General features: G+C 69.9%; 38 protein-coding genes, 1 other RNA gene and 3 pseudogenes (1 of these 42 running past the window's edge). 6 read left to right on the top strand and 36 right to left on the bottom strand.

Annotated elements, in window-relative coordinates; all coding sequences use genetic code 11:
• The 13 genes from ABT057_RS21790 to ABT057_RS21730 all read right to left on the bottom strand — a co-directional run.
• Positions 1–6,341, bottom strand: the 5' portion of a protein-coding gene (locus ABT057_RS21790; protein WP_352344847.1) for a WXG100-like domain-containing protein. It extends 5,584 nt beyond the left edge of the window; 6,341 of the gene's 11,925 nt are visible here — the first part of the coding sequence; its start codon is at positions 6,339–6,341; the stop codon falls past the left edge of the window.
• Between the two features lie 37 nt (positions 6,342–6,378).
• Positions 6,379–6,699: a hypothetical protein gene (locus tag ABT057_RS21785; RefSeq protein WP_352344845.1), complete on the bottom strand. Its 321-nt coding sequence runs from the start codon at positions 6,697–6,699 to the stop codon at positions 6,379–6,381.
• Positions 6,696–7,115, bottom strand: coding sequence for a YbaB/EbfC family nucleoid-associated protein (locus tag ABT057_RS21780; protein WP_352344843.1), 420 nt, complete (start codon positions 7,113–7,115; stop codon positions 6,696–6,698). The genes ABT057_RS21785 and ABT057_RS21780 overlap by 4 nt, the downstream gene beginning before the upstream one ends.
• A gap of 86 nt (positions 7,116–7,201) precedes the next feature.
• Positions 7,202–9,970, bottom strand: a complete 2,769-nt coding sequence (locus tag ABT057_RS21775) for a hypothetical protein (RefSeq protein WP_352344841.1) — start codon at positions 9,968–9,970, stop codon at positions 7,202–7,204.
• 36 nt (positions 9,971–10,006) lie between these two features.
• Positions 10,007–10,573: a hypothetical protein gene (locus tag ABT057_RS21770; RefSeq protein ID WP_352344839.1), complete on the bottom strand. Its 567-nt coding sequence runs from the start codon at positions 10,571–10,573 to the stop codon at positions 10,007–10,009.
• 4 nt (positions 10,574–10,577) lie between these two features.
• Entirely contained in the window at positions 10,578–10,883 is a 306-nt protein-coding gene (locus tag ABT057_RS21765; RefSeq protein ID WP_352344837.1) for a WXG100 family type VII secretion target, read from the bottom strand.
• 67 nt (positions 10,884–10,950) lie between these two features.
• Entirely contained in the window at positions 10,951–11,271 is a 321-nt protein-coding gene (locus ABT057_RS21760) for a hypothetical protein (protein WP_352344835.1), read from the bottom strand.
• A 119-nt stretch (positions 11,272–11,390) separates the two neighbouring features.
• On the bottom strand, positions 11,391–14,681 hold the full coding sequence (locus ABT057_RS21755; protein WP_352344833.1) for a right-handed parallel beta-helix repeat-containing protein: 3,291 nt from the start codon (positions 14,679–14,681) through the stop codon (positions 11,391–11,393).
• Positions 14,678–17,371 (bottom strand): hypothetical protein, encoded by a 2,694-nt coding sequence (locus ABT057_RS21750; protein ID WP_352344831.1) that lies wholly within the window; start codon positions 17,369–17,371, stop codon positions 14,678–14,680. The genes ABT057_RS21755 and ABT057_RS21750 overlap by 4 nt, the downstream gene beginning before the upstream one ends.
• The gene (gene eccB / locus ABT057_RS21745) at positions 17,368–18,711 is read right to left on the bottom strand and encodes a type VII secretion protein EccB (RefSeq protein ID WP_352344829.1); all 1,344 of its coding nucleotides are present in this window, start codon (positions 18,709–18,711) and stop codon (positions 17,368–17,370) included. The genes ABT057_RS21750 and eccB overlap by 4 nt, the downstream gene beginning before the upstream one ends.
• Before the next feature lie 16 nt (positions 18,712–18,727).
• Complete coding sequence (eccD, locus tag ABT057_RS21740; protein ID WP_352344827.1) at positions 18,728–20,128, bottom strand: type VII secretion integral membrane protein EccD; 1,401 nt, start codon at positions 20,126–20,128, stop codon at positions 18,728–18,730.
• Between the two features lie 50 nt (positions 20,129–20,178).
• A complete protein-coding gene (gene eccCa / locus ABT057_RS21735) occupies positions 20,179–24,132 on the bottom strand; it encodes a type VII secretion protein EccCa (protein WP_352344825.1) in 3,954 nt (1,317 codons plus the stop codon).
• Between the two features lie 134 nt (positions 24,133–24,266).
• Positions 24,267–25,145: a LysR family transcriptional regulator gene (locus ABT057_RS21730; RefSeq protein ID WP_352344823.1), complete on the bottom strand. Its 879-nt coding sequence runs from the start codon at positions 25,143–25,145 to the stop codon at positions 24,267–24,269.
• A 725-nt stretch (positions 25,146–25,870) separates the two neighbouring features.
• Between ABT057_RS21730 and ABT057_RS21725 the strand changes: the two genes are divergently transcribed.
• Positions 25,871–26,464: a response regulator transcription factor gene (locus tag ABT057_RS21725; RefSeq protein WP_352344821.1), complete on the top strand. Its 594-nt coding sequence runs from the start codon at positions 25,871–25,873 to the stop codon at positions 26,462–26,464.
• 101 nt (positions 26,465–26,565) lie between these two features.
• Here the strand turns inward: ABT057_RS21725 and ABT057_RS21720 are convergent, their stop codons facing one another.
• Positions 26,566–27,294 carry a hypothetical protein gene (locus ABT057_RS21720; RefSeq protein ID WP_352344820.1) on the bottom strand — a complete coding sequence of 243 codons (729 nt, stop codon included), beginning with the start codon at positions 27,292–27,294 and terminating at the stop codon, positions 26,566–26,568.
• Between the two features lie 1,644 nt (positions 27,295–28,938).
• Between ABT057_RS21720 and ABT057_RS21715 the strand changes: the two genes are divergently transcribed.
• Entirely contained in the window at positions 28,939–29,400 is a 462-nt protein-coding gene (locus ABT057_RS21715) for a hypothetical protein (protein WP_352344818.1), read from the top strand.
• Between the two features lie 380 nt (positions 29,401–29,780).
• Here the strand turns inward: ABT057_RS21715 and ABT057_RS49215 are convergent.
• Positions 29,781–30,163, bottom strand: a pseudogene (locus ABT057_RS49215) (IS1380 family transposase); the annotation flags it as partial.
• 213 nt (positions 30,164–30,376) lie between these two features.
• Positions 30,377–30,862 carry a GNAT family N-acetyltransferase gene (locus ABT057_RS21705; protein ID WP_352344816.1) on the bottom strand — a complete coding sequence of 162 codons (486 nt, stop codon included), beginning with the start codon at positions 30,860–30,862 and terminating at the stop codon, positions 30,377–30,379.
• A gap of 712 nt (positions 30,863–31,574) precedes the next feature.
• Here ABT057_RS21705 and ABT057_RS21700 point away from each other — a divergent pair.
• Positions 31,575–32,006, top strand: coding sequence for an ester cyclase (locus ABT057_RS21700; RefSeq protein WP_352344814.1), 432 nt, complete (start codon positions 31,575–31,577; stop codon positions 32,004–32,006).
• A 97-nt stretch (positions 32,007–32,103) separates the two neighbouring features.
• On the opposite strand, the gene ABT057_RS21695 is transcribed toward ABT057_RS21700, so the two are convergent.
• Complete coding sequence (locus ABT057_RS21695; protein WP_352344812.1) at positions 32,104–32,274, bottom strand: type 2 periplasmic-binding domain-containing protein; 171 nt, start codon at positions 32,272–32,274, stop codon at positions 32,104–32,106.
• Positions 32,262–32,537, bottom strand: a complete 276-nt coding sequence (locus ABT057_RS21690) for a type 2 periplasmic-binding domain-containing protein (protein ID WP_352344810.1) — start codon at positions 32,535–32,537, stop codon at positions 32,262–32,264. The genes ABT057_RS21695 and ABT057_RS21690 overlap by 13 nt, the downstream gene beginning before the upstream one ends.
• Positions 32,538–33,070: 533 nt before the next feature.
• Between ABT057_RS21690 and ABT057_RS21685 the strand changes: the two genes are divergently transcribed.
• Together ABT057_RS21685 and ABT057_RS21680 are read left to right on the top strand one after the other, a co-directional pair.
• Positions 33,071–34,342, top strand: a complete 1,272-nt coding sequence (locus ABT057_RS21685) for a PucR family transcriptional regulator (protein WP_352344808.1) — start codon at positions 33,071–33,073, stop codon at positions 34,340–34,342.
• Positions 34,343–34,536: 194 nt separating this feature from the next.
• Positions 34,537–35,130, top strand: a complete 594-nt coding sequence (locus ABT057_RS21680; protein ID WP_352344806.1) for a response regulator transcription factor — start codon at positions 34,537–34,539, stop codon at positions 35,128–35,130.
• 518 nt (positions 35,131–35,648) lie between these two features.
• Here ABT057_RS21680 and ABT057_RS21675 read toward each other — a convergent pair.
• The 14 genes from ABT057_RS21675 to ABT057_RS21610 form a co-directional block, all read right to left on the bottom strand.
• A complete protein-coding gene (locus tag ABT057_RS21675; RefSeq protein WP_352344804.1) occupies positions 35,649–36,911 on the bottom strand; it encodes an MFS transporter in 1,263 nt (420 codons plus the stop codon).
• Positions 36,912–37,330: 419 nt separating this feature from the next.
• On the bottom strand, positions 37,331–37,567 hold the full coding sequence (locus ABT057_RS21670; RefSeq protein ID WP_352344802.1) for a cytochrome C oxidase subunit IV family protein: 237 nt from the start codon (positions 37,565–37,567) through the stop codon (positions 37,331–37,333).
• 3 nt (positions 37,568–37,570) lie between these two features.
• A complete protein-coding gene (locus ABT057_RS21665) occupies positions 37,571–38,161 on the bottom strand; it encodes a cytochrome c oxidase subunit 3 (protein WP_352344800.1) in 591 nt (196 codons plus the stop codon).
• The gene (locus ABT057_RS21660; protein WP_352344798.1) at positions 38,158–38,874 is read right to left on the bottom strand and encodes a hypothetical protein; all 717 of its coding nucleotides are present in this window, start codon (positions 38,872–38,874) and stop codon (positions 38,158–38,160) included. Before ABT057_RS21660 ends, ABT057_RS21665 begins: the two co-directional genes overlap by 4 nt.
• 214 nt (positions 38,875–39,088) lie before the next feature.
• Complete coding sequence (locus ABT057_RS21655; RefSeq protein ID WP_352344796.1) at positions 39,089–40,093, bottom strand: DUF4331 family protein; 1,005 nt, start codon at positions 40,091–40,093, stop codon at positions 39,089–39,091.
• 446 nt (positions 40,094–40,539) lie between these two features.
• Positions 40,540–40,788 carry a hypothetical protein gene (locus ABT057_RS21650; RefSeq protein WP_352344794.1) on the bottom strand — a complete coding sequence of 83 codons (249 nt, stop codon included), beginning with the start codon at positions 40,786–40,788 and terminating at the stop codon, positions 40,540–40,542.
• Positions 40,789–41,141: 353 nt separating this feature from the next.
• A complete protein-coding gene (locus ABT057_RS21645) occupies positions 41,142–42,080 on the bottom strand; it encodes a catalase family protein (protein WP_352344792.1) in 939 nt (312 codons plus the stop codon).
• Between the two features lie 291 nt (positions 42,081–42,371).
• Entirely contained in the window at positions 42,372–43,877 is a 1,506-nt protein-coding gene (locus ABT057_RS21640; RefSeq protein ID WP_352344790.1) for a GMC family oxidoreductase, read from the bottom strand.
• Between the two features lie 536 nt (positions 43,878–44,413).
• On the bottom strand, positions 44,414–45,286 hold the full coding sequence (locus ABT057_RS21635; RefSeq protein ID WP_352344788.1) for a LysR family transcriptional regulator: 873 nt from the start codon (positions 45,284–45,286) through the stop codon (positions 44,414–44,416).
• A 731-nt stretch (positions 45,287–46,017) separates the two neighbouring features.
• Positions 46,018–47,172 (bottom strand): D-alanine--D-alanine ligase family protein, encoded by a 1,155-nt coding sequence (locus ABT057_RS21630; protein ID WP_352344786.1) that lies wholly within the window; start codon positions 47,170–47,172, stop codon positions 46,018–46,020.
• 169 nt (positions 47,173–47,341) lie between these two features.
• Positions 47,342–48,133: a M15 family metallopeptidase gene (locus ABT057_RS21625; protein WP_352345089.1), complete on the bottom strand. Its 792-nt coding sequence runs from the start codon at positions 48,131–48,133 to the stop codon at positions 47,342–47,344.
• Between the two features lie 65 nt (positions 48,134–48,198).
• Positions 48,199–49,338, bottom strand: coding sequence for an MFS transporter (locus ABT057_RS21620; RefSeq protein WP_352344784.1), 1,140 nt, complete (start codon positions 49,336–49,338; stop codon positions 48,199–48,201).
• A 534-nt stretch (positions 49,339–49,872) separates the two neighbouring features.
• Entirely contained in the window at positions 49,873–51,303 is a 1,431-nt protein-coding gene (locus ABT057_RS21615) for a ricin-type beta-trefoil lectin domain protein (RefSeq protein ID WP_352344782.1), read from the bottom strand.
• A gap of 178 nt (positions 51,304–51,481) precedes the next feature.
• Entirely contained in the window at positions 51,482–52,960 is a 1,479-nt protein-coding gene (locus tag ABT057_RS21610; protein ID WP_352344780.1) for a M1 family metallopeptidase, read from the bottom strand.
• A gap of 465 nt (positions 52,961–53,425) precedes the next feature.
• Here ABT057_RS21610 and ABT057_RS21605 point away from each other — a divergent pair, with 465 nt between their 5' ends.
• Positions 53,426–54,196 carry an alpha/beta hydrolase gene (locus tag ABT057_RS21605; protein ID WP_352344778.1) on the top strand — a complete coding sequence of 257 codons (771 nt, stop codon included), beginning with the start codon at positions 53,426–53,428 and terminating at the stop codon, positions 54,194–54,196.
• 330 nt (positions 54,197–54,526) lie between these two features.
• Here ABT057_RS21605 and ABT057_RS21600 read toward each other — a convergent pair.
• The 4 genes and pseudogenes from ABT057_RS21600 to ABT057_RS21585 form a co-directional block, all read right to left on the bottom strand.
• Positions 54,527–54,865, bottom strand: a pseudogene (locus ABT057_RS21600) (Fe-Mn family superoxide dismutase); the annotation flags it as partial.
• A 547-nt stretch (positions 54,866–55,412) separates the two neighbouring features.
• Positions 55,413–55,817, bottom strand: an RNA gene (gene rnpB, locus ABT057_RS21595) — RNase P RNA component class A.
• Positions 55,818–55,932: 115 nt separating this feature from the next.
• Positions 55,933–56,679, bottom strand: a pseudogene (locus tag ABT057_RS21590) (DMT family transporter); the annotation flags it as partial.
• A gap of 52 nt (positions 56,680–56,731) precedes the next feature.
• On the bottom strand, positions 56,732–57,559 hold the full coding sequence (locus ABT057_RS21585) for an AraC family transcriptional regulator (protein ID WP_352344776.1): 828 nt from the start codon (positions 57,557–57,559) through the stop codon (positions 56,732–56,734).
• Between the last annotated feature and the right edge of the window lie 112 nt (positions 57,560–57,671).

The raw sequence follows: 57,671 nt of genomic DNA, 5'->3' as shown, positions 1-57,671 counted from the left end.
TCCAGGTTGCCGGCCATGCTGTGGTGCGCCAGCGCGCCCACGACCGTCAGCGTGTTGGACAGCACCATCCGGTAGTGCGCGGCGTCGCGCCACCGGGACGGATCGCCGAGATCGGCCAGCGGCGCGACCGTCCCGGGGTGGCTGCGGGCGACCGCCGCCAGAACCTGGTCGGTGAGCGTGTCGAGCAGGGTGGCGCCGGTGCCCCCCGTGACCAGGGAGGTCTCCGCCGCTCGGCCGCTGTACCGGTCGTCGGCGAACGCGAACCGCTCCACCCGGCTCATGCCCAGCGTGGGCGGACGGTCCCCGGTGAGATACGCCGGGGCGAACGGTTCCGGGCCACTCTGCTTGCGCAAGGTCGTGCCGTCGTCCCAGCCGGCCAGCCGGCGCGCCTCGGTGTGTGTCATACGGTCCAGGCTCCAGGTGACGAACGGCGTCGCCTCGGTGTCCCCGGTCCGGCGTACGTGGACGGTCTTCTCGACCAGGTACAGATCGGTGGGCGTGCCCTTGGCCCGGCCCACCACCTTGACCGCGCCGGAGCCGCCGGTCGCCTGGGTACGCCCCTGGGTGTGACCGAAGCGTCCGACCGGCCCCAGCCGGAGCCGCAGCCCTGTCGGCGAGCTCGCGCCGAACGGATGGGACAGGCTGAACGCCGGGCCCAGGCCGGCGGTGACCTCCTGGCTGAAGGTCTTGGACTCCTTCCGCTCGTTCTTCACCGTCAGCTGGCCGGTGTCGCGCAGCTCCGCCAGGTCGGACTCCGAGACGAGCACCGCCCGTCCCGGCACCATCCGCTCGATCACGAAGGCGCCCAGCGGAGTCCGCTTCCTGTCGTCGGCCTGCAGCGGCACGCCGGCCACCCGGGAGCGGGCCAGCCGGCCGGCCATCCGGTGGAAGCTGTCGCTGGAGAAGAACGCGTCGAGCTCCTGGTAGGCGGAACTGCCGGGCTCGGCACCGACCTTGCCCAGTGCCCAGTCGCGGATCTCCCGGACCGGCCCGAAGTCCTCGGTGTGCACCAACCGGTAGTCCGACTCGGCGCTCAACGACATCGTCCTCGGTGTCCGGCCCGGCTGTGACTCGCTCGTCAGGCTCTCCGGCAGCCGCACGCCGAGGCCGTCACGCACCGCGAAGCCGGAGCTGACGTCGGGGTCACCCGGCTCCGCGGCCCTGCGCCGCCAGGGGGTGCCCAGGACGCCCCGCCGGGCCGCCCGCGGGGTGTACCCGTCGGTGACCAGCAACTCGTAGTAGACATCGTCGTGATGCGGGCGCGAGGCGTCCAGGGAGCGGGTCTCGACCTGACTCAGCGACAGTTCGTGCATCACGTAGTCGAAGGCGTGCACGTACCCGAGCCGCGCGGCGATCCGCCCGAAGGCGGCGAAATGTCCGCTGGACGGACCCAGCGGCAGGCCGGCGGCGAGCAGCCGGCTGCTGCCCACCCGCTTGTTCGACCCGGTGGTGACCTGGTCGCGCTGCATGGTGTCGACCTTGGTGAGCTTGCCCGAGCCGTCGGCGAAGCGCTCCCACTCCCCGTAGTTGCGTGTTCTGACGTGCAGCTTACGGATCTTCCCCGTGGTGGTGCGGTACACGAACTCGCGCCCGTCGCCGAAGAAGGTGCGGGGTTCGGTCTGCAGGGCGAGCCGCACTCGGTCCAGCAGGGAATCGGTGCCGCCCCGGCGCGGACGACTGCCGCCTGGCGTCGGCTCCCGCGGCCGGGTCGCCGGCTCCCGCCCCAGCCTGCGCTCGATCTCCGCCACGACCCGATCGGTGCCGCGCAGCGTGACCTCGCTGTGGCCGAAGGCGCCGTGGGCGTCGAAACCTGCCGGGTCGCCGGGGTCGGCGGTGGTCGGCTCGTGGCTGAGGTAGACCGGCATCCTGCTGTCGTCCGTGAACCGGCTCGGCCCCTGGACGACGGGAGGCGGCAGCAGCGCCCCGTCGATCCTGGGCGGGCGGCGCGTGTCCAGTTCGTCGTCGATCAGCGCCCCGGGAGGCCTGGGCGTCGGCTCGTGGGGCCCGCCCTCACGGCCCGCCGGGGGTGCCGTGCTCTCGCCGCCGTCCGCAGGGGCCCGGGGAGCGACCTCCCCGGCCTCCCCGGCGTGCGGACCGGAGGGCGAACCGGAGGGCGGATCGCGGTGCTGGAGCAAGTGCGGAGGCAGATCCGTGCCGTGGAAAACGATTTTCACACCGTCGGACATCGCCAGGAACTCGTTCTCGTGCTCGTACAGGAAGAGAGGGTGATCGTCTTCCCCCTCGCCCGACGGAGCTCGGCTCTGCAGATAGGTCCCGAAGACCCGGTGCAGCGGAACCTCCTGGGAGGTGATCCAGAACGGCCCCGGAAAAACGGTGGCGTCCGGATCCTTGTACTGGGTCAGCAGACTGAACGAGTCCGAGGGGCCCCGCTGCACGTCCACCGCATCGCCGGCCTTCAGGAAGGGATTGCGTTCCCCCACCACATTCCGGCTGTCCAGACGCAGGAGCCGGACGACTGCCTTCTCCGGGTCCACGTTCGGCATCCTCACCCGGGTGAGGATCTCGTAGGTGAAGGCATGCTGAGCTGCCATGCTCGACACATAACGGGAGTCGAACTCGGTCACCGTCCTCTCGGGCTCACCCTTCATGGCCGGAATGGTGGCGTGCCTGAGCTGCGGCCCGTCGAGGCGAGGCAGGTGGAAGCCGTCGGGATCCGTCGACCCACGGAAATGGCTCACCATCATCTTGAACCGCAGTGCCTCCGTGTTGATGGATCCACCCGACTGGTCCAACGCCCAGTCGTGGAGCACGGTGCTGTCGCCGCCGTTGTCGTTCAGCCACCTGTGGAACCGCGCCGACACACCGTCGACGCCGCGCAGTGAACCTCCGATCGGGCCTGAGGGGTTGTCCGGGGAGACCAGGGCCCACGGTGTCCTGGTCTCCTCACCTGTCTCCGGCCCCGCTCCCCAGCGGTCGTTCACGACCAACTCGCGCGGCAGACCGTCCAGGACGCGGCTCTCCCTCAGCAGCATCTGCATGCGAAGGAACTCACTGCGGTACTCGGCCCTCCACCCGTCCTCCCTCAGCACCGACTCGGTCTTCAGCAACAGCTCGGCGCGCTCCCGTTCGCCGGCGCTCGCCTCCTTACTGCCGACCGTGGCCCGCGCCCGCCCGGTGATCAGGTCGAGCCGGTGCTGGGCGGCGTCCGCCATGGCCCAATAGGCCCTGTTCCGATACCACCACGGGTCGTCGGTGGCGTTCGCCTCGGCTTCGTGCGAGTAGGCGACCGGGACGTAGTCGTTGCCGCGCCCCCTGTGGACCCCCAGACCGAACGCGAAGGGAGCCTCCGTCCACAGCGTGCTCGCTTGGAAGGGCCCGGACGGCAGCGACGCCGGCGGGGGCGCCACCGGGGCCGTCTCGGTGGCCGCCGGCTCGTCGGGCTCCGGGGTCCGGGGCTCCCCGTCGCCCTCCTCGTTGCCGTGACGCGGCACGTCGTAGAGGGGAACCGGTCCCGTCCAAGGCCGCGTCGCCGGCTTGCCCGCCGCCGGCTCGGCGGACCGCGTCCCGACCGACGAATCGTCGTCCCAGTCCGCCCCCGCCTCCTCCTCGTCGGATTCGTCCGCGAACCTCCGCCTGTTCTTCAGCGCCTCCGCGAAATTCGACGACTGATTCGTGCGCGGGGCCCTGCCCGCCGGTTCGTTCCGCGGGGAGCCGCCGACGCCGAGGGCGCGTTCCTCGCGTGACGGGTCGGAGATGGGGTCGACCCAGGTGTGAGCGCGGTGGTGGGCCGTCGCGGCGCCCCGCGCCTGCTCCCACCCGACACCGCGCGGAAGTGTCAGGTCCTCGGGATGCAGGTCACCGACGGCGGCGGCGATCAGGTGCAGATGCCGGTCGCGCAGGCCGCCCTTCCGCAGCCCCTCGGGTGGGTCGGCGTGGTAGTCGCCCTGCAGGCTGCCCTCCACCTGGGGACGGTGCGGAACGGTCTCGTCGCGGTACTCGTCGCGCAGACCGAGCTGGTGGCCCAGTTCGTGCGCGTAGTCCACCGGCTTCGCGTCCGGCCACCACGACCGCTGGTCCATGCCCCGGTCGCGGCCGACCAGGCCGACCGTCAGGTGCGCTTCCTCACCGGGCTTCGCGCGCACCACGGTGACGTGCAGTCGGTCCCCGCCGGGCAGCCGGTATCCGGGCCCGTTGAAGTATTCCTCGACCCCCTGGTTCATCGTGGTCCAGACGGCGTCCAGGTGGTGGGCGTGGCCGCCGCCGCGGAACGCGATCCTGACCGTGAGGTCGGTGACCGGTTCCGGCCCATACATGAACCGCCGGGCCTCGAAGGCGGAGTGGACGACGAACCGGGGCGTGCTGTCGAGCCGCATGCGGGGAGCGGCCGGCCGGGCGGGGCCGTCGCCGACGGGACCGTCATGGCCGTGCGCCCGGCCGTCGGCAGCGGTGGGCTCCGCGCCGCCGGTCGTCGCGGCAGCCGTCTCGGTCGCCGTCTCCGTCGCCGCCGTCTCCGCCGCCGTCTCCGTCGCCGCGGGCAGGGCCTCCGGAGGGCCCGTCATGGGGCGCGGCGGCGGCGCGTCCTGGCCCGTTGCCGGCCGGTGGGGGGCGGGCGGGTCCGGGTCGGGACCGGAGGAGGCGACGGCGGTCGCGCGGAGCCGGTCGCGTTCCCCGGCCGGCCGGTCCGTGTGGCTGCGCACGGCCGGGGCCTGGGCCGGGGCCGCCTCGGTACGCACGGCCGGGGCCGGGGCCGATTCGGTACGCGCGGCCGGGGCCGGGGCCGATTCGGTACGCGCGGCCGGGGCCGGGGCCGATTCGGTACGCGCGGCCGGGGCCGGGGCCGATTCGGTACGCGCGGACGGGCTCGCCTGGGGTGTGCGCGTCGGGCCTGCCGACGCCGTACCGCCGCCCTGCGTCGGCCCGGGCCTCGCCTCAGTACCGGCGACGACTCCGTCGGTGCCGTGTCGAGCGGTCAGAACGGTGTTCACGCCGGGCAGTCCGGCGGCCGTCGGCGGGTCGGAACCCTCGGCGACGTACGACGTCGGCGGCAGCTTGCCGCTGTCGCCGCTGTCGCCTCTGAGGCCGTCCGCGTCCGCCGTCGTCTGCGTCTCCGTACGGGGTGAGCCGTCCGTCGGCGGGGCGGCGGTGAGGTTCCGCGTGGCGTCGGTCACCGCGGCCTCGGCCCGGGCCAGTCCCGTCTGCGCAGACCGAAGAGCCGCGAGGTCGGCTCCCAGGTGGGCCGTGTACGACTTGAGGAGGTGGGAGTCCAGGGCGCCCGTGGCGCCGGAGGCAAAGCCGAGCGCCAGGTACTCCCCCTCGCTCTGGCCTTCCGGTCTCCCGTACATCTCCTCGGCAGCCTTCGCCGTCACCACCCCGGAGACGCCCCAGGCGGCAGCCGCGGTCAGCGGGGAGACGACGGGGGCGCCGGGCTCCGGGCGCGCGGGCCCGCTGTCAGCGGTGGCGGCGTTCGGCGGGACACCGTCGTCACCGGGCGGGACGCTCCCGGGGCCGTTCACGGGCCCGGTGGTGTGGTCCTGGGCCGGGTCGGGACCGGCGGTGGTCCGGGTACCGGGCTTCTCGGTCGCCGTGCCGGGGCCGCGGTCGCCGGTCTTCGTACTGCCGGTCGGCGACGGCTCTCCGTGCGCGTCCCTGTCGCGGGGACGTTTCCTGCCCAGGCCGAGGAAGGCGCCGCCGGCGCCGCCTCCGATGGCACCCAGCGCCAGGTCGGAGAGGAGCATGTCGCCGTCGATGTTGTCGCGGGTACCCTCCGCCATCTGCGAGAGCTGGATCGCCAGGTCCATCCCGGCGTTGAACCCGCCGCCCACGGCGGCATACTGCGCGGCGGTCCTGGCCGCGTCGGTCAGAAGCTTGCGGAGGCCGGCCAGGGCGGCACGGGCTCCCCCGGTCACCGCCCCGGCCTTTCCCGCGGCGATGGCCACCAGGCGTTCCAGCAGTTCCTTGCGCAGTTGCCGGAAGGCGAGCTGCCCGGCGGCCACGATGGCCTCGAACGCCTCGGGTCCGGCCCACGCCCATTGAGCGACCTCGAGTGCCACCAGAGCGGTCATGGCGACGGTCATCCGCTTGCTGAACTGGATCTGTACCGCCGCGGCCTGGAGCATGGTGCCCATGTCGTCGGTGGCCGAGGTCAGTTCGGGCAGGCTGCGTTCGAGCTGACGCAGGTAGTCGTCCATCGCCTGCGCGGCGGGCCCGGACGCGTGGACGCGGATCAGCCGCCGGGCCAGGGACACCTGGCCCGGCGCGATCTCCATGTGCCGCGCGGCCTTGAAGTGCGCGTGGCCCAGGTTCCAGAGCCCGGACTCACTGGCCCTCGGGAACTCGTCGCCCACCACCAGGTAGGCGATCCAGGCCAGTTCGGGCGGCATCTCGATGTCTTTGATGACCGTTCCCCGTATCTCCGTCTCACGAGCGGTTGAGGTGGGAGGCGATCTCCGTGGTGATGTCGGCCGTGTGGGTCACCGCTCGCGCCGAGCCGCCCAGTTTCGCCCCGGTCTCCTCGCTCACCCGACCGGCCCCGTCCGTCACCAGCGTGATGTGGTCCGCCAGTTGGTCGATCAGCACCGCCAGCGACCCCAGGGACGGATCGCCGTTGATGGGATCGGGGTCGTTGTTCCTCGCGTTGTCGAGGATGTTCCTGCCCTCACTGAAGAGCTGTCCGATCCGGTCGGTGATATCGGCGGCCTTCCCCAGGCCGTTCGCGTCGTATCCGATGGTTTCCATCATGTCTCCTGATCGCTGTCGGCCAGTCTGGCGAGATCGTCGAATCCCGCGAGGTCGAAGGGATCTTCGGGGAGCAGGGAGGCCGGATCGATCCGGCCCTGGAAGAGTTCGGAGGCGTCGACGCCCTCCAGCGCGCCGTCGAAACAGACGCCCGCCGCCTCGGCGAGCGCCTTCGCCCGGGCCTTGGCCAGGGTGTCGAGGATGACCTCCGACAGTTCCGCGGGGGCCATCCTGCGGTAGGCGGTGGTCGGGAACTCCAGGGCGCTGACCTCACCGCGCGCGCCGACGGTGACCTTCACGGTCTCCCGCCGGGACACCTCGGTCACCGCGATCGAGTTGATCCGCCGGAACGCCTCCGTCGCCCCGGCCCGTCTCGCGCGGTACCGCGCGAGCAGTTCTTCCATCCGCTGGTTCTCCACGCCGCTCTCCATGCTCCGGCCGCCGGTTCCGCTCCGGACGGCTTCCTCGTCTGTTCCGGTCCGCGCCACCTCGCGGCGCGCGCGGCTCAGGTGAAGGGGCCGGGGGCCGCGGGGCCGCCGCCCCAGGAAGCCTGGTCCTGTCTCAACAGGGCCGAGATGTCGCGGGGTTCGTTCCCGTCCCGGTCCTCGTCCGAGTCCGTGGCCGCACCGCCCTCCGGGTCGGCGCCGGCGCGTTCCCGATCCGCCTCCTCGGACTCCTCGGCCTCCTCGGCCTCCCGCCGGGCGAGGATCTCCTCCAGGCGCGCCGCGGCCTCCGCCGGCGTCGGCCTTCCGGTCGGCTGCGTGGGCCGGTCCGGCGGGAACGCCGTCGCGGACTGGTCCGGGCGCCAGGTCGGCCGGCCTGAGCCGCCACCCGGGCTGCCGCCCGGCTCCGCCCCGTCCTGAGCGGCGCCGTCGGCCGAGGCGTGGCCCTGCCCGGTGCTTCCCTGCTCCCGTTCCGCTTCCCCGCGTCCGGGCCGCCCCTGCCACAGCAGGGACAGCAGAGCGCCGGGGGCGACCGCCCAAGCCGCCGTCTCGTCGTCATCCGACGATTGCGCGCCGGCGGCAGCCGCGGTGCCGTTTCCAGCCCCTACGGCAGCCCGCGCAAGGCGCGGCCCGGCAACGGCCGGCCCGGCCGTGATCGGCCCGGCCCCGGTCGGCCCGGCCGTGATCGGCCCGGCCGTGATCGGCTCCGCCCCGGTCGGCCCGGCCGTGGTCGGCCCGGCCGTGGTCGGCCCGGCCGTGGTCGGCCCGGCCGTGGAGGTGAACGGTGTGTCCAGCGGCCGGAGTTCTTCCTCCGACGCGGTCCACGGCTCATGCCGTTCGGACAGCAGACCGGCCGGGTCGGCGCGTCCCCCGGTGCCGCGGTCCGAGGCCTGGCCCCTCGTCCCCGTGGCGGCGCCGGTGCCGGCCGTCGGCGGGTACGGCAGGACGAGCGCCGGGACGACGACGGGTTCCGCCTCGCCGGTGGAGGAGCCGGCCGCCTGGGCCACCGCACCGTTCAACTCCAGGACGGCGCCGCCGGTCGACGTACCGCTCGCGCCGCCCATGGCGCCCTGGGCGACGTCCGCTTCGGCGGCCCAGGGTTCGGACGCGCGCGACAACAGGCCCGACGCCTCGCTGCGCTCACCGGCGCCCTGGGCCGCGGCGGCGGGAGCTCCGCCCATCCCGCCCATCGGCATGTACGGCATACCGCCGGTGGCACTCGCGCCGGCACTTTCGGCCGTCACGGTCCCGGCGGCGAGGGGTGCGGAGGCCGCGGTCGAGAGGGTGTCGGTGCCGAGACCGGCGTCCGATCCGGCCCCTCCGACGGTCGCGATGCCACTGGTGTCCGGCGCGCCGCCCGACAGGGAGTGGTCCGAGCCCGTGTCGTCGAGGCCCTCCAGACCCGGGAGGGACACCGAGGGGATGCCGTCCTCCAGGTCGGTGAGGTCCGTGCCGAGACCGGAGAGCCCCGGGAGACCGGAGAGATCCGCCGCGGTCTCCTTGCCCTTGTCCTTGCCACCGGCGGAAGAGCCGAGGGCGCTGCCCAGGCCGCCCAGTCCGGCGAGACCGCTGAGCCCGGGTGCGAGCGCGGAGTCGTCGGCGCCGGAAAGCGAGGCGTCACCCAGCGACTGGTCCGCGCCGGGACCGCTCAGGTGGGAGGCGCCAAGGCCTGCCAAGCCTCCCAGGTCTCCCAGATCTCCCGTGCCTCCCGCGCCTCCCTGATCGCCGAGGCCGGACAGGCCCGACGCTCCGCCGAGCGCACTCGGCAGTTCCGGCGGTCCGGAGTCGAGACCGAGCTTCGACAGGTCCGTGTCGCCGCCACCGCCGCCACCACCGAGGTTCGCCAGATCCGTCGCAGCGCTGCCAAGGGAATTGGACAGGTCGGAAGCGCCGCTGCCGAGAAGGTTCGACAGGTCCGAAGCGCCGCTGCCGAGGAGGTTCGCCAGATTCGATGTGCCGTTGCCCAGGAGATTGGCCAGTTCGTTGGCGCCGCTGCCGAGAAGGTTCGCGAGGTTCGGCAGATCCGCCGCTCCGCCGCCGGAGCCCGAACCGCCCTTGTCATCCTTGTCCGTCTCACTGTCCGCCTCGGAGAACGGATCATCGATGTTGTACGGCTCGATCACCGACTTGGCGGTCGACTCATAGCCGCGAGAGACATCGAGGATGAGTTTTATGAGTATGTCCTTGTACAGCTGCGCGTATTGTTCGTAAAGCTTTTTGTACTTTCCCGTGGCCTGCTTCCCGGAAGAGTCACCTGCCGCGATACCCGATATGATGGCCATCCTGTCGGCGAACCACAGGCCGATGTCTTCGGCCAACTTGACCGCCGCCGCGAGGGTGGCCGAATCGTCCGCCACTTTCTGTGGCAGACTTTCGGTGCCCACAAGGGCTTCCGCGTTCGCCAGGAAGACCTTCGAAAACGTCTCCATTCCCGCCGCATACGCCTTGGAGCCGGGTCCGTGCCAGGAACCGTGCTCACCGGTCAGCACTTCCACGGAATCGTGCATGAGGGTGCCGATGGCGCGATAGACCTCCCCCGCGTAGTTGAACGCCACCGCGTTGGCCATCAAGGAGGCGGGGTCGGTGACGGCAAGGGCCCATGCCCTGTTTCCCTCGTTGCTGGCCGGCACCGGCTGTCCCAGCAACGTGCCCGCCGCTCCGACGAGCACGGCGTGGTTCTCCTGCCACGTCAAGCTGCGCAGATACGCCTCGAGGTTGCCGCTGTCGACGGCCGCGTTGGGATCGGCCCAGATCTCGTTGCCGTCACCCCTCTTGAAGCCGTCGTCGAGGTCCTGGTGGCGAGAGTCGAGATGCGAGTCCTTGTCCGCCATTTTCGCCGCACTCCTGGATCGCCGGTCAGGTCTTCATTACGAGCCGGAACTCTGGGTTTCCGACCCGGTCCAGTTGATCGACTGGAAGAGTTTCGTCGCGGTCGTCATGATCTTTTCCAGTTCCGCCGCGGTCACTTCGGTTTCGTCCTTGGTCTTCTGGAACATGGAGATGACGTCGCCCATCACGATGTTGTAGGCGTCGAAAGCCGCGATCCCCGTGTCGATCGTCTTCTTGTGCGCTTCCCTGTGGTCGTCGATCTTCTGCGCGTACTCCAGGGCCGTCGACCAGGCACCGGGTTTGGCGTGGGACGTCGTTTCGAGCCGCTCTCGCGCCGATCTCAGCAACCCGGTCGCCGTTTGGTGGAGGTATTCGGCATGGGCCTTCACATCGCCGATGGTCACCTGGATGTTCCCACTCGAATCGGTCGAGTACGTCCAGGAGTCCTGCGATTCCGGCAGTGGAGGGGATTCGACCGAAGTGCTGCCCGGAGGAACGACGGGATCGACGGGACCGGTGTAGGCGTCGGGGCCCGGCAGGTCGTCGTCACCGCCTCCCTCGTGCGACTCCGGATTGAGGTGCGGGAAATCCTCGCGTGAGTCCATGGGATCAGCCGCCGAACAGCCGGACCTGCCGGTTCTCGGTTTCGGTATACAGGGTGTGGATGTCGGCCAGCTTCTTGCCGAAGATGACGGCATCCTCACTCATGTCCGTGCCGCGCTGGATCCAGGTGTCCTGGAGACCGTTGTACTCCACCCGGCCGCCGTCGTCCCAGCCGCTGAGTTTCACCGCGGTACCCTTGCCCAGAGCTTCCACCAGATCCGCGATTTCCACGCCTGTGGTGGCGATGGTATCGATCGCGTCCTGGAGCACCGAAGGATTGAACGCGTAGGTTACGTCTCCCGAGGGGGCCATTTCCACATTCCTTTCCACGGATTTTTCGTGCATCGGTCGGGGTTGTCGTTGATTCAGGTTTTCACTGTCACACCCCCGGAAGGCCGCTGAGGGCAGCCGAGCGTGCGATGGCCTCCGTCTCCTCGGCACCCGCCGCGATGAGGCTGGCGCCCGCCTGCATCTTCTGCATGATGCTCTCCAGATCCCTTTTGGTGGCTCCGCACTTTTCGATCCAGTCTTTCATTGCCACGTCAAACTCGCTGCCCGCCGTGGCAACCCAGTGAGCGACAAGCAACGACCGCGCGTTCTCCATCTTCGCCTCCGCGTCGGCCAGCCTCGAGTGCGCATCGGCCAGGTCGACGCCGGCCTGTGTCATCCCGTCGACACTGGTTGATTTGAAATCGGCCATTGCAGCCACCCCTTCGGTCGCTTCTCCCTTTTCCTTCTTTTTCCTTCATACTGACGATCCGTCGGGACGCTGACGAGCGTCAGCCGCCCCTGGTGTCCGCTCGGCCCCGTCGAAGGGTCCTATCGCTCCCCCGTCGCACTCGGCGTACCGGCCGCCGCGCGGACGTCCGAGGGGCGCACCGTGTGCCCGTCGCCGTGGGCCTCGACGAGATCGGCGAACCGGTGCGCCCCGTAGGCGCCCAGACCGGGCAGACCGCCGGCCAGGACGGTGTCCAGCTCCTGTCGTACGTCGTCGCCGGCGTCATGGCCGAGGTCGCGCAGTCTGCGGCGGACCAGCTCCGCGGTCTCCGGGGCACCGTAGGGAGGCAGGCGCAGATAGTCGGCGAAGCAGCGCATCAGGTCGCCGTGGCCGCGCAGAACGGCCGACAGCCCGGTGTCGGTGCCCGTCAGCACCACGGCGGTGCCGGTACCCGCGGCCTTCGTGCTGGTCGCGACCGCGTCCAGCACCGCCGTTCGGCAGGACTGCGGCACGGTGTCGAACATGTCGTCCAGCTCCAGCAGGAGCAGTCCGCCCGTCGCGTCACGGAACACCGCTTCCGTCCACGCCGCCGCCTGTCGCGGACTACGGGCGGGGAAGCGCGAGAGGGCCACCGTACGGACGGTGCCGTGCGCGAGGAGGCGGCTTTCGGCGAGGCACCGGGCGTACCGGGTGGCCACGGCCTGCCGTCCGCTGCCGCGCTCGCCGGCGAACACCACGTTGGCCATACCCCGCCCGGCACCGCCCGAGCGGCTCAGCTCGGTCAGCTCGGTCAGCCGCCTGGACAGGGCCGTCCTGACGTCGTCGAGGCCGGTCAGGTCCGCCAGATGACGCAGCGACGGGGCGGGGGCGGCGGTCCGTCCGGAGTCGGGGCCGGCCGTCGGCGCGGTGGCGGGCGGATCGCCGGACTCGTCGTCGGTCTCCCTGGCCGGCGGCTTCTCGATGTCCTCGGCCGTCAGCCGGCTCAGCTCGCTGTCGCGGGCGGGCGGCCGGTCGGCGAGGCGGGACGCCTGTCTGCTGATCATGGTCTCGAAGATCTGCCGGGCCACCCGCCCGTTGCCGAAGGTCGGCCCCTTGGGCACCTGCCGGAAGTACCCGGTCAGCGCGTCGAGGGCGTCGTCGCCCAGCTCGTAGTAGTGCTTGCCGCACAGGTTGCGGACGATGGTGACGAGTTCGGTGACGTCGTAGTTGGGGAACTCCACCGTGCGGGCGAAGCGGGAGGCCAGTCCGGGGTTGGAGGCCAGGAACTGGTCCATCTGCTGGGAGTAGCCGGCAACGATGACGACGACGTCGTCACGGTGGTCCTCCATCAGCTTCATCAGCGTCTCGACGGCCTCCTGGCCGAAGTCGGGGCCGGTGCCCCTGGACTGGTTGGTGAGGGTGTAGGCCTCGTCGATGAACAGCACACCGCCCAGCGCGCGTTGGAAGACCTCGGTGGTCTTGATGGCGGTACCGCCGATGATCTGCGCGACGAGATCGGCTCGGGCCACCTCCACGATGTGTCCCTTGGCGAGGATGCCCAGCTCGGCGAGGACCGCGCCGTACAGCCTGGCCACCGTGGTCTTGCCGGTGCCGGGCGGTCCCGCGAAGATCAGGTGCCGGCTGATGGGAGGCATGGGCAGCCCCATCTCCGCGCGCCGCTGAGCCATCTTGTTGAGGTTGATCAGTCCGTTGACCTCACGTTTGACGCTCTCCAGGCCCACCAGCGCGTCGAGTTCCGCCAACGGCCCGGTGCCGGTGCCGGTGGACACCTCGTCCCGGCCAGGGGGTGCGTCGTGCCCGGCGAGGTCCCCGGGGCGGGCGCCGGAGCCCGGCGTCCGGCCGGCCGTCGGCTGCCCGCCGGGGAGTGTCCGGTGCAGATCGGTGCCGCCGTTGCCCACGACCTCGCAGTCCTCGACCGTGACCGGTTCCCCGGCGACGCAGCGGACGCCGTCCCCCGCGTTGTCCATGACGGTGCAGTGGCTCAGCGCCACGCGGGCCGACGCCTCGACCGTCACGCCGTTGCCGCCGGCCCCGTGCACCCGGCAGCCGACGACATCGGCGGTGGCGCCCCCCTGCACCCGGACCCCGTCGCCGGCGGCGGCGCTGATCTCGCTGTCCCGGATCGTCAGTTCGCCGTCGGTACCGACGGCCACGCCCGTGCCGCAGTCGCGCAGGGTGGCGGAGTCGACCGTCACCGAGGAGGCGCCGGTGACCGAGATGCCGCAGCCGCCGACGGCCCGCAGCAGCAGTTCGGAGATCTGGCCGCTGCCGCCCCCCGCCACCTCGAGACCGTCGCCGTCGGCGGTGGTGATCTCACCGCCGCGGACGGTCAGACGGGCCCCGTCGAGCGCCCGCAGCCCGCCGGCCCCTCCGGTCACGGTCAGCTGTTCGAACTCGGCGGTGGCCGTCCCCCCGGTGACGACGGCGGCGGCCTGCGCGGCGCCCCGTACCGTCAGCCCGCCGAAGACGGCCGCGCCGCCGTCCTCCACCACGACACCCAGTGGGGTCCGGGTGATCTCGCAGTCGTCCGCCCGGGTCCGGGCCCCCTTCGCCACCCTGAGCCCATGGCCGGCCGCGTCGCTGATGGCCACGCCCCGCAGCACCGGTGCCGCGCCGGCGCCGATGTGCACCGCCCCGCCCGCGGAGCCGGTGAACGCGCAGTCGCTGACGGCGATCTTGCCGCTGCCGGTCAGATAGGCGTCGAGCATCTCGCTGCCGGTGACGGTGAGGCCGATCAGCTCCGCCCGCGCCTCCTGCTCCACCACGATCGCGGGCTTGGCGGTCCGCGCGATCCTGGTGTTCTCCACCAGCGCGTCGCCCTGGCCGTTGACGCACACGCCGTTGCCGCGGGCGCCGGTCAGTTCGCAGTCGCGGAGGGTGAGCCGGCCTCGTTCGGCGACGACGACCGCGGAGGAACCGGAGTCCGTGACGGTCGTGTTCTCGACCGTGCCGCCCTCCGGCGAGGTCACCACGATGCCTGCGCCGAGCGTGTTGGTCATCCGGCAGTCGCGGACCGCGAGGCGTCCGCCGTTCCAGGCCAGCACGGCGGCCCAGGCGTGCCCGGTCACCGCGCAGCCGTCGAGGTCCGCCTGTCCGCGCCGGACGTCGAGGACGGGGGCGTCGGGGTCGCTGCCCGACAGGGTCAGTCCGGTCAGCCGCACGGCCTCGGCGTCCACGGTGACGGCGCTGCCGTGGGCGGCGTGCACCCGGACCTCGCCGGGCGTGGTGGTGTCGGCGCTCAGGGTGACCGCCCGGCTGATGACCAGCGACTCCTCGTAGCGTCCCGGGGCGAGGAGGATCAGCGCCCCGTCGCGGGCCTCGTCCAGCGCCCGGGCGATGGTGCGGTGGGCGTGGGGGTGGTCCGGGGCGACCGTCAACGTCTGTCGGCTCACGGTTGTGACTCCTCGGCCCGCGAGTCGGGCTCCGGCGGAACCCCGGACCCGGGCGGCCGTGTCGGAAGGATCAGTCCGGGCGGGTTGGTGAACGCCGTGGTGAACGGCTCGGGCAGCGGTTGTGCCCGGCGGCCGGGCCCCTCGTCGGCGGCCGTCCGTACGGTCTCGTCGGCGGACTCCAGCCCGGCGATCGCGAGATCGTCCAGGCCGCTGTCCTGCTCCGGGCCCCCGGCGGCCGTGGCCAGTTCCGGTTCGGACAGCTCCCGCAGCAGCACCGCGCGGCGTTCCGCCCCGGCGGTGACCCGCAGCACCTTGAACGCGGTGCCGGGCAGGAAGATCACCCGGTCGGGTGGTTCGGGCTGCATCAGGACGGTACGGCGGGCGGTCAGCGACCACACCAGGATGTCGGTGTCGCCGGGCAGGCCGGGCCGCACGGTGGTGAGCGCGCCGCAGAAACCCCATTCGGTCACCGGGCCGCCCCGCCGGGCCGCCTCCTCGTACCAGGCGAGTTCGGCTTCGCCGAGGGTGGCCCGCAGCAGCGCGACCCCCCGGTAGGAGGGCAGCCTGCGCAGCCCGGCCGCCACACAGCGGGCCAGCGGCACATGTGGTCCGACGGTGGCACCGCGTACCGCGTCGTCCACCTGTTCGCTGGGCCCGGCCGTCAGGTAGAGACGGACGGCGGCCAGATCGTTGAGGGCGGTCTTCGACGCCTCCTTGGAGGCGCCGCGCAGGCCCGGGGTCTGCGACAGCACGCGGGACACGAAGCCCGCGGCCTCCTCGTACCGGGCGCCGCCCGCCCGCCGCAGCCAGCCGCGTTCCCGGTCGAGGTCCTGGTCCGGGGCCAGCGCGATCCGGGCGCCGGGTACGGGCACGGGCTGCACTCGCACCCCCGGGCCGACCGGACCGGCCGGGTCTGCGGGGGCGGCCGGGTCGGCGGGGACGGCCGGGTCGGCGGGGACGGCGGGGATGGGGGCCGACACGTCGTTCGGGGACTCCTTCGCCCCTTCCGCTTCCACCGCCGGGGCGGCGGGAGCCATCGAGGGTGCGGACTCCAGACGTATCCGCAGGGCGGGCGAAGGCCGGCTCGACTCCGACGGCGCCGCGGGGTCGACCGGGCCCGGGTGGGCGGCCGACGCCGTATCGGGGGCGGAATCGGTGTCCGTGCCGACGGCGGCGGCGGTGGCGGTGGCGGTGGCGGCAGTAGCGCCGGTCACGCCTTCGCCGGGCCCGGCACCGGCCTCCCCTTCCTGCCCCGTGGGGCGCGCGGCCTCCGCGTCCCCTCTGCGGCCGGGGTGCCTGCCCGCGCCCGGGACCCGGCGCGGCAGTGCGGCGCGCGGTGCGTCACCGGTCGTGACCGGGGCGGGCAGCGCGGACGTCTCCAGGGCCGGGGCCGACAGGGCCGGGGCAGGGGCCGGTGCGGGGGTGAGGGCCAGGGCCCCGGCGCCGGGCCGGTGTCCGGCGCGGACCGCGTAACCGGCGGGCAGCACCACACTGCGCAGCCGCTCCGCGAGGGGCAGGCGTTCCAGCAGCTCATGGGCGAGGGCGCGCAGTCGGGTCGCGAGGGTCGGGGTGCTCTCGTCGAAGAGGACGGCGGCGTGGTCGGGGTGGGCCGGCACGGCCCGTACGGCGTCCGCGTCGGGCGGCTCCTGGTGCGGCCGTACCCACAGCCCGGACTGCACGATCTCGACCACGGCGTCCGGGGCGTACCGGTAGACGCCCCGGCCGAGCGACGGCAGACCCGGCAGCGGGCTGCGGGCCCGGTGCGCGACGGGCGCGACCCGCCGGGGGGCGTAGGCGAGTGCGCCCGCGTACGGCTGCCAGCCGAGCCGGCCGTCCGCGCCCAGGGTGTGCACCTCCGGTACGGCGCCGGCGTCACCGACGGCCGGAAAGCCGTTGGTCATCACCACCTCGTGGTCGAACAACTCGGCGAGTGCCTGGCCGGGCGGGGTGCCGGCGGGCACGTCGACCGGTCCGTAGGGCACGAAGAGCATGCAGCGGCGACCGCCGGACGCCAGGGTGTGCCAGAAGGCGGCGATGTCCGTCAACGGCAGCGGCGGACGGCCGGGCACGCCGAGAACGACGGCGACGAGGTCGGGGTCGGCGACGATCCGGTCGGCCAGCACCTGCCGGGGGATGTCGAGTCCGCTGTCGTCCGCGGGGCGCAGCCACACACCGCCCGGAATCGGTTCGGCGACGCCGACCGGCCCGATGGGGACGGGGGCGTCGGGGACGAGGAACTCCCACCCCGGCTTGGGGAAGCGCTGCGAGTCGGGTCGGGGGGCGGGACGGCCCGGCTGGTAGCGCAGCCAGCCACGGCCGTTGCCGGCGGGGATGAACAGCGCGCCCCCCGCTGCGGCGAGCTGGTTTCCGTCGGGAGCCAGCACCGCGCGGTCGAGCCGGTCGGCGAGCCACTGGGCCAGCTCCGCGATCTGTGTGCGGGAGCCGCGGCCCGGGACCAGCCTGAAGGTGCCCCTGCGCCGCTCCAGGATCCGGGCCACCGATTCCAGGAGGCAGGGTCCCGGACCAGCGGGCAGGTCCAGCACCACCAGGGTGTGCTGCTCGTCCGGGGCCAGCCCGCGGGCGAAGAGCTGGGCACGGTGGTCGGCAGCCGCGCGGGGATGGATGAGCAGGGCGTTGTTCAGCGTGCGGACCACGAGCGGGCGGCGCGACCGTGCCGGTGCGAGCCTCACCGCTGCTCTCCCGCGATCCGCTGCTGTCCCCCGGTCACGCCCGTGATGCCGAGTGCCGGGCCCGCCGGTATCGACTCCAGCAGGGCGCGTGGCAGCGTGCGCGCGACGGCGGTGACGTAGCCGAGCGCGGTGGCGGCGCGGTCGTCGGCCAGCGGGTATCGCCGCCCCTGATCGGTGATCAGGTACAGCTGTCGGGTCGGGTACTCGCCCCGGGCCGGTGGTGTGGCGAGAATCCCGCTTCCGGCAGGCAGCAGGATGCCCGAGCCGGCGGCGGCGGCCGAACCGCCCTCCGTCACCAGCACGCTCTCCGGCGTACCGCCCCGCATCCGCTGTCGCAGGCAGAGCGCGCCAGCGCCGGTGCCCGCGTCGCGGGTGCGCACGACGTCGGGGAGCCGGGTGAGCAGTGAGCGGTCGGCCGACTCCGGAAGCGCGGCGACGTCGTCGGGGGTCACCTCCCGCGGCCGGCCGTGCCCGGCGGAGAGCAGCGCCGCCTCGGTCGCGGTGACCGGTGCGACGCCGTCGCCGCGCAGGACGTAGAAGTGGACGGAGCCGGCGACGCCGGTACGCAGCACGTCGCCCGTGTGCGCCGGGCGCCCGGCGACCCGCGGGCCCGGTGAGCCGCTGCCGGGAACGGTGGCCGGGGTCAGGGCGGGGCCCGTGGGCAGGTCGGCGAGCCAGTCCGCGGGGGCCGTCACCGGGGTGTGGGAGTCCAGGCCCAGCGCGACCAGCGCGGCACGGTCGGGCACCCGGTACCTGGTGTCGCGCAGGACCACGTAGAGGGTGCCGTGCGGATCGACGACCAGGACGTGGGCGCCCGCGGGAACCGGCGCCGCCGCGTGTGCGGCGGGCTGGAAGTCGATGACCAGGTCGCCGGGCCGGCCGGGGTGCAGGCACCGCGACCAGGCTCCCGTGAGCAGGTCCCCGGCGGACGGGATGGCGTCGGGGGCTCCGGCGACACCGAGGACCGTGCCCCGGGGCACGCCTTTCAGCGCCGAGCGGGGGACCTGGTGCGGCCGGGCGGGCTCGCCGAGCGCGAGCAGCGCGGAGGTGTAGTTGAGGACGGGGTGCAGTACGCCGTCCGTGTAGAGGTAGCGGGTGCCGCTCTCCTTCTCGGCGACGAACGGCCCCGAGTCGCGCCAGTCCCGGGGCTGCGGCTTGAGCAGGCCGTACACCGCGAAGCCGGCGACGAGCAGCGCCGCGAGGGCGATGCCGAACACCGACCCGAGGCGGGCGCGGTGCATGGGGCTGTCGCCGGTGCGGATGTCGCCGGTGAGAAGGGCGGAGGCGAGTCTGCCGGTGGCGAAGCGGTAGGCCTGGACGTGGTCACGGCGGGTCTGCACGGTAGCGGTGCTCCCTTCAGCCGGCCAGCGACCGGACGTGGGCGTAGACACCCAGCACTTGCAGCAGCAACGGGAGGAGCGCGAGGGCCGCGACCGTTTCGAGGATCTCGCCGAGCCGTCCCCACACCGGCAGCAGACGGGTCGTCGGCGGCCGGCGGGCCGCGTTGAGCAGCCCGCCGGCGGCGGCGAGCAGCAGGACGCCCGCCCCGGCCTGGGTGGCGAGGCCGGTCGGCCCGCAGACCGCCACCAGCGTCAGGCCCGCCGCCCCGCCGAGCAGGCTCGGGCCACGCTGCCACACCCCGGTCTGGCCCCATGCGCGCAGCAGCATCACGGCGCCCACTACGACGGCCAGCGCGGTGGCGCTCCAGCCGCCCCGGTTCGCCAGCAGACCGCTCGCGACCGCGGAGACGGCGGCCGTGCCGATCGCGGTGACGTCGAGCCATGCCTCGGCGACGGCCACCCGGCGGGCGACGCGTTCGGCGGGCTCGGCATCGAGTTCATGCTGCAACTCGTCGCTGTCGTGCGGGAGTCGGGGGACGCGCAGCCGGGCGGCGCGCAGCGCCAGCCATGGCGTCCAGTGCCCGGTGAACACGACGGCGACGGCGACGGTGGCGACGGACTGTGTCGCGGTCCAGTCGCGCACCGTGGGCAGGCTCGCACTGGCGGCGGCGAGGACGGCGACCGTGCCGACGGCGGCCGGGAGGACGGCCGGCAGCCGGCCGCTGACCAGCAGCAGGGCGCTGATCACCGCCGGGTACGCGGAACCGAGGAGCACGTCCTCGTGGGCCGGTGACAGCAGGGCGGCCGGGCCGTGCAGGGCGGTGAGCCCGCCGAGCGCGGCGAACAGACAGGCGGCCGACCCGGCGATGACGCGGGCGGCGCGGTCGGCCGGTGCCCGGTGGTCCTGGGTGCAGGCGAGGGTGAGCAGTACGGCGACGCAGCAGCAGACCACCGACGGCGCCCGGCCGCTGCCGGTGCGCAGCGCCGCCGCGGTCAGGGCGGCGAGCGTCAGACAGGCCACCACCAGGGTCATGGCGCGGGTCAGCGCCGGCCGCCAGCGGTCGGGGCGGTCGAGGACGGTCCGGGCGACCCCGTCGGCCGTGTCGTCGAATGCGAAGCCGGGCAGCGGATCGTGGGCGGGCCGCAGCTGGAGCACCTCGCCGTGGCGCAGGCCCGCACTGTACGGGGTGTCGTCCGGGGCGAGCGGTTCCCCGCCCAGCCGTTGCAGGGTCCAGGCGGTCGAGTCGCCGTCCGGCTCGTCGGGCAGCTTGGGTCCGAGGGCGAGCAGCAGCGCGGAGACGGTCGTGGCCACCGGGACGGCGAGGTCGGCCCGGCCGCGGGGTCCTTCGACGGTGAGCCGCACGACGCCCGTGCCGGGCGCGAACGGCGGGCGGGTGGCGGACGCGGCGCTGGTCATGGTGGTGCTCCTTGGGGGGCGGCGGGGCGGGCGGACGGTGAGCGGGGTGCTCACGACGGTGGTACGAGCCCGGTGTGGATCAGCCCCAGGCCGCGCCGGGTGACGAGTTGGGCGCGGCCCGGCGGCAGGGTGCGGGGCTTGGCCTCGCCGAGGAACTTGCCCTCCTCCTTGGGGTAGGAGAAGAGCAGTGCGGGGGTGCCCAGTTCCCACAGCCGGCGGATGGCGGCGTCGCTGGTGGCCCGCATCGCGCCGGAGGTGCTCCGCGCGACGATCAGGTGCAGTCCGATCACCCGGCCCTGGGCCAGCAGCGGCACGAGGGGGGCCAGGGGGCTCTGGGAACCGAAGCCGCCGCCGCTGAAGAGTTCGTAGTCGTCGATGACCACGAACACCCGTGGGCCGCTCCACCAGTCGCGCCGGGCGAGTTGTTCGGGGGTGACGTCGGGTCCGGGCAGCCGCTTGTTCATGGACACCACGGTGTTGGCCGCCAGGCCGGCCAGGGCCTCGGTCTCCACGGCGTAGCCCACCCGGTACTCCTCCGGCGCCACCGCGAGCAGTTCACGGCTGGGGTCGGCAAGGACGATCTTCGCCTCGGAGGGCCGGTAGCGGGTGGTGACGGCGTTCAGGACCAGCCGCAGGGCGTTGGTCTTGCCGGTGGCGCCGTCGCCGAAGACCATCAGGTTCGGCACGGTGTCGAAGTCGTGCCAGACGGGTGCGAGCCGGCGTTCGTCCAGGCCGAGGCAGACCCGCAGGTCGCCTTCGGGCGGGGGCAGTTGGCGGACGGGAAGGTGGGCGGGGAGCAGCCGTACGGGCGGCGCGGGCCGGCCGCGCCAGAAGGCGGCGATCTCCGCGACGGCGGACTTGGTGGCAGCGGTCAGGTCCTCGGTGCGCGAGGAGCTGTCGAGCCGGGGCAGTGCGGCGAGGAAGTGCCGGCCGCCGCTGGTCAGTCCGCGGCCCGGCTGCTCGGGCACCTCGCGGGCCACCCGGGACCCGACCTCGGACTCCATGGCGTCGCCCAGGCGCAGTTCGAGCTTGGTGCCGAGCAGGTCGCGCAGCCGCGGCCGGATCTCCGACCAGCGCACGGCGGAGACGACGACATGGATGCCGAAGGCCAGTCCGCGGGCGGCGAGTTCGGAGACGCGTGCTTCGAGGTCCTCGAAGTCCTGGCGCAGGGTGGACCAGCCGTCGATCACCAGGAACACGTCGCCGTGCGGATCGCCGAGCGTGCCCTCGGCCCGCCGCCGGCGGTAGGCCGCCATGGATTCCAGGCTCTGCTCGGTGAAGGTCCGTTCACGGCGTTCGAGGAGCTGGAAGAGTTCCTCGACGGTGCGCTGCACCCGGTCGCGGTCGAGCCGGGTGGCCAGCGAGCCGATGTGCGGCAGACCGGTGGTGGAGACGATGCCGCCGCCGCCGAAGTCCAGGCAGTAGAACTGGACCTCCTCGGGTGTGTGGGTGAGCGCCAGGGACAGGATGAGGGTGCGCAGCAGGGTGGACTTGCCGGTCTGCAGGGCGCCGACGACACCCACGTGTCCGGCGGCGCCGGACAGGTCGGGCGCCAGCAGTTCCCGCAGTTGCTCGGCGGGGCGGTCCACCGTGCCCAGCGGCACGCTCAGGGCGCCCTGTGCCGGGTGGCCGACGGCGTTCATGCCGCGGACCGCGTCGGGCACGATGCCGGGGAGCATCTGGTCGAGGCTGGGGGCGGCGTCCAGCGGCGGCAGCCACACCTGGCGGGCCGGCGGGCCGGCGTCCCGCAGCCGGTCCACCAGCACCTCCAGCAGGAGGTCGTCGCTGTCGGGCTGCTCCGGCGCCGGGGTGTCACCGGTCGCCTCCGGTGCGGTGTCTGCGCTGTCGGGCGGCAGCGCGGGCAGGCGCCGGTCCAAGTCGAAGGCGAGCACTTCCTCGGCGGCCCGCTCCGCTTCCGGTTCGGCCGTGACCGCGGGTACGGGGCCGGAGACGTAGGCCGCCTTGAACCGGACCAGGTTGGTCGTGTCGACCTTGAGGTAGCCGTTGCCGGGGGCCGACGGCAGCTCGTAGGCGTGGCTGGCGCCGATCACGCTGCGGGACTCCATGGAGGAGAAGGTGCGCAGCGCCAGCCGGTACGACAGGTGTCCCTCGACCTTGCTGATCCGGCTCTCGTCCAGTCGCTGCGAGGCGAGCAGCAGATGGACGCCGAGGCTGCGCCCGAGCCGCCCGATGGAGACGAACAGCTCGATGAACTCCGGCTTGTTCGCGAGCAGTTCGGAGAACTCGTCCACGATGACGAGCAGCGAGGGCAGCGGCGACAGCGGTACGCCGGCGAGCCTGGCCCGTTCGTACTCCAGTTGCGAGGCGAAGCCGCTCTCCCGCAGCAGTTCCTGGCGGCGGACCAGCTCGCCGTTGAGCGAGTCCCGCATCCGGTCGACCAGGTGCAGTTCGTCGGCCAGGTTGGTGATCACGGCCGCGGTGTGCGGGAGGCGGTCCATGTTGAGGAAGGTCGCGCCGCCCTTGAAGTCGACCAGGACGAAGTTCAGCACCTCGGAGGAGTGGGTGGCGGCCAGGCCGATGACCAGGGTCCGCAGCAGTTCGCTCTTGCCGGAGCCGGTGGCGCCGATCAGCAGCCCGTGCGGCCCCATGCCGCCCTGCGCCGACTCCTTGAGGTCGAGTTCGATGACCTCTCCGTCGGCGGAGACACCGATCGGCACCCGCAGCCGGGCGCTCTGCACGCTTCTGGGACCCCACAACGCGGCCACGTCGAACTGGCGCGGGTCGCGGATGCCCAGCAGGGTGGTGAGTTCGAAGTCGGATTCCAGCGGACGGTCCACGTCCACGGTGCCACCGGTACGCAGGGGGGCCAGCACCCGGGCCAGCGTGTCGGCCTGGACGGCGCTCAGCGCGTCGGCGTCGGCGCTGACCTGCTCCGTGCCCCGCTGGTACGCCAGCCGTCCGCTGCTGCTGGTCAGCCGCAGTACGGCCGGTCCGCCGGGCATCTCGCCGGTGAGGTCGAGCAGCACGGTGTTGCGCATCCCGGGGCCGCGCAGCCGGGAGCCGTCCGGGATGCGCACTCCCTGGGCGACGACGACCAGGAACGGTTCGGCGATGCTGGGCGGGGTGTCCGGGTCGTGCTCCGGCCGGTCGCGCAGGTCGGGGCCGAGCAGGTCCAGCAGTTTCCCGTCGTCGGCGGCGGCCAGCCGCTGCGGTCCGGCCAGGTCGTGTGCGGTCGGGTGCGCGTTGTGCGGCAGCCACTTCAGCCACTGCCACTCCGTGCGGGCGCCGGCGTCGGCGAGCAGTGCGATGCGGACGTCGTCCGGTGAGTGCAGGACCGCGAGCTGTCCGACGATGGCGCGGGCCAGGTCCAGCGCGGGCGCGCCCTCCCCGGCGAACTCGACGGCGGTGAACCGGCGCAGGGGCAGCGGCAGGGGGAGGTGGCTGACGGTCTGGTAGGCGTTGAGGAAGCGGCGCAGGGAGATCGCGCAGAGCGGTTCGAGGTCCTCGACCGGCTTGGTCTGCGGGGGCACGAGCTGGAGGGCGGCGCGCCGGCTGCCGAGGCCGATCCGGACCGCGGCGAAGTCGTCATGGCCGGGCCTGCGCTCCCAGGTCCGCGGGCCGCCGGCCAGGCGCCACAGGTCGTGCGGGTGCGGATGGTCGAAGTGGGCCGCCGCCCGCTGGGCCGCCGCGGCCTGCCGGGCCTGCCCGCGCGCCTGATCGAGGTAGCGCAGGTAGTCGCGGCGCTCGGCCCGCATCTGGCGCTTGCGCTGGGCGCCGTTGCGGCCCAGCTGCCCCAGGCCCATGGCCATCATGGAGGCGCCCATCATCCCGGACATGAGGTAGCTACTGGTGCCACGGCCGCCGGTGGAGTACATCAGCGTCATCGCCGCGCCGCCCAGGCCCATCGGCAGATAGGTGAGCAGCGCGCTGGCATCGGCGGTCGCGGGTTCACCCAGCACCGGGGGTTCGGCGAGTTCGAGGTTTCCCTCGGGCATCTCGGGACCGGCGACGCGCGGGCCGCGCTTGAACACCACCTCGCTCATCTCGGTCCGGTTCCCCTCTGCTGTTCGGCGCGCGACTTCGACAGCCACGTTAGGAACAGCAGACCCGCGACCTCGCCCCTCACCGGTCGACCGGGGCCGGGCGGACCCCGCTCAGTGTCCGTTCATGCCCGGTGTCAGTCGGGGCCGGGGCCGAGCATGCGGCGGGAGAGATCGGCGAACTGGTTCAGCTCGGGCATGGTCCGGTGCTTGGTATAGGCCAGGGCGACCATGCGGGGGGCGACGCCGTCCAGCGTCAGGTAGACGACGTCGTCACGGCGGTAGAAGCCGGCCATGCCGGCCGGCATGACATAACATCCGGCGCCCGAGGCAACACCCTCCAGGCACTCCTCGATCGTCACCGGAAACCGCCCGCCCTCCATCTGCGGCGCGAGGGGTTCACGCGGCAGACGCCCACGCCATTCCGGGACGTCCCGCGGGTCCTGCAACAGGGTCATGTCACTCAGGTCCTCGACATGCACCGCCTTCAGCTCCGCGAACGGATGCCCGCTGGACAGCGCCACCACGCGGGGCTCCGGGAAGAGCGGGACCACCTCGAACATGCCCTCCGGCAGGGGCATGCGGACGTAGCAGACGTCGACCCGCCCGTCGATCAAGAAGTCGACCTGGTCGGTGATGGTGGTGTGCACAACATCGATGTCGAGTTGCGGCGCCATCTGGGCGAACTCCCGGACGATGGGGGTGACGACGATGCCTGGCATGAAACCGATGGCGAAGCGGTTCACCTCACGGTTCGCCATCCTCACCCGCTGCTGCACCCCCTGCGACATCGCCAGCATCGGCCGGGCATCCTCCAATAACTGATGTCCCGCCCGCGTCAGTACGGTGCCCTGCCGGTCCCGCAGGAAGAGAACCACACCCAGATCCTCCTCCAACGCCCGGATCTGGCGACTGAGCGCCGGCTGGGTCATGTAAAGACGGCTCGCCGCTCGCACGAAGCTGCATTCCTCGGCCACGGCCACGAAGTAGCGCACCCGGCGCATGTCGAGGTCCATGGCGCTCATGGTAACCGCGTCCACGACGGCACATGCCGAAAGGGCTTCAGGCTCGAACAGATGGGCATTGGCGGTGCCGCCTCGAACAATCCACGATGGTCCGACCGGGATCCGTCGGAACGGCCCCTGCTGTCACGGGAGTTGCGCCGAGCGCGCAAGGGCAGCCGGGTGGGCGTCGGGGAACGGGCAACATCCACTGTGGGGGTATCTGTCATGCATTCATCGTCGAGGAGCTCAGTGCCACACGGTCGGACGTCGAACCGCCGACACTTCGCCATAAAGTACGGCCGTGAGGCGGAGGATCACCCCACGACGACACTCCGTCGTTCGTCACCGGCCGACGCGGTCCCATCGGCATGGACGTGCCGCCCTTCATACACAGCGAGGTCGTCGGCGTGGCTTGCGGTGATGTGGGCGCAGGTCTCCTCCCGGCCGATCGGATCGAAATCCGTGCGAACCAACTGGCTGTCGGCTGCATCCAACGTCGCTGACCCCACAGGCACGTTCCCTTCAGAAAGCGGGCAGCGATGAGCAGCCATCCGATGGAAGCGCCGGCACGGCTGGTGCCGAGGCAGCGCCAGGCCGAAACGGACCGGCGACTTCCGATCGGCCCGACGACCACCGACCCGTCATCGAACAGGCGTCCGCGGGATGCCGTCAGACCGGTCCTGCGGGCACATGCCGGCGCCGGCGGGCAACTCCCCTCGGCCACAATCTCGGTGGCCGTGGACGCCACGGACCCGGTGACACACGCCGGACTGGCGGCCGGCCTGAGCCGCGTTCCGAAGCTGGCGCTCACCACCGTGGCCGTGGCAGACGTCGTCGTGGCGGCCATCCACACCGCCGACAACTCCACACTGGAAGCCCTGCGCAGTCTGCCCATGCCCGCTCCGGCACGGATCGTCCTGGTCGTCAGCGACGGCTGGTACGCCGACCTCACCGTGGCGGCCCAACACGGGGTCCGCGCCGTGCTCTGGCGGGCCGAAACACAGCCGCAGCCCCTCATCCGCGCCGTACTGGCGGTCGCCGCCGGCGAAGCACTGCTGCCCTCCGCGGTACAGGGCGAACTCCTCGACCAGGCCGACCGCCTCCAGCGCAACGTACTGACACCCAAGGGACTGACACCGTCCGGCCTGAGCACCCGCGAGATCGACGTGCTCCGACTGATCGCCCAGGGCCTGGACCTCGCCGAGATAGCCGACACGATGTGCTACTCCGAACGCAACATCAAAAAGATCCTCTACGGCGTCATCAACCGCCTCGGACTACGCAACCGCGTCCACGCCGTCTCCTACGCCATCCGCCACAAACTCATATGAACCCGCCCAGTGAGCCTTTTCAGCGAGGAACAGATGAACACCAGTCGGCCGGCCCATGAGCACAGCCGGACGCGGGACACCGACGGCGCCGCCGCCGTTGTTCACCCGTTTCCGGGCTCCTCGACGAAACCCATGTATGTGGTGCGACCCCATCGGGCCGTGCAGTCGACCGATATGCCGTAAGGCATGAGACGCTCCTCAAGCCGTGCGATTCTGGCCTGCAAGGCTCTGCGACTCATCGGTTGCTCGGCCGTGCCGAGCATCAGACACAGATCGTGACAGCACCACGGCTGCGAGGCGGAACAGAGGATGTCGAACAGCACCTGTTGGGAGCGCTGCTGTGGACGGAGAAGGCCGTACTCGGACGGATCCGTCGCCGGTCGCCGTAGTGAGGACGGCCTCATGTCCAGCCATCGCCGCTCCGCCGCGATTCTGCTGCCGAGCTCTTTGGAAGGCGTGTCGCGGGGAACGACGTTGGCGGCCCCCGCCGACAGCAGTTCCGTGGATTCCGTGTGGTCGGGTACGAGCACCATCACGGAGGAGATCCTGCTGAGCACGCGCACGCGTTGTTCAAGGCCCCCGCTCCACCGGGGACTTGGCACGTCCAGGACGGCGAGTGGAGTGCCGGCCTCGTGCAGCAGGGCGCCGTAGGCGAGTTCGGAGCCCCACGCGTGGCTCAGAGCAGGCAGTACGTGCTGACTGCGCATGGCACGGAGCAGGGGCGCCGTCTGCTCACGCCGAAGCGAGAGAATGACGCTTACGGGATAGGTGACGTCCTCCTCGGCCATGGGTGAGCGGCTGACCGTGTCGCGGATTTCGGCGATGGGCATGGCAGTGCCTCTGACACAAACGTCTCGTGGGGATACGGGAAAAGCGTTTCCTGATACGTCTCCTCGACCGCCACGGTGGGCGGCTCGGGCTGGAGGAGGCAGGCCTCCGTCCGCGCGCGTCCGGTACTCCGCCTCGGCGGTGGCTGCGTCGTCGGGGCGCCGACGGTAGAGCGCTCCGTACCGGCCGTACCGTCCACCGGTAGGGCACTCAAAGCTGGGTGGGCGAGGCGCCCCGCCCGTTCCTTCCCGCATCTCCTTCTGGCCTCCGTCCGACAGTTGACCGGGGAGCGTTCGGTGCTCTGCGCGGCGACCGGGAACAGGGCGGTCCACGCGGCACGATCCCGTATTGCCGCCGCAGAGCGCGGCCTCGGGATCCGGAAGGCCGGCTCCTGTGGGGCAGGGGAAGCCTTCAGGAGCCGGCCGGTCCTGACGGCACTGGTGTTCGGCACGGGCCGGAGGGCGACCGGAGATTCTCCCGCAGGACCGTGGAGGGACACGTGGTCGGCAGGCAAGGCACGCCGCACTTGGCCTGTCGGCGCATGCCCGCAGCAGCACAGCCGCTCTCCACGAGTCCGCCGCTGCAGGCGACTCGGCGGGCGTCGGGGTGGGGCCTCGCGAGGGCCGTAGTGACTGACGTGAACCACCGTATGGCGCCGGGCGACGCGCTTGCGACTGCTGACGCCCTTACCGGGCCCGGAAGGGAGGAATGGCTTCCCTTTTGTACCCGCCTGGTCATCTGCCTTGTGACAGTCGGCACCGGGCGTGGATCAGACTCACCCACGGCGGATTGTGTACGACGGCCTGGACCTCTCGGGTGGCGTACGCGCCTCCGCGCGCCACAGTACGGCTGTCGGCGTCGGCTGGAGGTGATCCGAACCACGATTCACGCGTCGCCGAGATAGGGCCCGTCCTCCCTGTTTCAGATTGCGGCGGACGGGGCGATGTACCGGTCCCTGTCGCCGGCCCGCCCCAACCCGTTGGACGCCGTCGTCGTTCTCGTGGCGGCCGCCGGGGAGGAGCGCGGAGCGGTTGGGCTCCTGTCCGCCGGACGATCTCGTCCGGCCCGTGGCCTCCCCCTACCCCGCGTCTGCGTCCAGGCCTCGTTCGGCACGGGAAGGGGCCCGTACGGCCTCGCCGTGCTCTGCTGTCCTGTGCCGATGGCCGTCAACCATGCCGCGTGCCCTGGCCGGTTCACCCACGGTCGGTACGAATGGGAAGCCTGGTGGGCCTTTCCGTGCCTCACTCGCTCGACGACCGGCCTTGAACCGCGAGCCCGCTCTTAGAGTCGCCTACGGCGCCATCCGACGCAGCCCTTTCGGCGCCCGTCTCTCGGCGGGCCGGCACGCGTGTTTCCGCCGTGCGTCCCCGTACCTCCCAACTCGCCTCAGGAGAACGCGATGAGTATGCCCGACGAGTACCCCGGCCGTGAACGGGGCGCAAGCCGGGCGCCCTGCTCGCTCAGGACATCCGGCGGTACGCATACCGGGTGCAGTCCGTGCCGAGTGCCTCTGCGCGGATCAACCCGGCAGGTGGGCGAGGCATCGGGGTGGATACCTGTCGCTGGCCCGGTGCGTCGCATCGGGCCTGCATCGGCTGCCTTCCTTCCGTGGTCCGGCGACCGTACGCACCAGCACAGTCGGACCGGTGACGGACTGGTACCGCGAGAACCGGTACGTCACGGAGCAGGGCTTCTGGACCGCTTCGGCATCGGCAGCCGCGATGCGTGAGGACGGACCCGGCTTTGTCGTGTGGTCGCTGACCGCACGTCATACCGCGGCGGTCGACCCATCCGCCCCGGATCGGTTGATCTTCCTGCCCGGCACTCGGTTCAAAGTACTGCGGGTGATCGACGGAAGACGGCCCCTGGTGCTGCTGCGCGAGTTGTTCCCGCCGGAGCCAGGGGCCGATAGCCGGCCGAATGACACCAACGGGAGGGAATCCACGTGGCTGGACGAGAGCACGCTGGACGAGCTCGAACTGATGACGGCCGGCCCTCGGGCGGCAAGCCCGTCCATGACGCCGGTCCCCTCCACTGTCGCCGGTCCATGGGGCCGGCCTCCCGGACTGATCGTCATGTCCCGAAGCGACAAGCACCCCACTCACTGAAACGGCGGCTTCGTGACCAGGAGAGAGCAGATCAACGGGCAGATGGACATGGACGAGCGAACAGCACCCCCGGACGACGACACGCAACCGGAGGAGTCGAAGGAGGCGGTGAGGGCCGCGCTTCTGGACGCTTGGACGGCTGGGTCGGCGGAAGAGCGGGACAGACAGCAGTGGCTCCGTAGCGTCCGGTGCCATGGGTCATCGCGCGCCCTTGTCCGAGTACGACCGGACGCCTCGGACGCAGCTGGATGGCCGCCACGTTCCCGTCTCATGGAGGCACGCACGATGGCACCGTGAGACACACCGACGCATCGGTGGCACTCGGCTTCCGCCGAAGCAGCGGAGTCGGTGGTGCGTGGCTGTGGCGCGGGCCGGTGGCCGCGGGCGGTGCGGATGTGGTCCTCGACTCTCGCCCGCTGCCGGTGGCGCAGGCCCAGGCCGGCTTACGGAACGTCGATGGTGTCGGTGGCGAAGCAGGGCAGCCGTAGTCCGTGGGCGTCGATGAAGAGCAACTGGCCGCCGGGATGGGTGCGTTCTCTGCGGACGTTCAGGCGCGTTCCCGTCGGCCGGCCCTTGGGCACATCACCGTCGAGTTCGGCGGCCAAGGCCCGTCCCGGATCTCTCCGCCGGGTTCGGTGCCCGCCGTGCAGGCCGGGCCGGGAACCTTCGGGACGGCGTGGTGGATCTGCTCCTCAGTGACGGCCATACCGACCGAGTACGACGACCACCGCCCTCGCCTGGCCGGCCAGGCCACGAAGCCGTGGGCACGTACATCAGACGGGAGCTGGTGAATGACGCGCAGTCGGTTGAGACTCACCGAGGAAAGCAGACATGCCGGCGAGGGCGATCGAAGACGACCTCGTGAAGGCCGACGAGATCACCGGCTACGGTCCGACATGAGGTGAGGATCGCTGAGATTCTCCTCATTCATGTGTCCTGCCTTCTTGTGCACGCCGAGGTGTCCCAGGGGAAATCACTACGTCTCCACGCGGATCAGGGCGTCGACGGTGCCACCGCTGGGGTGGCTCATGCGGGCGCCCAGCCTTCGCAGGATGGAGAGCATTCGCTGGTTGTCGCCCCCTGTCGTGGCTGTGATGGCCTGACAGTCAAGGGCATGCGTGCGGGCGGAAGCCACCATGTGACGGGTCAGGGTGGTGCCCAAGCCCTTCCCTTGCCAAGAGTCCTCGATGAGGATGCCGAGTTCTCGGAGATGTGAGGCCTGAGTCCGCATCAGGCAGGTGACCGCGATCACGCGGGACGGATCGCTGCGTGGGACGGTGACCAGGGTGATCCCGCCGGCCTGATCGCAGAGGCGACGCCACTCGCGAGGAGTCAGGGCTCGACGCGCGGCGCCGTAGCGGGCATAGCGCGACTTCAACGAGCATCTTGCGTGCATCTCGTTGACGTGATCGAGGTCGTTGAGGACGGCGGGCCGGGACAGCGTGATCTGGTGCGCGTTCACGCCCGCGCGTGACTCCGAAGAGTCGCACAGCGCGCCACCGACCGCGACAGACAAGGCCGACGCGGCAGCTGGGTGAGGCACTCTCATGATCGATAACTCTTTCTGCATCGCAGCGCGTCCGGTCCCTCGACGACGGCCGTCCGACACATGGTCCGTCGGCGCTCTGTGCCGATGTTCGGTGAGCCCGATCGGTATCGCCAATGCCGGCTCGTCACACCCTGATGCCACGTCGGCATGGCCACACCGTGAGGACGGGCCTCCGTTACGCCGGCCTCGCACAAGTGCCCGTTCGACCACGTCGCGGGTTCGCTGGTCCCCGCTGCGGTCGCCCTCGAGGAGCAGCCGCCGCTCGGCCATGTGCCGGTCGATGCATCCCCCCGTGAGACAGCCGTGGAGTTCTTCGGCCGGTCATGTCTGTACGCACGCTCACGAGTGCTCACCCGGCACAGACGCGCGACGCCCAGAGGGGACAAGCCCGGCGCCCACGATCGCGAACGCCGCGCGCCGGGTACCGGTGAGTCCACGGCGGTGTCCGGACGGACACTTCGGCATGTGCGTGCGCCGGATCACCGACCGCAGCCTTTCAAGATGCCGTTGCGGCATCAGGACGGTCCGATTCGGCATTGGCGGCACGGATTCCGTCTGCTCGACAATCGGTACGCAGATATTTACCCGAGCTGTCGCATCGATTTGAGAGCCAGTTAGGAAACCCGTGAACGAGCAGAACCCGCCCTCCTGGGTGAAGAACTACGTCGACGCCTGCAACCGTCACGACTCGCAGGCGGTCGTCGACATGATGAGCGAGGACATCCAGGTCGTCGACACCGCTTTCGGTGGCACCTTCAAGGGCAAGGAGGCGGTCAAGGCGCTGATCGACGGGATGGACTCGAGTCTGTCCAGCGATTACTTCTTCGCCCTGGGGAAGGTCGTGGAATCGGGCGACTCCTACTCGTTCGAATGGGTCCTTTCCGGCACCCACGACCGCGCCAACCCCAACCTGGGAATACCTGCCACCGGCAAGAAGTTCGAGTGCCCCGGCGTCACCATCGGCGTGCGGACCGACGGGCTCATCACCGAGAACCGCGACTACTGGAACCTCGCGGGCTTCCTCATGCAGACCGGCCTCCTGCCGCCCTTGGGCTGAACGGCCGGCCGGCTGTGAGGCCCGAAGCCGATCCGTTGACGGTGACGGCCATGGCCGTCACCGTCGTGTCCATGTTGGCCACCGCACCGCTCACCGCCTACGCCAGCGCCTCGCTGCTCGCCAGGCCTTCTGACGCCGCCCGCGGATCCTGTAACAAGGTCATGTCGCTCAGATCCTCGACATGCACCGCCTTGGGCTCCGCGAACGGATGCTCACTGGACAGCGCCACTCCCCGGGGTTCCGGGAAGAGCGGGATCACCTCGAACATGCCCTCCGGCAGCGGCAGTCGCACGTAGACGCGTCGCCCCGCCCGTCGAGCAGGAAGTCGACCTGGTCGGTGATCGAGGTGCGTACGAGGTCGATATCGAGGTGCGGCGCCATCCGGGCGAACTCCCGGACGATGGGGGTGACGACGACACCCGGCACGAAGCCGATGGTGAACTGGTTCACCTCCCGGCTCGCCGCCCGCACGAAGCTGCACTCCTCGGCCACGGCCACGAAGCAACGCACCCGGCGTAAGTCGAGGCCCATGAGGCTCATCGCAGCCGCGCCATCACGGCATATGCCGAACCGGCCTCAGAGTCGAACAGATAGGCATTGGCGGGGGCACCCCTGACCGATCCACCATGGTCAGATCGGTGAGAAGAGCGGGAACAGCCGCCGGAGCAGTTGCGGGCAACGCAACGCCCACCACACCACCACACCAGGACAGCCGGCGAGCGCCGCGAATCGGGGGTATTCACACCGTCAGCTCTGTCATATACACACCATTCCTGCGCCGCGAGACCGTCGCCGATCGGGAACAGCCGCGGGGCGAACGGACCCTGAGCGCGTCAAACGCGGACACGGTCACGCGACCGTCCACCCCCGGGAGCACACCCGCGTCTTCGGGTATCGACCTCGCATCCCACTGCGGAGCCGATACCCCCCACGAAAGGAACCACCATGGGATTACGCCGGCACCGTGGCAGGGCCACGCCGTGTACCGAGCACACCCCGACCGCTGCGGCATGCGACGGCACGACAGCGTGCTCGCTTCACTTCCCGGTGCGCGCCTGTACCCGATGACTGACAGCCCCTCCCGTGCCACCGCTGCGGCGGCGGTGCTGCGCGACGTCCTGCAACGTCTCGACGCCGACACCGTGGCCGAGCGCATGGAACCCGAACTTCGTCATACACCCGAGTACGTGCGCTTGACGCGTGATTGCGAAGACTCCGCTCTTCGTGTCTCGCTGCGTCGGCACGTCGGTCTGCTCCTGCACTGGATGGTGAGTGCTGCTCCCCCGGACGCATACGTCCTGTCGGAGGTGTACGAGCGGGCGCGGGAGCGCGCCGCCGCCGGACAGCCGCTGGACGGCGCTCTGCTCCTCCATCGCCGGGGCGCGCGCGTCTTCTGGGACGCCGTGCTCGGCCTGGCCACCGAGGAAGAACCCGCGCGGCTGGCGGACTGGACCGACGAGGGTCGGGGTCACCTCGACAGCTACCTCGACCTGGTCACGCGGATGTTCATCCAGGCCTACGCGGACCACGCCGACCTGCCGTCCGCACAGGGCGACCGCCGGGCGCACACCCTCTTCGACCGCCTCTGCGCCCACCTGCCCATCACCGTGGAGGACCAGGAGCGTGCCGCCCGGCTCGGCTTCGATCTGACACCTCCGTACGTACCTTTCGTCGTGCTGCTCGACAAGTCTGCGCCCGCCGAGCGCGCCGATCTGGCGGCCGGCCTGCGCACCGCCGGGGCCTTGGCCTTCATCGAGGATGTCCGCATCGTCGGCCTCACCGCTCCCGCGTTCGACTGGTCCGCGTTCCTGGCCGACCGACGCCTGCTCCTGGCACAGGATCTGCCGACCGGGCGGGCCGGTCTTCAGACCGCCGTCGACAGCCTGCGTCTGCTGGTCGCTGTCGCCTCGCGGGCCCATCGGCGTGGACGTGTCCGGGTCGAGGATTTCCTGCCCCAGCTGCTCCTGGCGAACTCTCCCGAACTCGCCGACGCAGTGGCCCGCCGGGTCTTCGGCCCGCTGACGGGCGGGGACAACGGCGAGCTGATGGCGACTCTCGTCTGCCTGGCCGAGAACCAGTTCGACAGCGCCTCGACCACGGCCGCCCTTCATATGCATCGCAACACCCTGCTGTACCGGATCAAGCAGATCGAGAAGCTCACCGGCCTCGATCTGCAAAGGCACGGCGACCGTGCGCTGGTGTGGCTTGCGGTGATGTGGGCGCAGGACGCTCCCCAGTCGGTCGGATCGAAATCCGTGCGAACCAACTGGCTGTCGGCTGCATCCAACGTCGCTGACCCCACAGGCACGTTCCCTTCAGAAAGCGGGCAGCGATGAGCAGCCATCCGATGGAAGCGCCGGCACGGCTGGTGCCGAGGCAGCGCCAGGCCGAAACGGACCGGCGACTTCCGATCGGCCCGACGACCACCGACCCGTCATCGAACAGGCGTCCGCGGGATGCCGTCAGACCGGTCCTGCGGGCACATGCCGGCGCCGGCGGGCAACTCCCCTCGGCCACAATCTCGGTGGCCGTGGACGCCACGGACCCGGTGACACACGCCGGACTGGCGGCCGGCCTGAGCCGCGTTCCGAAGCTGGCGCTCACCACCGTGGCCGAGGCAGACGTCGTCGTGGCGGCCATCCACACCGCCGACAACTCCACACTGGAAGCCCTGCGCAGTCTGCCCATGCCCGCTCCGGCACGGATCGTCCTGGTCGTCAGCGACGGCTGGTACGCCGACCTCACCGTGGCGGCCCAACACGGGGTCCGCGCCGTGCTCTGGCGGGCCGAAACACAGCCGCAGCCCCTCATCCGCGCCGTACTGGCGGTCGCCGCCGGCGAAGCACTGCTGCCCTCCGCGGTACAGGGCGAACTCCTCGACCAGGCCGACCGCCTCCAGCGCAACGTACTGACACCCAAGGGACTGACACCGTCCGGCCTGAGCACCCGCGAGATCGACGTGCTCCGACTGATCGCCCAGGGCCTGGACCTCGCCGAGATAGCCGACACGATGTGCTACTCCGAACGCAACATCAAAAAGATCCTCTACGGCGTCATCAACCGCCTCGGACTACGCAACCGCGTCCACGCCGTCTCCTACGCCATCCGCCACAAACTCATATGAACCCACCCAGTGAGCCGTGTGCATCGTGAAGTTGCAGATTGCGGGACTGGTGTGCGTGAGCCTCGGAAGGCTTGTGTTGGTCGCGGGCGGAAGACTTCGGCCAAGGTCACCGTGCCGAGCACGCGCCAGTTCTCGAGGTGGGCGAAGCCGTGCTCGACCGGGCGCGGACCGAGGCCAGTGCCGCGTCGGAAGGTTCTGACCGCGGGTCAGGGGCCGGTTCCGGGCGGCCTTGCAGCCTGTGATCACCGCCATACCGATACGGCGTTGAATGCGTATCGGGGAGCCGTCGGGTAGTACGGTTCCGCCCCCTTTCGGGCGATCTACCCGACGGGCAGCGCCCGCCACCGTGAGCCGATCTTGTTCAGACGGCCGCGTATCAGGTCGGCGAGACTGTTCAGGGTGACGCTCGACAGCGGCAGGCGGGCGATGCAGAGAAGTTCGTCGGGGCCTCGGTGTGAGCAATTTTCCTCACCCTGCGGTCGGCTTCCCCATAGGAAGTTCCGAAGAGGTTCCCCGCGTTATTGCGGGAGAGCGGCGGCGCTTTCCGGCTGCTCGGACGGGTCGCCTTGACCGCGGAACGACAGCAGGCTTGAGGGAAGAAGCCAGAGGCAGGCAAGTGTTCCGCCGATCGCGCCGACCCACAGCGCCACGGGGATTCCCGCGGTCGCGGCGAGGACGGCGCCGGTGACCGCACCCAGCGGCCGGAGGCCGAAACTCACGGTCTGGTAGGCACCCCGTGTCTGCGACCGGAGGTGAGGGGGCACCACGAGCGCGAACACCGAACCGACCGAGATGTCCTGAACAGACTCCCCGACGCCGCCGAGCAGTGTCGAAGCCAGGACCAGAGCGAACACGAGGCCACCGGTGGCGCCGACGGCGGGGATCACGAGGAGCGGAGCATGCGACAGCACGCAACCGACCAGGAGCATCCGGCCCAGACCGATGCGGCGGGCGAGCCGGGAAGCCAGGGCCGCGCCGGCGAGTCCACCGATGGCCTGCACGCTGAACACGAATCCGATCTGGGCGCTAGAAAGGGCCAGCTTGTGGACGTAGTACCAGACGAGAACCGACAGGAAGACCATGTTGAAGAAGTTGCCGGTGGCGGTGACCGAGAGGGCCGTCCTGATCAGCGGATTTCGCCGGATGAAGGCCAAGCCGGGCCGGCGGTCGCGACTCTGCGGGGAGCCGGGCTCGTGGTGTCGCCCACCCGGGCGCAGCCGGAGGAGGAACAGGGCGGCTGCGACGGCGGTGGCGGCGTCCACGCCGACCGCTGCTGGTACCCCCGCGAGCTGGACCAGCAATCCGCCGACGGCAGGTCCGGCCAGGATCGCGACGGTTTGACCCGTGTAGGAGGCCGCCTGCCCGGCCACGTAGAGCTCGGGCGGCAGGGTGGTGGCGAATAGGCCGCTCTCGCTGACATTCGACAGCACCGAGCACAGGCCGATGACGGCCAGGATGATGGCCAGTTGGGTGAGCGTGAGGACGCCGAAGGCTGTTGCGATCGGCACGCTGCTCAGGATGACGACCCGCAGGAGGTTGGCGCCGGCCAAGAGCCTGCGGTGATATCCCGTTCGGTCGGCGAAGGAGCCGGCCGGTATGGCCAGAAACAGGCTCGGGAGCCAGATCACGGCCGACAGGACGGCGCTTTGGACGGCGTCGGCGTTCAGGACTTCGATCGCGGCCAGCGGCAGGGCCACCGAGGAGATGGCATCGCCCAGGGCGGCCAGAGTGGTGGCGGACCAGAGCTTTCTGAATGCGGAATGGCGCAGCGGCGCCGGCACCGAAGGACGTGGGGCCCGCAAGGTGATGGATTCCGTTTCTGGCGATGGCGGATACGACGCGGGGTGTGCGACCGCTCCGGCGTAAGCAAAGGGAAGCCGGAGCGGTCGATCACTTTACCAGGAGTGCTGCTTCTTCATTTTCTTCACCTCCACATGTTCATGGACTCCTCTCCGTAAGGGAGTCACCGGGAAAATCATTGAGGAAGTCGGCGAATATCGCCAATGCCGATACCGTCGTCACTGATGCCGGATCGGCATTGGCCGAATTGCGATTCCCCGCGCACGCCAATGCGGCCCTGCGGAAATGAGACTCCGCTGGGCCGGACAGGCAAATTCCGAACCGCCGGTGGAATTCGGCGAATCGGGTCGTCACCACGTGAACGCGCCTGCGGGCACCGCGCACCGGGGCGCGGTGTCCTTCAGAGGATCAGGTAGAGCGCGAGCAGAGTGGCGCCCGTGGCCACGACGTAGACCTCGAAGGCGCCGCGGAGGGCCGTCGGGGCGTTGCGCAGTTCCATGAAGTGCAGGCCGACCAGGCGTACCTTGATCAGCGCGATCGCCACGACCGCGCAGCCGATCGTGGTCGACGTGCTGCCTTCGATGCCCAGCAGCCAACTCGACAGCGTGGCCAGGACGAGTGCCGTAAAAACCCACATGTGTCACGCCACCAGGTAGAAGAGCGGGAAGAGGACGAGCCAGAGCAGGTCCACCATGTGCCAGTACGCGGCCGCCCCCTCGGCGACCAGCAGTCCGCCCCGGCTCAGGGTCGGCCGACGGGACAGGACGATGAGGACCGTCAGCGCGCCCAGCCCGATCGTCAGGTGGGCCAGGTGGATGCCGGTGAACACGAAGTAGTACATGAAGAAGTCGTTGCTGGTCGGTGTATGGCCGTCCTGAATCACGAGCGCGTATTCGGAGCCTTTGAGGGCAGCGAACCCGAGCGCGCACAGGAGCGCCCATGGCAGTGTCCGTGCGGGCCTGCCGGATCGCAGCTGCTGCAGCCCGCGAGCCACCAGCGCTGAGGCGGTCAGCAGGAGCAGTGTGTTCAGCAGTCCCAGGTCTGGATGGAGGGCCTGCTGGGAAGCCCGGAACATCGTCGGGTGCCGGCCGTGCAGCACCGCGACGAAGCCGAAGAACACCGAGAACATGATCATGTCGCCGAAGAGGAAGATCCAGAGACCTGGCTCGCCGGGGATGTGGCGGTGGTGCTGGGGTGCCGAGGACTCGGTCTCGGTTGCGGTGACGGTCATGCCACAGGTTCGAGGACGGCCGGGGCTCGGTCGTCGTCCACCCGGCTCGCGGCCCGCACCATCAGGTACGTCATGACGAGGAACCAGGCGCCGAAGGCGCTGGCTGCGACCCAGAACGAGAGGATGCCGTTCCAGGCGAAGGGGCCGGTCTTGAAGAAGGTCAGCAGGATGCTCGGCAGGAAGAGGAAAGCCATCCAGAAGTTCAGGTACGCCGACCAGCGTGGCAGGAGCGGCGTGGGGCGTTTGTCGGCCAGGATCGCGACTCCGACTACGGTGGCCTGCCCGATGGCCGGAAAGGCGTTCATGACCAAGGTGATCCAGGCCAGGTCGTTGAGCGCCATCGTGATGTCGGGCGAGCGGTCCGGCCGGTAGGCCGTCGCGGTGAAGATCAGGACCGGTACGAAGATCGCTGCCACGTTCGCGGCACCACAGACGAGCTGTATGGCAGCCAGCGGCTCCAGCCGTGAGTCGATACGCCGGATCAGGCTCGACAGCGCTGCGACGAAAGGTGCGGTCACCACTGCGCCGACAAGCATGACGACGAGGCCGGTACGGATCGAGTTGGCGTGGTCCGTATAGAAGGCCGCTACCCGCTCCGCCGACCAGCTCGGCGCCATCGGCGGTATCCAGTGGGCGATCAGCAGGGCGGCGAAGAACAGCGCGATGAACAGGTAACCGAAGCTCGCGCAGACGGTCAGGATTCGGCGGGACATGGAGGAATCTCCTGGTTCCGGAAGAGACGGGTACGGAGCGGGCTTCGCTGCTCGGACCTGAGGACGTGGAGGTGGGACTGCCGGCCCGGCGGTCGACCTGGGGAAGGCCACCGGGCCAGACTCTTTGGGTGCGCCGGACACGGGAAACGCGAGTTGAGTTCCCGCTCCGTGTGGCCAGGTTGGGGTTTGATGTCTGGCCGATGACTTGCTGGCGTCAGGCCGGTTCGCCCAGGTACGGGAACTCGGCGCGCAGCGTCCCGGTGGCGTCGTCGGCGTCCAGGCCCATGTCGACAGGAGCGTTCAGCACGATCTCGAACATCGCTTCGGGAGCGGACTCGGCGAGTCCCCTGCCGTTACGGGACTTCGCACCGAAACCGGCTTCGGTGCCCACCTGGTAGCGCAGGACGTCGGGGAAGATGATGTCCCGCGTCGCGGCGCCGTAGCCCTCCGGGTCGGAGTGCGTGTCGTTGGCGGACACGAGACCCGCGACCTTCCGGAGTACGAGGTCTCCGTAGTTGGCCAGGTCATCACGTGGATCAGTAGCGTTGTAGTCGTCGAAGCCGGCCTCGGTGACATCGAACAACGTGCTGACGAGCGGTGTCGCGCACCGGTTGATCTGCAGCCAGCCGCCGTGGTGGTCGTCCAGCGCGGTGGTGGACCAGAGGCCGATCGTCTCCGATCCGATGAGCTCGTCCGGTACTTCGAGGACGATGGCGGTGACGTTGGTACCGGCGAACAGGTTCGAGGCTCGCTGCGGGTCGAACGCGGAGAGGTCCACCGGCGCGCCACTTCGGAGCGCGGTCAGGACCGCCGTGACGACGGTGCCGTCGAGGTAGAACGGATCTCCCGCCCGGCCGACGAAGGCTTTGACGCCGTCCGGCGTGGTGACGATCTCCTCCGTCATGCCCGCTGCGACGAGAGCCCCTGAGGCGTTGCGGTCGGTGGCCTCGGCGCCGGTGAGCCGCTCCAGGACCCAAGCCTGCCGGCCGTCCCGTTCGGGTGCGAGGAACTTGAACCGGAACGTCAGGTCCTGCACCGCGTCGTCGTCGGTGTCGATGTGGAACTCGTACAGCGCCTCGGGGTGGAAGCCCTTGTCGGCCGACACCGGGTTGGTGTTCATGACGAAGACGGTGCCGCTTTGCCCCTTGAACAGGTAGACATCGCTGATGTCCAGGCGGGGGTCCTGCTTTGCGGCAGCTGAATCCTGGTGATGGGACATTGATCGGCCTTCCGTGTGGGCTGAGCGGGACAGGGCATGGCGATGCCCTCGGCTCGGCAGTTGTTGTGTCACAGCAATCGGGATGTTCGGTTCTACGAACCTCAGTGGGCCGCTGCGGCGCCGGCCACCCCGATCGGTTGAGCGCTGCCCGCGGCTCGGCGTCCGTTCAGGTCTGACGCCGGGCCGCTTGCGGTGCGATGCCGCCACCGTCCGCACTCCCGCCGCCTGACCGCTCCGGCCCGACGATCGCCGTGCTCAGGTGCTCACGGTCGTCGCCGGGCAGCGGGTCGCTGCCACCGCGCCGAGGTCGACGTGGCTCACGTCGAACATCCTGACCCGGGCCGATCATGCGTCGCCAATGCCTATCCGATGGCCCTGTATGCCGGTTCGGCATCAACCTTCCTGCGGGGAGACCTGGACGGATCACGCGGGACCATGCCCCGAGGTCACGAGCCCGGTCCCGCAGATCGCTCCGGATCCGCGCCCGGCAGGTCGATCGCGGTGAGCGCCAGCGAGGAGACCGAGCCGCTGTGTGCGGCCAGGGTGGTGACGGACCAGTGCTCGCGTGTCGCTGTGGCTCCATCGGTATTCCTCGGCACCGGGCGGTCGTTCAGGTGGTTCCTTTCGGGCCGGGCCGCCCAGGGCAGGCAGTGCACCGCGAGGCGGGCAGGCGGGCGGTGGAGACGGAAGTGCATGGTGGCCGACTCCTCTGGCAGGGGCTGCGCGGAAGCCGGCCGCGTTCGGCGCCGGCGTCGGGAGGGCGGGCCGTCGACCGGACACTCGGACTCTAGGACGGGCAGCGATCCGTCCGGGCCGCCCTACGGGATCTTGGGTCCCAACAGACCATTTGGTCGTCCCTTTCGTACCTGTCTCGCCACGATCACCATGCGCTCGACAAGCCTGGGCTTCATCGGCGTCCGGCACGTGCAAGGCCAGTTGTGCCGCGGTCGTCGACGCCCCCGCGGGTCAACGACTTCGGGACTGATTCACCTGCATGGCGCTCCCCTTTATGGAGCGATGATCGGATGGAGCCTTTACAGACGGGATGTCAGGAGGTGACGTCCCGGTTTTGCCAGCTGAGTGAATAGGCCGCCCGGCGGGCACGCATCAATTCGCCGAGCGGTCGATGCTCCGGTGCTGCGATCCAGGGGTTGAAGCTGCTCTTCTCGACGGTCTCGGCGAACGCCTTGTCCGGCGACTGCCGAGGCAGACGCAGTCGTGCCACGGTGAGCCAGGGCGCGTCCCATCGGACCGAGGAGTCTTCGAGCGGCGTGCGACTCTCGTCCTCGAAGAACTGGGCTTGGAAGAGGAACTCCAGGTCGTCCTCCGCGAGTCGCGCATAGACGTCGGCGGCCAGGTTTTTGCGGGCTGCTTTGTTGATCTGCATCGAGGCGGCGCACAGCTTCAGCCGTGCCGCGTAGTCGCCGAACGTGATGGCCATGATGCTGAAGAAGTCATGCGTGGCGAATCCGCTGAACGGTTTCACCATGTCGCGGAAGTTCGCGACAGCGCTCCGTGTGAGCTGGGGCTTCGTCGCGGCCTTGCGAAGCGCGGCGCCGGGCGCGCTCGTGGAGAGATCGACGATCTGGACGACGTCCGCGCTGCCCCTGACCGCCAGGGTCTCCTGACTGACCAGGGTGAAGTTCTGCTCGACGGCGACGGACGACGACGTCGAGGCACCGAGCACCTTGATCGCGAACCCGCGGATGTCAGGAGCCCGGTCGACGGAGAAGTTTCCGTTGGACAGCCGAACCTGGGCCTCGAAGACAGCGGGAGCGGCGAATATGCCCTGCCGCGCGTAATCAGGAAGATCTTCTTCCACCACGAGGGCGGCCTTCAGGGCGGCCACTTGATTGCGGTGCAGCGCCCTGCCGTGGCCATGTTTTTTCAGACGTTTACGCTGCAGCTCAGTGAAAACTTGGGCCTGCTCCGCATGCTGGGTGCTCTCGTCGGGCAGAAAAACTTCGTGCCAATCAGTGCTCGGCATGTGAAAAACCTTCTCGATGTTCGGCCCTCTGTCGGACAGAAGGCGGTTACCGCCTGGCGCCGGTATCGGCGCCCTTGGACTTCAGCCCCGCCGTGCGGGCGTGCGGGATTGTGGCGCGTTCGCGCCGATGACGCCCGTACGAGGAAAACCGCGGGGCAGCCAGCAGATGAGTGCATAGATCACTGCTCCGACGAGCGTTTCATCCACCATCCGCCACAAGAACTTCACTATGACCGTTCCTTCGCATTCCGAGCCGCCGTGCGGCCATTTTCTGGGACTTCCAACGGGTACTCAGGGCCGTTTCGTATCGCGTCGGACGGTGTCCGCAGCCCGTTCGGCGACGGCCAGGACCGTCGCGTTGACTCCGGTGTTGGGGATGGACGGCATCACCGAGGCGTCCGCGACACGCAGACCGTCTACGCCGTGCACCTTCAGGTCCGGGTCTACGACAGCTAGGTCGTCCATCCCGATCCGACAGGTGCCGACCGGGTTGTGGAAGCTCGCCGCGTTCCCGCGGACGTAGCTGACGAGGTCGTCTCCCTTTCCCGGAGCGGTCTCCCGTGCACCCCACTGACGCCAGGCCGGCATGCGGCCGATCTCGCGCGCTATGTCGAGGGCCGTGAGCATGGCGGACACGTCACCGCTGTCGGCGAGGTAGTTCGGGTCGATCAACGGCAGCCGGTCCGGGTTCGAGCTTCTGAGCCGAACCGTCCCCCGGCTTGCGGGCGCCGTGTGAGCGAAGGCGACCGTGTGTCCGGACTCGGGTGTCGCGACGTCGGCGACGTCCGCCGGAGCGTCGAGCAGCATCAGCTGGACGTCCGGAAGGGCTGCAGCGCCGCTGTGCACCAGGGCGCTGACCGTACTGAAACCAAGGCTGGTGGTCAGTTGCCGCTCCGCCGCGTAGACCACGGGGCACAGCAGGTGATCGTGGAGGTTGGCACCGACGCCGGGGAGATCGGCCAGCACCGGGACGCCGACAGCACGCAGATGCGCTGCGGGACCGATACCGGAGAGCAACAGCAGGTGTGGGGAGCCCACCGTCCCGGCGGCCACTATCACCTCGGCGCGCGCCTCGGCTCGTTCCACCGTGCCAAAGGACGTGTATTCCACGCCGGTGCAGCGTCCGCGCTCGATCAGCAGGCGGCTGACGCCCGCCTCGGTTGCCAGGTGCAGATTGGGCCGGTGCAGCGCCGGGACGAGATAGGCGTCCGCGGCGCTCTGCCTGCGGCCGCCCGCCCCCGCCAGATCGCACCAGAAGGCACCGTGCTGACGTTCACCGTTGATGTCACCGGTGAGATCGTGACCGGCCTCGGTGAGTGCGTCGAGGAAGGTCAACGACGCATTGTCGAGCTGGGTCGTCGGCGCCGCCCACACCGGCCCGGTGACGCCGCGCAGGGCGGGGTCGCGGCCAATTGCCGTCTCCGTCCGGCGGAAGTACGGGAGCAGCTCGGGGTAGCTCCAGCCCTTCGCGCCGCTGTCCGCCCATCCGTCGTAGACGGCTCGGTGCGCGCGGACGTGCATCATCGCGTTGATCGAACTCGATCCTCCGAGGACCCGTCCGCCGGGCCAGTGATGACTGCGCGACAGCGTCCCGGGCTGGGGCGTCGTCCAACGTGACCAGATGATCTCCTTGGCCGTGATGAGCGGGAAGCCGACCGGCAGGTGCATGGCCGGCGGCCCGATCGCGGAGCCGGTCTCCACGAGGAGCACCTGCGCCGCCGGGTCTTCGGACAGGCGGGCCGCGACGACGCAGCCGGCCGTGCCGCCACCGACGACCACATAGTCGTAGGCAGTCATCTCTCGCCTCCTACCGGTGCCTGGAAGCGGGGCACCGGCGGGGTGGGCCCCGCGTGGGTGACTGTCCGTGCGAACTGGGCGGTACCTGGAGGTTCGTCCTCAGTCCGTCGGCTGGTCAGCCCGACGGGGCTCCGGCTCCGGCGCGTCACGGCATCCGTCAGGGGTGCATGGACACCTGTTGCGGCGTCATGCACGAGCAAGCCGCGACGACACATTGTCAAAACCTTTTCCGTCAAGCCGATTTCCATTCTCCGCCGAGCATTGCGGGCCCACGACTCGTCCCGCCAATGCCGATTGCGGGAACCGTCATGCCGATCGGGCATGACGTCAGTACACAGTGCTTCTGCTCACTCTCGCCCCGCTTGGCGGTGAGGCGATTCATCCGCATTGCGCGAAGGACGCGCGGGCCAACCCTCAGGCAGGTTTTCCAGACACCTTCCAGCGGAAGCCCCAGGCCCTGCCGGAGGACAGCACAAGTCCGAATAAGGCGTAGTTCTGCGGCAGCAGGTGTGCTCGACCGCCGCCCGCCGACACCTCTATGCCGAACCGAGGGCCTCGATCACGATCTTGGCGAACTGGTCAATGGACGGCATCTTCCGATTCTTGGCGTACGCCAGCGCCACCATGCGCGGGGCGACCCCGGTCAGCTGGACGTAACGGATGTCGGGGCGACGGTAGAAGTCGGCGAGGCCGGCCGGGACCACGATGAACCCGGTACCGGACGCGACGGCCTCCAGGCTCTCCTCGATCGAGGTCGGCCGATCGTCTTCCCGGCGGTTGCGCACCTCTGTCGCGTCGACGTCGGTACCGCGCCACTCCGGTACGTCATCGGAGTCCTGCAGCAAGCGGTACGGCGTCAGCTCCTCGATGTCGAGGATCCGCGCCTGCGCCAGCGGATGCTCGTCGGAGAGAGCCGCAACGCGCGGCTCGGGGAACAGGGGAACGATCTCGAAGGTGTCGACCGGCAGCGGCAGCCGGACGAAGCAGACATCGACGCGGCCGTCGAGCAGATAGTCGACCTGGTCGGTGGGCGTCGTGTGCAGCACCTGCACATTGACCTCCGGTGCCAGCGCCCGGAACTGCCTGACGATCGGTGTGACTATGACCCCTGGCATGAAGCCGATCGTGAAGTGGTGCCCCTCACGGCTGGCGAGGCGGACTCGCCGCTGCAGAGCCAGCGATGACGCGAGCAGCGGCCGTGCGTCCTCCAGCAACTGACCACCGGCCGGTGTGAGCGCCGTACCCAGCGGGCCGCGTTGGAGCAACGACGCTCCGAGATCGTCCTCAAGGGCACGGATCTGTCGACTCAGTGCGGGCTGCGTCATGTTCAGTCGTTCGGCGCCACGCACAAAGCTGAGCTCTTCGGCAACCGTCACGAAATAGCGGAGACGCCGGAGGTCGATATCCATGGCGTCATGTTAGCCACGCTGCTTTTCCTGTCGAACTGCCGTCCGCAGAAACGCCTTGGACTTCGGCGATGCCCAACCGGCATGACTTCTTCGCGAATCGGCATTGGCGTTAGCCGGCATCCGTGCTCATGATGGACTGACATAAAGCAGCCCCCGATCGACGACCGACGGAGGGTCCTCTGGTCATGCATCCCAGCGACGTGGCCGCACTTGGCGTCGGCGTCAAAGACTGCTGGTCGATGCGGAGCTGAGGGAGTACCGCCCGGTCATCGGACCGGATCGGCCGGGGAGATCCTCTTCCCGATCGCGGTCGCATGCCATCGGGACCGCATGGTGCTCGCGGTCCGTTCAAGCGCGACGCCCTCCCGGATCCGTGGCTATTCTCGGGTATTCGCAGGACGATGCCCCAGAAATTCAGCGAAACGGCGGCTCTCCAAACTCCAGGTCCGGTCGCTTCCAGAGCCGATCTGCTCACCCTGATTTCCGGGTCGCCACGGTCGGCATCACCATTGCCGATTTGGAGTGCCATGATGCCCAATTGGCATCATGGCAGTGCGTGGACGCTTCCGCTGACGCGCCTGCCGTACACGGGTGTCCGCCGGGCTACCAGCGCCTCGCGGTGAGAAGACCCGCCCTCCTCCCGGCTCGTGGGGGCGCGTGCCCCGGTGACCGGTGAGAGACGTCAGGAGCAGGAGCCCGCCCGGGAAGGCAGCAAACCGACGAGGCTCGGATCACCTGAGCCCCGTGCTCCGCCGCAGCGCGGCATGGAGCAGACGATCCACCAGGTCCCCGTACCCGATGCCACTGGCCTGCCACATCTGCGGGTACATCGAGACGGGGGTGAAGCCGGGCATGGTGTTGATCTCGTTGATCACGAACTGTCCCTCCTCGGTGAGGAAGAAGTCCGCACGGACCAGACCCTCGCAGGAAGTCGCCTCGAACGCCTTGACGGCCAGTCGGCGCACCTCACCGGTCTGGCTCTCGGTCAGCGCCGCAGGCACCACCCCGGGGGTGGATTCGAGGTACTTCGCCTCGAAGTCGTAGTACGCGTGTGCGCCGGGTACCGGGATCTCGGCCGGCACACTGGCCCGCGGTCCCTCGGGGAACTCGAGCACGCCACACTCGATTTCACGGCCCTGCACCAGGGCCTCCACGATGATCTTCGCGTCGTGCCGGTGCGCCTCCGCGATCGCGTCCTCCAGCCCCTCCCGGCCTTCGACCCTGGTGATACCGATCGAAGAGCCGGCGCGTGCGGGTTTCACGAACAGCGGCCAGCCGTACCCGCCGGCGAAGCCGCTGATCCGTGCCAGGACGCCCGTCGGGTCGGACTGCCACTCCCGGGGTCTGATCACCAGGTACGGCCCGACCGCCAGGCCGAACGAGCTGAACACCCTCTTCATGTACTCCTTGTCCTGGCCGATCGCCGAGGCGAGAACGCCGGCGCCGACGTAGGGGATGCCGGACAGTTCAAGCAAGCCCTGCACAGTGCCGTCCTCGCCGTACGGTCCGTGCAGTACGGGGAAGACCACACCCGCTTCGCCGAGGACCTTGGGTTCCGTGCCGCGTTCGCTGAGGACGACAGTCCTGTCGGTCGGGTCGACGGAGACGACGACGTTGCCCCGGTCCGAATCCGTGAGCTGCTCGACCGTGGGCTGCCGCCGGTCGGCCATCGTCATGCGGTCGGGATCGTCCGCCGTCAGGACCCAGCGGCCATCGTGGGTGATGCCGACAGGCAGGACGTCGTACTTCGTCCGGTCGATGGCCCTCAGAACGGCCCCCGCGGTCACCACGGAGATGCCGTGCTCTGAGCTGCGGCCGCCGAAGAGGACCACCACCAGCGGTCTGCGGCGCGATCGGGACAGAGGGGAGGCGGATGGTTCGGTCATGGTTTCTGCTTCCTTCACTGCGCGACGCGGGAGATTACCGGGGCATGGAGAGAATTCGAGCGCTCGGTCCGGACTTTGGCGATATCACTGACGGCAGGCGTGCGGCGCCGGCATTCCGGTCGGGAAGACGACACCGCACGCCGATGGACCGAATTCCTCGGTTGTTCGGTCAGCTGGTCAGTGAGGAACGGGAGACGGGGAAGTCGAAATAGGTGGACGGGAAGGGCTCGGCGGCGAAGGTGAAGTGCCACCATTCCTCGGCGAGATTCACGAACCCGAGAGACTCGAGCTCGTTCTTGAGCAGCAGTCTGTTGCTGTGCTGAACCCCCACGATGCGCGGGTCCAGAGTGTGCGCAAGCGTGTCGAAGCAGTCGTATCCGGTGCCCATGTCGATCGAGTTGTCCGGGAACCTCTGCGCTGCCGGTGCGTAGCACGGCTCAAGCTTTTCCCCGGGAACGTAAGGAGGCGTCGAGTGGGCCGGCAGCTTCACGAGCGTGAGGTCGATCGTGCTGCCACGACTGTGTCCCGACTTCGCCGCGATGTACCCGTCGGCGAAGAGGTTGGCCTTGTCCACCTGCGGGTAGAACTCGTCCTTCATCTTCAGGTCGGTCAGGTCCTGCGCCCACTCGACGAACTGGTCCACCGCTCGCTGCGGCCGGTAGCAGTCGTACACCTTCAGCGTGTAGCCCTGCGTCAGGAAGTAGCTCTCGGCCTTGGCCAGAGCCTTTGCCGTCGGGGCGGTGACGATGCACAGCGGTTCGACATAGCCGTTTATCGGTGTGCCGACGAAATTGTGGGCCGTGCTGTATCGGATGTCCTGCAGAATCGCGGGGGCCACATCGTGGAGCGCCACGAACTCGGCGGGTGCCTTGCTTTCTGTAGCGGCCTGCGCGGAGACGGTTGTACTCGTCACCGTGACAAGGACGGCCGCCAGAAATGCCAGCACCACTGGGACGCGCATACGCGCGTTGTCGATTATCACGATGCCGTACTGAACATGACGCGGGACACAATGTCACCTGTCTTTCACAGATCTTTACTTGATATATGGGCGGTAAATTTGCCCACACGCGCGAACGGGGTCAGCGAGAGCGCCATGACGAAAACGCCGAAGAACAGGGTGCAGTGCAGAAGGCCGTATTCGCCCACGAGTAAACCCGTGACCAGTACCGGAACACACATCGCCGTATAAGTGATGGTGTAGATGGCGGCCATGAGCCCCGCCCGTTCCGTCGCGAGTACGTTCGCTGTCACCAGCCGGACGCCGCCCTGGAACGCGGGGCCGAATCCCGCACCGGCCACCGCGGTCCCCACGTACAGGGCTGTGGAGGAGTCGAGGTGTGCGGCCATCAAGGTGACGGCCACTCCCGCCGTCAGAAGCAGTGAGCCGCCCAGAGCCGTTCGGCCGGCATCGGCGCCAAGGGTCAGCAGCACGGCGGGGACCGCGCTGGCGGTCAGCAGGGACACGATCAGGCCGTCGGCGGTCGCCGATCCCGATCCGGTGATGCCCTGGACCAGATCGGGCCCCAGAGACAGATAGAAACCGCCCAGGGCCCAGACAGCCACGAACACGGGTGCGGTGACGAGGAGGGCGCGGCGACTCGACCGGGGGGCGCGGATCCGTGGTCGCAGTGAAGGCCAGGCTCCCGGTCTCGGCGACCTCGACTCCGGAAGGAAGGCCAAGCCGAGCGTCTGCACGGCCATCACGCTGAACAGCAGCGTGTACACGCTGCTGAGGTGAGCGGGAACCAGGTCCATGAGCAGGCTCGTGCCGAGCGTCCCCAATGCCATGCCGATGAGCGGAGCGATGCTGACGAACAGGGGGCCCCACCGCTTGGTCACGTCGAGCAGGGCCGCACCCAGTGCACTCGTCGCGGCACCTGTCGCCAGACCCTGGAGCGTCCGGGCGAAGATCAGCGAGGTCACACCGCCGGCCTGCAGGAAAAGCAGCATGGACAGTGCTTCGAGGGCCAGAGCTCCGGCGATGACCGGCCGCCGGCCGACATGGTCGGAGAGCGCGCCGACGGTCAGGAGCGCGACCAGGACGCTCAGACAGTACACGCCGTAGACCACGGTGACCGTGCCGGAGGAAAGGTGCCAACTCGTCTGGTAGACGCGGTAGAGCGGGGTGGGCGCACTGGAGGCCACAAGGAACGTCGTGAGCACGGTGGATAAGAAGACAGCCGACCTCCGGCGAGTAGCCGCTTCGTAGGCCCACCTGCTGGGTCGTCCGACCCCTGCTTCGGACATGACATGAAGCTCTTCGAGCATCGCTGTTCGGCTCTCTGTACCGGAAGGGCGAAGGGAAACACGTGACCGGCATCCGCAGCGCGCAGGTCACTTGGCCGGTCCGCGCAGTCCGGAGTCATCGCCCCCGCGACGCGCTACGGCCGCCCGCGGAGTGCGGTACGCACCGGCAGGCAGGCCCGCTCTCATGACTCCGACGCTGTGGGCGACTCGACGGGCGTTGGTGCGGCCTCCCGCCGAGGGGATCGAGGGGAGGCCGACGTGAACCACCGTAGGGGACCGGATGACGCGCTCACAGCTGCCGTGGCGCATCGGGTACCAACAGGACCTCGTCAGGGCCCGAACAGACACTGTGGCACGTCAGACGTGATGGATGACCCGTCGGCAGAAACGCCGAAGGGCGGCTTGCCGAGTGCTTGAGCACGTCTTCGGCAAGCCGCCCCCGGGGTTGGGTCAGGTGGGCAGGTTCCACTTCTGGCTGACGGAGCCTGTGCAGCTCGAGATCTGGAGCTGGGTGAGGGCGGTGGTGTACTTCGCGGTGCCGTCGAGGCACTTGCCGGACTGCGGGTTGTAGATCGTGCCGTCGGCACGCCCCTGCCAGTTCTGACCGCCGGAGCCGTCACAGTCGTACAGCTCCACGACGGTGCCGCCCGCCGTGCCCCCGTTCTTGACGGCCATGCACTTGCTCTCCACCATGACCGTGCCGTTGAGGTTGAACGTGAACTGCTGCGAGTTGGTGTCGTTGCACCAGTACAGCTGGATCGGGTTGCCGTTCGCGGTGTTCCCCAACTGGTTGTCCACACACATTCCGGCGGAGTTGCTGATGGGGCCCGTCGGGTTCTTCTGGTTGGTCAGGGAGAACCCGCTGTTCGCCGTCAGCACCGCGTAGGACAGATCCGAGCAACCGAGCTCGGACGACTTCACTGTGGTCGCCACTTTCGAGTTGGCCGTCGTGGCCGCCGCCCAGCCACCGCCGAAGGAGTTCTGGAACTTGAGTCCCGTGGTCTGGAACACCGCGCCCTTGGTGCCCGCGCAGTACTGGCCCTCACCGGTCGCGGGATCGTAGTTCGTGTAGACCTCCATCATGTCCCAGCCGCCACCGGAATTGCTCAGCTTGCTGGTGTTGGCGCTCCTGAAGTAGAGCTCCCACTCATGCGTGTCGTAGTTGTAGAGGTACGAGGTCCACTCGTTGGTCGTCGCATTGGTCTGGAAATCCTGGACCGAGTACGACGGCCGGCCGTTCACCTTCTTGGTGTAGGTGTCCAGGAAGGCGGAGTCGACGACCGTGTACTTCGCCCAGCCCGGGCTTGCCGCACACCAGTCCCACGCCCCGACCCAGATGGTGCCGCCGTTGTAGATCGTGGTCATCTCGATGCAGGTGATGGCGCTCGGGTCCAGGGTCGGCGCGTAGACGGTGTCGTCGCCGACCTGGATCGAGAGGTTCACGCTGTGGGTGGCCTGTGCACCGCGCATGGTCCCGCCGGTGGGGAAGACGCCCCAGGCGTCGTGGGACTCCCCCGTCCAGGGGGATATGGCGTTGGTGGTGGCGTCTGTGGCGGACAGCGCCGGGGCGGACGACGCCGGAGCGGACGGCGCGTCCTCGTGGACGCCGACCGAGCCGAGGTGCCGAGAGGCGTTGAGCTCGGAGAACCGCCGGGTGACTTCAGCGGGCAGTGTCTTTCGGACCGCCGCCCCCGTTGTGCCGGGGACCACCCGCTCGCTGTGCCGGGCATCCGGTGCAGGTGAGCCGGAGTCCGGCTGGGCGGGAGCCGCCGCTTCGGTAGGCCGGTCGGGGGCCGCCGCTTCGGAAGCAGGTGTCCCGGTGGTCAGCGCCAGCACGGCGGCGACCCCCACCAGGGCAGAGCCCAGCTTGTATATGCGCACTACAAGTCCTATCTGGATGTACACATGTCGGTGCCCAAGTACGGGCCATGACTTGACCGTTGCGTTCGGCGCGGCCTGGGCGTTCGGGAGGTGGGAGACCCGGCGCGGCGGTCCGCTGCTCGCGGTGTCGCGCCCGGAATTGGAAGATGCGGGCCGCGGGCCGCAGCCCGCCGGCGGCTCAGTGCTCGTGCATGTCGTTCGTGGCCTCGATCTGCTTCCACGACTTGGGCTGAACCGGAAGAGAGGACCTGCGGGCCTCGGCGGGCACCGCCGGCTTGGCCGGCTCGAAGAGCCATGTGTCGAACAGCGTGCCCAGCTCCTTGCCGGACACCTCCTCGGCGTACCGCTGGAAGTCCGCGACCGACGCGTTGCCATAGGCGTGCTTCTGCGGCCACCCCTTCAGCACGGCGAAGAACGCCTCGTCTCCGATCTCGTTCCGCAGAGCCTGGATCGCCAGCGCCCCGCGGTCGTAGACGGCGATGTCGAACTGGTTGTCCGGCCCCGGGTCACCCGGCGCCACCGTCCAGAACGCGTCGTCGGCCGGGTGCAAGGCGTACACGCGGTCGGCGAGCTCCTGCGTCGTGCCCTGCCCCTCGTGCTCGGACCACAGCCACTGCGCGTAGCGCGCGAAGCCCTCGCTGACCCAGATGTCCTTCCAGTCGCCCACGGAGACGGAGTTCCCGTACCACTGATGGGCCAGCTCGTGCACGACCACCGACGGGTTGGGCCCGCTCGCGAACTGCCGGGGGCTGTAGAAGGGCCGGGTCTGCGTCTCCAGCGCAAAGCCGGTGGGCACGTCCGGCACATAGCCGCCGAGCGCGTCGTACGGATACGGCCCGAAGTACCCGCTGAGCCAGTCGGCGATCTCCCCGGTGCGCTCCACGCTGGCCCGGGCCGCCGCGTCCCTGTCGCCGAGGTTCTTGCTGTAGGCGTTGACGACGGGGACGCCGCTCTCGCTCGTCCCGGTCGTGATGTCGAACTTCCCCACCGCGAGCGTGGCGAGGTAGGTGGCCTGCGGCTTGTCCGACCGCCAGTGATAGGTCGTCCAGCCGCCCCCGGAACGCGTCGACCGGAGCCTGCCGTTGGAGACGGCCTGGGTGCCTTCCGGCACTCGCACCGACACGTCGTAGGTGGCCTTGTCCAGGGGGTGGTCATTGCTGGGGAACCACCACCAGGCCGACTCCGGCTCGTTGGCCGCGACCGCGCCGTCCGCGGTGCGCTGCCAGGTGGTGAAGCCGTACGCCTTCTTCGACGAGGGGGTCCCGCTGTAGCGCACCACGACGGTGATGTCCGTGCCCTTGGCCAGCCCCGTTCTGGGAGTGACCACCAGCTCGTGCTCGCCGGAGGTCGCGAACTCCACTTCGACGCCGTTGACCCGCACCTCGCTCACGTCCAGCAGGAAGTCCAGGTCGAACCGGGAGAGGTCCTGGGTGGTGCGGGCCCGCAAGGTGGCCGTGCCCTCCAGCTCGTCCGTGGCCGGCTGGTACTTCAACCGCAGGCCGTAGTGGGAGACGTCGTACCCGCCGTTGCCGTAGGCGGGGTAGTAGGAGTCGCCGATACCCGGAGCGCCAGGCGTGTAGGTCGCCGCGGATGCCGGGACGGCCAGCAGGAGCGAGGCGGTGGCGAGCGCGCCCGGCGCGATGACTCTGTAGTGCACTGAAGCTCCAAGTCATGGATGAAAGGCAGTGGTTCGGGCCTTGAGGAAACAGATTTTCGGCATGCTCACGTCGCCGTCCTCTCATGGTCGTCGTCGGGCCACCGGGAGGGCGTCCACCCCGTCGCGACCGTGCCCCTTCGTACCCGTCGTTGTGCCCGCACCACTGCTTGAGCGGCAGAAATTCAGCGCTGGAATCAGGGAATCCCGCCCCGCTCATGCCGGATCGACATGAACGGAAGCGGGATTGGCATTGGCGGACCGAAGAAACGGCCGCCATAGTCGATTTAGTGAAGCGCTGCAGGCCGCAACGAATACGGATTCCGTGTCCATGCGAACCACGACCGCTTCCCCATGACGATTCGCTGGAAAACTCGAGAGGGACAACACCAAATGAAGTCCACCGTTCGAATCAAAGCGCTGGCGGCTGCCGGGCTTGTGAGTGGCGCGATCGTTGCTTCGCTGGCCGTGACGAACGCGAGCGCCGTCACGACCAAGACGAACGATCACGCCGTCGCCTCGCAGACGGGGCACCGCGCGAAGCCGACGGTGGTCCTGGTCCACGGGGCGTTCGCCGACTCCTCCAGCTGGAACAGCGAGATCGGCTACCTGCGACGTCACGGCTACCCGGTCTACGCGATCGACACCCCGCTGCGCGGGCTCGCCTTCGACAGCGACTACGTCGAGGCTCAGCTCAAGACCATCAAGGGGCCCGTGGTACTGGTCGGCCACTCCTACGCGGGAGAGGTCGTCAGCCAGGTCGCCGCGAAGACGCCGAAGGTCAAGGCACTCGTATATGTGGCGGCTCTCATCCCCAAGGTGGGAGAAACCGCAAGTTCCCTGATCGGACAGTTCCCCGGGTCGCAGCTCGTTCCGGAGAACTTCCGCACCGTTCCCCTGCCCGACGGTGACACCGACGTGTACCTCAAGGCCGAAAAGTACGGGACCGTGTACGGCAACGGGCTGTCGAAGTCGGACATCAGTGTCGCCTCGGTGACTCAGGAGCCGATCGCCCTCTCGGCGTTCACCGACAAGGCCACGGTGAATCCGCCGGCGAGGACGCCGAAGTGGGCGGTCATCTCGACCGAGGACCACGCGGTGCCGACGGCCGCCCAGAAGTTCGAGGCCAAGCGAGTGGGCGCCCACATCAGCTACACGCGTTCGGGCCATGACGTTCCCTCGATCAGCCCGGAAGCGGTCGATCGCGCCATCGTCGCCGCCGCCGACTCCGTGCGCTGACCGAACCCTGTGGCGGGCGCCCGCTTGCTCGACGCGGGTCCTCCGGCCGCCGTGTCGTGGGCCTCCTCGCCGCCGTACCGGTATGGCGGTGACCCGCTTGCCGCGCAGGACGGTCAGGGACTCGCAGCCGCAGGCCGCGTAATCGACCTTGTCGGGGGCCGCGAGCGGTTCACCCGGTCATGGCCTTCAGGTGCCGCCGCCCGCGCTCCGCGCACGGCAGAAGGGCTCCCGCAAGCATCCGGCTTGCGGGAGCCCTTCGTCCTACCGTCTGCAAGTGAAGGTGGAGAGGACGATCAAGCGCAGGACGTCTGGGCCGACGCGGCTACGGCCTCACGGCCTGATCCGGAGGCTGTCGCCACGTTCCTTGGCGGCGGCGTAGCACCTGGCCACGTCCCGCCAGTTGACGACGGCCCACATGGCGCCGATGAAGCCGACCCTCTGGTTCTTGTACTGCAGGTAGAAGAGGGCGTGCTCCCAAGCGTCGAAGACCAGGACCGGCGTGGAGCCGCGGCCGACGTTGCCCTGGTCGTCGTAGACCTGCTCGACGATCAGCCGACCGCTCAGGGGCTCGACGCCAGAGTCTTTTGGGCCGGCCATGTTCTGCCGGTAGATCGAGTGCAGCATGTGCCCCGAGAGGTGGAAGGCCAGGTTCTTCTCCAGGCCGTTGATCCGGCAGTCGACTTACAGGCGCCCAGAGCCCGCCGCCGTGATCCGCCGCCGCGCCTTGCGCTTCGTCGCCGGGCGCAGGCACGACCCCTCAACCCCGCCCAAGAGGTGAGGTGGCACACGAGCCAAAGGGGAGAGCCTCACCACTACCGCATTCACGACAGACCTGACCGCCGCCCAAGGGTTCAGTCCGGCGTACCCCTCGACACCCCCGCGGGAACGCCGTTGGCAGCTGCCTTGACATTCCGCACGCAATGTCACCTATCGCTGCCCGGGCACGGCTCGCTGAAGGGCTCGCCATCGGTGCTCAGGTTCAGCCAGAGCAGGCCGACAAGGAGACATCTCGTACATGTACTTGAGCGTGCATCAGGTCCGAGGTGTCTGCTCCAGAACGACCCTGGACCGCATTCGACAACCGGAATGCCCGAATATGCCGCATGGACGGCAGACAAAAACGGCGATACCAACAGCTCGGATTCGCCCCGGATTCGACCCCAGGGGTTTGTTTAGTTGATAAACATAGCCTCTGACCTGCGGAAATATAATGCAGCAGACGAGTCGGGCTGTACGCCGGGTTCTGTCGCCCGGCTGCCTCGCGGCGGCCGGGGAGACGGCCATCCATCTAGGGCCGGCGTTGCCGCCGGCCTCGTGCGGTCTACCCGCGGACTCGGGCGGGCAGCCCTCGAACGTCCGCGCAGAGCACGTTTTACGGCGCTCCTTTTGACCTTGCTCCGGGTGGGGTTTACCTAGCTGCCCAGGTCGCCCTGGGCACTGGTGGTCTCTTACACCACCGTTTCACCCTTACCGGGGACCGAGGTCCCCGGCGGTCTGTTTTCTGTGGCACTGTCCCGCGGGTCACCCCGGGTGGCCGTTAGCCATCACCCTGCCCTGTGGAGCCCGGACGTTCCTCGGGAAGCCCCCTAGGGGGACTCCACGCGGCCGTCCGCCCGGCTCGTCTGCCGTGTCGACCATGTTACCGGGCGGCGGTCTCGCCGCGGACCAGCCGCCGTCGCCAGCACCGAGCCCGTCAGGATCAGGGCGAAGGCGACCAGGACGCCGGCCGTGAGGGGTTCGTCCAGGAAGACCGCTCCCGCGGCCACCGCGACCGCCGGGTTGACGTACGTGATGACCGTCGAGCGGGTCGGACCGATCTCCTTGATGAGTTCCAGGAAGGCGACGAAGGCGACGGCCGTGCAGACGACGCCCAGGGCGGCGAGGGCCGCCAGGACGGAGGGGGAGGGCAGGCCGGAGGGCCGGGTGGCGACCGCGGCGGGGGCGTAGACCAGTGCCGCCAGGGTCAGGCAGGGGGCGATGAGCTGGAGGGTGGGGACGTCCTTCAGGCGGCGGGCGGCTATCAGTGGGGCCGTCGCGTAGCCCACCACCGTCAGCCCCACCTCGGCCAGGGACTTCGCGTCGCCTCCGGTGAGGTGGGGGGCCATGAGGACCGCCACTCCCGCCAGGCCCACGACCAGGCCCGCCGTCCGCCGTGCGCCCAGCACCTCCCCTTCCCCGAAGAGGATGGCGGCGAGGACGCCGACGATCGGGACGCCCGCGATCAGCAGGCCGGCCGTCGAGCTCGAGAGATGGCGTTCGGCGTCGGTCAGGGTGAACCAGGGCCCCATGATCTCGATGACCGCGAAGGCCAGCATGGGCGCCCAGTGCGCCCGGACGGTGCGGAGCAGGCCGCCCTGGCGGATCGCGAAGGGGAGCAGGAGCAGGGCACCCACCGCGCAGCGCGTGAACACCACCGTCGACGGGGAGAGGTCCTCCACCGCCACCTTGATCAGCAGGTAGGGGATGCCCCAGATCAGTCCCATGAGGGAGAAGAGAAACCAGCCGCGTGCAGTCATGAGGCCACCATCGACCGCCTCAGTGCCCGCTGTCTTGAACGCTGTTGCGGTAGGCCGCCGGGGTCACCCCCAGCACGCGGCGGAACCAGCGGGTGAGGTGTGCCTGGTCCGCGAAGCCGACGAGCGGCGCGACCTCGGCGGGGCGCAGTCCGGCGTCCAGGAGAGCGCGGGCGCGGTGCACCCGGTGCTGGGCGAGCCAGGCGTACGGCGGTACGCCCATCGTCGTACGGAAGGCCCGCAGGAGCTGGTAGCGGGAGAGGTCCAGGTCGGCGGCGAGGTCGGCCAGGGACGGGGGTGCGAGGAGTTCGTCGGCCAGGCGGCCCTGGACCGTGCGGGCGATGCCCGCGGCGCCGGGGACGGTGTCGGAGGCGGGGCGGGCCGTGGAGTGGCGGCGGGCCAGGGCCGTGAGCAGCCAGGGGAGGCGGGACTCGGCCTCCAGGGGGTCGGGGCAGGCGCTGAGGTCGGTGTGGGCGGCGCGGAAGGCGGCGACAAGTTCCGGGTCGTCGATCAGCGGCTCGCGGAAGTGCGGCGGGCCGCCGAGGGTGCCGTCGGTGAGCAGGCCGGGGCCCGCGTACAGGGCGCGGTAGGCGTAGCCGTCGGTGGCGTTGCCGGGGCCGCCGGTGTGCATCTCGCCGGGGGCGAGGACGATGATGGCGCCGGGGCCGGTGCGGATGTGGCCGCCCCGGTAGCCGATGATCTCGGAGCCGCCGACGCAGACGCCGACGGTGAACTCGTCGTGGGCGTGCGGGGCGTAGACGTGTTTGTCGAAGCGGGCGGTGAGGAGGTCGAGCGGCGGGCCGCAGCGGCCCAGCCGGGCTCTGGTCCACGACGCCTGTTCACGGCTCACACCGCACCCCCTTCATGCCTCTAGGGCGTGTTTCGAAAGTAGCGTCGTCTGCCCGAAGGGCAGGCCTGGCGGCGTCTGGTGCGTGCGATCGCAAGGCGGAGGGTCGCCCCGA

The sequence above is a fragment of the Streptomyces sp. NPDC002588 genome (assembly GCF_040295925.1).
Lineage (GTDB): Bacteria > Actinomycetota > Actinomycetes > Streptomycetales > Streptomycetaceae > Streptomyces.
Note: the sequence above shows the minus strand (reverse complement) of the source record. Positions and strands in the feature narration are given on the sequence as shown.

Bases quoted from the DNA above. Each gene is read 5' to 3' on its own strand.
- ABT057_RS21785 (WP_352344845.1), bottom strand. From the start codon at position 6,699: ATGATGGAAACCATCGGATACGACGCGAACGGCCTGGGGAAGGCCGCC.
- ABT057_RS21770 (WP_352344839.1), bottom strand. From the start codon at position 10,573: ATGGACTCACGCGAGGATTTCCCGCACCTCAATCCGGAGTCGCACGAG.
- eccCa (WP_352344825.1), bottom strand. From the start codon at position 24,132: ATGAGCGAGGTGGTGTTCAAGCGCGGCCCGCGCGTCGCCGGTCCCGAG.
- ABT057_RS21760 (WP_352344835.1), bottom strand. From the start codon at position 11,271: ATGGCCGATTTCAAATCAACCAGTGTCGACGGGATGACACAGGCCGGC.
- ABT057_RS21685 (WP_352344808.1), top strand. From the start codon at position 33,071: ATGACTGACAGCCCCTCCCGTGCCACCGCTGCGGCGGCGGTGCTGCGC.
- ABT057_RS21670 (WP_352344802.1), bottom strand. From the start codon at position 37,567: ATGTGGGTTTTTACGGCACTCGTCCTGGCCACGCTGTCGAGTTGGCTG.
- ABT057_RS21765 (WP_352344837.1), bottom strand. From the start codon at position 10,883: ATGGCCCCCTCGGGAGACGTAACCTACGCGTTCAATCCTTCGGTGCTC.
- ABT057_RS21640 (WP_352344790.1), bottom strand. From the start codon at position 43,877: ATGACTGCCTACGACTATGTGGTCGTCGGTGGCGGCACGGCCGGCTGC.
- ABT057_RS21720 (WP_352344820.1), bottom strand. From the start codon at position 27,294: ATGCCCATCGCCGAAATCCGCGACACGGTCAGCCGCTCACCCATGGCC.
- ABT057_RS21645 (WP_352344792.1), bottom strand. From the start codon at position 42,080: ATGCCGAGCACTGATTGGCACGAAGTTTTTCTGCCCGACGAGAGCACC.
- ABT057_RS21625 (WP_352345089.1), bottom strand. From the start codon at position 48,133: ATGCGCGTCCCAGTGGTGCTGGCATTTCTGGCGGCCGTCCTTGTCACG.
- eccD (WP_352344827.1), bottom strand. From the start codon at position 20,128: ATGACCAGCGCCGCGTCCGCCACCCGCCCGCCGTTCGCGCCCGGCACG.
- ABT057_RS21630 (WP_352344786.1), bottom strand. From the start codon at position 47,172: ATGACCGAACCATCCGCCTCCCCTCTGTCCCGATCGCGCCGCAGACCG.
- ABT057_RS21775 (WP_352344841.1), bottom strand. From the start codon at position 9,970: ATGGCGGACAAGGACTCGCATCTCGACTCTCGCCACCAGGACCTCGAC.
- ABT057_RS21655 (WP_352344796.1), bottom strand. From the start codon at position 40,093: ATGTCCCATCACCAGGATTCAGCTGCCGCAAAGCAGGACCCCCGCCTG.
- ABT057_RS21650 (WP_352344794.1), bottom strand. From the start codon at position 40,788: ATGCACTTCCGTCTCCACCGCCCGCCTGCCCGCCTCGCGGTGCACTGC.
- ABT057_RS21730 (WP_352344823.1), bottom strand. From the start codon at position 25,145: ATGGACCTCGACATGCGCCGGGTGCGCTACTTCGTGGCCGTGGCCGAG.
- ABT057_RS21665 (WP_352344800.1), bottom strand. From the start codon at position 38,161: ATGACCGTCACCGCAACCGAGACCGAGTCCTCGGCACCCCAGCACCAC.
- ABT057_RS21690 (WP_352344810.1), bottom strand. From the start codon at position 32,537: ATGGGCCTCGACTTACGCCGGGTGCGTTGCTTCGTGGCCGTGGCCGAG.
- ABT057_RS21635 (WP_352344788.1), bottom strand. From the start codon at position 45,286: ATGGATATCGACCTCCGGCGTCTCCGCTATTTCGTGACGGTTGCCGAA.
- ABT057_RS21695 (WP_352344812.1), bottom strand. From the start codon at position 32,274: ATGTTCGAGGTGATCCCGCTCTTCCCGGAACCCCGGGGAGTGGCGCTG.
- ABT057_RS21660 (WP_352344798.1), bottom strand. From the start codon at position 38,874: ATGTCCCGCCGAATCCTGACCGTCTGCGCGAGCTTCGGTTACCTGTTC.